The 55,968-nt window shown below is 76.6% G+C and carries 60 protein-coding genes (2 of these 60 only partly in view); 36 read left to right on the forward strand and 24 right to left on the reverse strand.

Annotated features, from left to right (window positions below):
• Positions 1–704 carry the 5' portion of a glycoside hydrolase family 16 protein gene (locus ACI8AB_RS14120; RefSeq protein WP_456950614.1) on the reverse strand. The gene continues 82 nt to the left of window position 1, outside the view, so the window shows 704 of its 786 coding nt (coding positions 1–704); it begins with the start codon at positions 702–704; the stop codon falls past the left edge of the window.
• Positions 701–1,321 (reverse strand): hypothetical protein, encoded by a 621-nt coding sequence (locus tag ACI8AB_RS14125; protein ID WP_456950615.1) that lies wholly within the window; start codon positions 1,319–1,321, stop codon positions 701–703. Before ACI8AB_RS14125 ends, ACI8AB_RS14120 begins: the two co-directional genes overlap by 4 nt.
• 208 nt (positions 1,322–1,529) lie before the next feature.
• On the opposite strand from ACI8AB_RS14125, the gene ACI8AB_RS14130 reads away from it, so the two are divergent.
• The 9 genes from ACI8AB_RS14130 to ACI8AB_RS14170 are packed head-to-tail and all read left to right on the forward strand — an operon-like array spanning position 1,530 to position 10,854.
• Positions 1,530–2,720, forward strand: coding sequence for an inositol-3-phosphate synthase (locus ACI8AB_RS14130; protein ID WP_387986387.1), 1,191 nt, complete (start codon positions 1,530–1,532; stop codon positions 2,718–2,720).
• Complete coding sequence (locus tag ACI8AB_RS14135) at positions 2,717–3,631, forward strand: hypothetical protein (protein WP_456950616.1); 915 nt, start codon at positions 2,717–2,719, stop codon at positions 3,629–3,631. Before ACI8AB_RS14130 ends, ACI8AB_RS14135 begins: the two co-directional genes overlap by 4 nt.
• Entirely contained in the window at positions 3,628–4,650 is a 1,023-nt protein-coding gene (locus ACI8AB_RS14140) for a methyltransferase domain-containing protein (protein ID WP_456950617.1), read from the forward strand. Before ACI8AB_RS14135 ends, ACI8AB_RS14140 begins: the two co-directional genes overlap by 4 nt.
• Complete coding sequence (locus ACI8AB_RS14145; protein ID WP_456950618.1) at positions 4,647–5,681, forward strand: Gfo/Idh/MocA family protein; 1,035 nt, start codon at positions 4,647–4,649, stop codon at positions 5,679–5,681. The genes ACI8AB_RS14140 and ACI8AB_RS14145 overlap by 4 nt, the downstream gene beginning before the upstream one ends.
• Positions 5,678–6,640 (forward strand): MBL fold metallo-hydrolase, encoded by a 963-nt coding sequence (locus ACI8AB_RS14150; RefSeq protein ID WP_456950619.1) that lies wholly within the window; start codon positions 5,678–5,680, stop codon positions 6,638–6,640. Before ACI8AB_RS14145 ends, ACI8AB_RS14150 begins: the two co-directional genes overlap by 4 nt.
• A 5-nt stretch (positions 6,641–6,645) precedes the next feature.
• Positions 6,646–8,100, forward strand: a complete 1,455-nt coding sequence (locus tag ACI8AB_RS14155) for a YcaO-like family protein (protein WP_456950620.1) — start codon at positions 6,646–6,648, stop codon at positions 8,098–8,100.
• Positions 8,097–8,930 (forward strand): sugar phosphate isomerase/epimerase family protein, encoded by an 834-nt coding sequence (locus ACI8AB_RS14160; RefSeq protein WP_456950621.1) that lies wholly within the window; start codon positions 8,097–8,099, stop codon positions 8,928–8,930. Before ACI8AB_RS14155 ends, ACI8AB_RS14160 begins: the two co-directional genes overlap by 4 nt.
• Positions 8,927–10,135 (forward strand): glycosyltransferase family 4 protein, encoded by a 1,209-nt coding sequence (locus ACI8AB_RS14165; protein ID WP_456950622.1) that lies wholly within the window; start codon positions 8,927–8,929, stop codon positions 10,133–10,135. The genes ACI8AB_RS14160 and ACI8AB_RS14165 overlap by 4 nt, the downstream gene beginning before the upstream one ends.
• A 2-nt stretch (positions 10,136–10,137) precedes the next feature.
• Positions 10,138–10,854: a PIG-L deacetylase family protein gene (locus tag ACI8AB_RS14170; RefSeq protein WP_456950623.1), complete on the forward strand. Its 717-nt coding sequence runs from the start codon at positions 10,138–10,140 to the stop codon at positions 10,852–10,854.
• A gap of 37 nt (positions 10,855–10,891) precedes the next feature.
• On the opposite strand, the gene ACI8AB_RS14175 is transcribed toward ACI8AB_RS14170, so the two are convergent.
• Positions 10,892–11,170, reverse strand: coding sequence for a DUF1905 domain-containing protein (locus ACI8AB_RS14175; protein WP_456950624.1), 279 nt, complete (start codon positions 11,168–11,170; stop codon positions 10,892–10,894).
• A 232-nt stretch (positions 11,171–11,402) separates the two neighbouring features.
• Here ACI8AB_RS14175 and ACI8AB_RS14180 point away from each other — a divergent pair, with 232 nt between their 5' ends.
• The 7 genes from ACI8AB_RS14180 (at position 11,403) to ACI8AB_RS14210 (ending at position 16,701) form a co-directional block, all read left to right on the forward strand.
• Positions 11,403–11,657: a glutaredoxin family protein gene (locus tag ACI8AB_RS14180; RefSeq protein ID WP_456950625.1), complete on the forward strand. Its 255-nt coding sequence runs from the start codon at positions 11,403–11,405 to the stop codon at positions 11,655–11,657.
• A gap of 72 nt (positions 11,658–11,729) precedes the next feature.
• Positions 11,730–12,554: a VOC family protein gene (locus tag ACI8AB_RS14185; RefSeq protein WP_456950626.1), complete on the forward strand. Its 825-nt coding sequence runs from the start codon at positions 11,730–11,732 to the stop codon at positions 12,552–12,554.
• Between the two features lie 104 nt (positions 12,555–12,658).
• Positions 12,659–13,480: an SDR family oxidoreductase gene (locus ACI8AB_RS14190; RefSeq protein WP_456950627.1), complete on the forward strand. Its 822-nt coding sequence runs from the start codon at positions 12,659–12,661 to the stop codon at positions 13,478–13,480.
• Positions 13,477–15,420, forward strand: coding sequence for a Na+/H+ antiporter NhaA (nhaA, locus tag ACI8AB_RS14195; RefSeq protein ID WP_456950628.1), 1,944 nt, complete (start codon positions 13,477–13,479; stop codon positions 15,418–15,420). The genes ACI8AB_RS14190 and nhaA overlap by 4 nt, the downstream gene beginning before the upstream one ends.
• Positions 15,417–16,058 carry an SDR family NAD(P)-dependent oxidoreductase gene (locus ACI8AB_RS14200; RefSeq protein ID WP_456950629.1) on the forward strand — a complete coding sequence of 214 codons (642 nt, stop codon included), beginning with the start codon at positions 15,417–15,419 and terminating at the stop codon, positions 16,056–16,058. The genes nhaA and ACI8AB_RS14200 overlap by 4 nt, the downstream gene beginning before the upstream one ends.
• A gap of 59 nt (positions 16,059–16,117) precedes the next feature.
• Entirely contained in the window at positions 16,118–16,312 is a 195-nt protein-coding gene (locus ACI8AB_RS14205; RefSeq protein WP_456950630.1) for a DUF1905 domain-containing protein, read from the forward strand.
• Positions 16,309–16,701 carry a DUF1761 domain-containing protein gene (locus tag ACI8AB_RS14210; RefSeq protein ID WP_456950631.1) on the forward strand — a complete coding sequence of 131 codons (393 nt, stop codon included), beginning with the start codon at positions 16,309–16,311 and terminating at the stop codon, positions 16,699–16,701. Before ACI8AB_RS14205 ends, ACI8AB_RS14210 begins: the two co-directional genes overlap by 4 nt.
• 61 nt (positions 16,702–16,762) lie before the next feature.
• Here the strand turns inward: ACI8AB_RS14210 and ACI8AB_RS14215 are convergent, their stop codons facing one another.
• Complete coding sequence (locus tag ACI8AB_RS14215; RefSeq protein ID WP_456950632.1) at positions 16,763–17,728, reverse strand: helix-turn-helix domain-containing protein; 966 nt, start codon at positions 17,726–17,728, stop codon at positions 16,763–16,765.
• 226 nt (positions 17,729–17,954) lie between these two features.
• Between ACI8AB_RS14215 and ACI8AB_RS14220 the strand changes: the two genes are divergently transcribed.
• The 7 genes from ACI8AB_RS14220 (at position 17,955) to ACI8AB_RS14250 (ending at position 23,938) form a co-directional block, all read left to right on the forward strand.
• Positions 17,955–18,794, forward strand: a complete 840-nt coding sequence (locus ACI8AB_RS14220; RefSeq protein ID WP_456950633.1) for an alpha/beta hydrolase — start codon at positions 17,955–17,957, stop codon at positions 18,792–18,794.
• A gap of 124 nt (positions 18,795–18,918) precedes the next feature.
• Positions 18,919–20,232 (forward strand): PRC-barrel domain-containing protein, encoded by a 1,314-nt coding sequence (locus tag ACI8AB_RS14225; protein ID WP_456950634.1) that lies wholly within the window; start codon positions 18,919–18,921, stop codon positions 20,230–20,232.
• Positions 20,233–20,362: 130 nt separating this feature from the next.
• Complete coding sequence (gene dhaK, locus ACI8AB_RS14230; protein WP_387986441.1) at positions 20,363–21,361, forward strand: dihydroxyacetone kinase subunit DhaK; 999 nt, start codon at positions 20,363–20,365, stop codon at positions 21,359–21,361.
• A gap of 2 nt (positions 21,362–21,363) precedes the next feature.
• Positions 21,364–21,996: a dihydroxyacetone kinase subunit DhaL gene (gene dhaL, locus ACI8AB_RS14235; protein WP_456950635.1), complete on the forward strand. Its 633-nt coding sequence runs from the start codon at positions 21,364–21,366 to the stop codon at positions 21,994–21,996.
• Positions 21,993–22,400: a dihydroxyacetone kinase phosphoryl donor subunit DhaM gene (gene dhaM / locus ACI8AB_RS14240; RefSeq protein WP_387986445.1), complete on the forward strand. Its 408-nt coding sequence runs from the start codon at positions 21,993–21,995 to the stop codon at positions 22,398–22,400. The genes dhaL and dhaM overlap by 4 nt, the downstream gene beginning before the upstream one ends.
• Positions 22,401–22,461: 61 nt before the next feature.
• Positions 22,462–22,797: a hypothetical protein gene (locus ACI8AB_RS14245; protein WP_456950636.1), complete on the forward strand. Its 336-nt coding sequence runs from the start codon at positions 22,462–22,464 to the stop codon at positions 22,795–22,797.
• Between the two features lie 31 nt (positions 22,798–22,828).
• Positions 22,829–23,938, forward strand: a complete 1,110-nt coding sequence (locus tag ACI8AB_RS14250; protein WP_456950637.1) for a winged helix DNA-binding domain-containing protein — start codon at positions 22,829–22,831, stop codon at positions 23,936–23,938.
• On the opposite strand, the gene ACI8AB_RS14255 is transcribed toward ACI8AB_RS14250, so the two are convergent.
• The 3 genes from ACI8AB_RS14255 to ACI8AB_RS14265 form a co-directional block, all read right to left on the reverse strand.
• Positions 23,939–24,799 (reverse strand): SRPBCC family protein, encoded by an 861-nt coding sequence (locus ACI8AB_RS14255; protein WP_387986452.1) that lies wholly within the window; start codon positions 24,797–24,799, stop codon positions 23,939–23,941.
• 66 nt (positions 24,800–24,865) lie between these two features.
• A complete protein-coding gene (locus tag ACI8AB_RS14260; protein ID WP_456950638.1) occupies positions 24,866–25,606 on the reverse strand; it encodes an ABC transporter permease in 741 nt (246 codons plus the stop codon).
• On the reverse strand, positions 25,603–26,499 hold the full coding sequence (locus tag ACI8AB_RS14265; RefSeq protein WP_456950639.1) for an ABC transporter ATP-binding protein: 897 nt from the start codon (positions 26,497–26,499) through the stop codon (positions 25,603–25,605). The genes ACI8AB_RS14260 and ACI8AB_RS14265 overlap by 4 nt, the downstream gene beginning before the upstream one ends.
• Before the next feature lie 108 nt (positions 26,500–26,607).
• Here ACI8AB_RS14265 and ACI8AB_RS14270 point away from each other — a divergent pair, with 108 nt between their 5' ends.
• The 6 genes from ACI8AB_RS14270 (at position 26,608) to ACI8AB_RS14295 (ending at position 30,306) form a co-directional block, all read left to right on the forward strand.
• Entirely contained in the window at positions 26,608–27,732 is a 1,125-nt protein-coding gene (locus ACI8AB_RS14270) for a sensor histidine kinase (RefSeq protein ID WP_456950640.1), read from the forward strand.
• The gene (locus tag ACI8AB_RS14275) at positions 27,729–28,373 is read left to right on the forward strand and encodes a response regulator (protein ID WP_456950641.1); all 645 of its coding nucleotides are present in this window, start codon (positions 27,729–27,731) and stop codon (positions 28,371–28,373) included. Before ACI8AB_RS14270 ends, ACI8AB_RS14275 begins: the two co-directional genes overlap by 4 nt.
• Before the next feature lie 69 nt (positions 28,374–28,442).
• Positions 28,443–28,946 (forward strand): inorganic diphosphatase, encoded by a 504-nt coding sequence (locus ACI8AB_RS14280; RefSeq protein ID WP_387986457.1) that lies wholly within the window; start codon positions 28,443–28,445, stop codon positions 28,944–28,946.
• Positions 28,947–28,988: 42 nt separating this feature from the next.
• The gene (locus ACI8AB_RS14285; protein WP_456902268.1) at positions 28,989–29,435 is read left to right on the forward strand and encodes a YdeI/OmpD-associated family protein; all 447 of its coding nucleotides are present in this window, start codon (positions 28,989–28,991) and stop codon (positions 29,433–29,435) included.
• Positions 29,436–29,638: 203 nt separating this feature from the next.
• A complete protein-coding gene (locus ACI8AB_RS14290) occupies positions 29,639–29,947 on the forward strand; it encodes a hypothetical protein (RefSeq protein WP_387986462.1) in 309 nt (102 codons plus the stop codon).
• Positions 29,944–30,306: a hypothetical protein gene (locus tag ACI8AB_RS14295; RefSeq protein ID WP_456950642.1), complete on the forward strand. Its 363-nt coding sequence runs from the start codon at positions 29,944–29,946 to the stop codon at positions 30,304–30,306. Before ACI8AB_RS14290 ends, ACI8AB_RS14295 begins: the two co-directional genes overlap by 4 nt.
• 4 nt (positions 30,307–30,310) lie before the next feature.
• Here the strand turns inward: ACI8AB_RS14295 and ACI8AB_RS14300 are convergent, their stop codons facing one another.
• From ACI8AB_RS14300 to ACI8AB_RS14310, 3 genes are all read right to left on the reverse strand, one after another.
• Entirely contained in the window at positions 30,311–31,366 is a 1,056-nt protein-coding gene (locus ACI8AB_RS14300) for a DUF2855 family protein (RefSeq protein WP_456950643.1), read from the reverse strand.
• 61 nt (positions 31,367–31,427) lie between these two features.
• Complete coding sequence (locus ACI8AB_RS14305) at positions 31,428–32,261, reverse strand: class I SAM-dependent methyltransferase (RefSeq protein ID WP_387986468.1); 834 nt, start codon at positions 32,259–32,261, stop codon at positions 31,428–31,430.
• A gap of 100 nt (positions 32,262–32,361) precedes the next feature.
• Positions 32,362–35,214 (reverse strand): AfsR/SARP family transcriptional regulator, encoded by a 2,853-nt coding sequence (locus tag ACI8AB_RS14310; protein WP_456950644.1) that lies wholly within the window; start codon positions 35,212–35,214, stop codon positions 32,362–32,364.
• A 111-nt stretch (positions 35,215–35,325) separates the two neighbouring features.
• Between ACI8AB_RS14310 and ACI8AB_RS14315 the strand changes: the two genes are divergently transcribed.
• The 4 genes from ACI8AB_RS14315 (at position 35,326) to ACI8AB_RS14330 (ending at position 38,446) form a co-directional block, all read left to right on the forward strand.
• On the forward strand, positions 35,326–36,324 hold the full coding sequence (locus ACI8AB_RS14315; RefSeq protein ID WP_456950645.1) for an LLM class flavin-dependent oxidoreductase: 999 nt from the start codon (positions 35,326–35,328) through the stop codon (positions 36,322–36,324).
• A gap of 76 nt (positions 36,325–36,400) precedes the next feature.
• Entirely contained in the window at positions 36,401–36,892 is a 492-nt protein-coding gene (locus ACI8AB_RS14320; RefSeq protein WP_456950646.1) for a hypothetical protein, read from the forward strand.
• A 94-nt stretch (positions 36,893–36,986) separates the two neighbouring features.
• Positions 36,987–37,580: a carboxymuconolactone decarboxylase family protein gene (locus tag ACI8AB_RS14325; protein WP_456950647.1), complete on the forward strand. Its 594-nt coding sequence runs from the start codon at positions 36,987–36,989 to the stop codon at positions 37,578–37,580.
• On the forward strand, positions 37,577–38,446 hold the full coding sequence (locus tag ACI8AB_RS14330) for an RNA polymerase sigma-70 factor (RefSeq protein ID WP_456950648.1): 870 nt from the start codon (positions 37,577–37,579) through the stop codon (positions 38,444–38,446). The genes ACI8AB_RS14325 and ACI8AB_RS14330 overlap by 4 nt, the downstream gene beginning before the upstream one ends.
• Before the next feature lie 171 nt (positions 38,447–38,617).
• Here ACI8AB_RS14330 and ACI8AB_RS14335 read toward each other — a convergent pair whose 3' ends face one another.
• The 10 genes from ACI8AB_RS14335 to ACI8AB_RS14380 all read right to left on the reverse strand — a co-directional run bounded on the left by ACI8AB_RS14335 (position 38,618) and on the right by ACI8AB_RS14380 (position 47,650).
• Positions 38,618–39,004 carry a hypothetical protein gene (locus ACI8AB_RS14335; protein WP_456950649.1) on the reverse strand — a complete coding sequence of 129 codons (387 nt, stop codon included), beginning with the start codon at positions 39,002–39,004 and terminating at the stop codon, positions 38,618–38,620.
• Between the two features lie 206 nt (positions 39,005–39,210).
• Positions 39,211–40,320, reverse strand: coding sequence for an FAD-dependent oxidoreductase (locus ACI8AB_RS14340; RefSeq protein WP_456950650.1), 1,110 nt, complete (start codon positions 40,318–40,320; stop codon positions 39,211–39,213).
• Entirely contained in the window at positions 40,317–41,621 is a 1,305-nt protein-coding gene (locus tag ACI8AB_RS14345; RefSeq protein WP_456950651.1) for an FMN-binding glutamate synthase family protein, read from the reverse strand. The genes ACI8AB_RS14340 and ACI8AB_RS14345 overlap by 4 nt, the downstream gene beginning before the upstream one ends.
• Positions 41,622–41,631: 10 nt before the next feature.
• Positions 41,632–42,351, reverse strand: coding sequence for a GltB/FmdC/FwdC-like GXGXG domain-containing protein (locus tag ACI8AB_RS14350; protein WP_456950652.1), 720 nt, complete (start codon positions 42,349–42,351; stop codon positions 41,632–41,634).
• Positions 42,339–43,232, reverse strand: a complete 894-nt coding sequence (locus ACI8AB_RS14355) for a hypothetical protein (protein ID WP_456950653.1) — start codon at positions 43,230–43,232, stop codon at positions 42,339–42,341. The genes ACI8AB_RS14350 and ACI8AB_RS14355 overlap by 13 nt, the downstream gene beginning before the upstream one ends.
• Positions 43,233–43,264: 32 nt before the next feature.
• Positions 43,265–44,623, reverse strand: a complete 1,359-nt coding sequence (glnT, locus tag ACI8AB_RS14360) for a type III glutamate--ammonia ligase (RefSeq protein WP_387986493.1) — start codon at positions 44,621–44,623, stop codon at positions 43,265–43,267.
• 206 nt (positions 44,624–44,829) lie between these two features.
• Positions 44,830–45,792, reverse strand: coding sequence for a heme-dependent oxidative N-demethylase family protein (locus tag ACI8AB_RS14365; RefSeq protein WP_456950671.1), 963 nt, complete (start codon positions 45,790–45,792; stop codon positions 44,830–44,832).
• Positions 45,793–45,797: 5 nt separating this feature from the next.
• Positions 45,798–46,778 (reverse strand): PDR/VanB family oxidoreductase, encoded by a 981-nt coding sequence (locus ACI8AB_RS14370; RefSeq protein WP_456950654.1) that lies wholly within the window; start codon positions 46,776–46,778, stop codon positions 45,798–45,800.
• Positions 46,775–47,236: a dimethylamine monooxygenase subunit DmmA family protein gene (locus ACI8AB_RS14375; RefSeq protein ID WP_456902253.1), complete on the reverse strand. Its 462-nt coding sequence runs from the start codon at positions 47,234–47,236 to the stop codon at positions 46,775–46,777. Before ACI8AB_RS14375 ends, ACI8AB_RS14370 begins: the two co-directional genes overlap by 4 nt.
• Positions 47,237–47,293: 57 nt before the next feature.
• Positions 47,294–47,650, reverse strand: coding sequence for a cupin domain-containing protein (locus tag ACI8AB_RS14380; RefSeq protein ID WP_456902252.1), 357 nt, complete (start codon positions 47,648–47,650; stop codon positions 47,294–47,296).
• 132 nt (positions 47,651–47,782) lie between these two features.
• Here ACI8AB_RS14380 and ACI8AB_RS14385 point away from each other — a divergent pair, with 132 nt between their 5' ends.
• Entirely contained in the window at positions 47,783–48,397 is a 615-nt protein-coding gene (locus ACI8AB_RS14385) for a helix-turn-helix domain-containing protein (protein ID WP_387986507.1), read from the forward strand.
• 71 nt (positions 48,398–48,468) lie between these two features.
• Here the strand turns inward: ACI8AB_RS14385 and ACI8AB_RS14390 are convergent, their stop codons facing one another.
• Both ACI8AB_RS14390 and ychF read right to left on the reverse strand, forming a co-directional pair.
• The gene (locus ACI8AB_RS14390) at positions 48,469–49,830 is read right to left on the reverse strand and encodes an ammonium transporter (RefSeq protein ID WP_456950655.1); all 1,362 of its coding nucleotides are present in this window, start codon (positions 49,828–49,830) and stop codon (positions 48,469–48,471) included.
• 223 nt (positions 49,831–50,053) lie between these two features.
• Positions 50,054–51,127 carry a redox-regulated ATPase YchF gene (gene ychF, locus ACI8AB_RS14395; protein ID WP_456950656.1) on the reverse strand — a complete coding sequence of 358 codons (1,074 nt, stop codon included), beginning with the start codon at positions 51,125–51,127 and terminating at the stop codon, positions 50,054–50,056.
• 111 nt (positions 51,128–51,238) lie between these two features.
• Between ychF and ACI8AB_RS14400 the strand changes: the two genes are divergently transcribed.
• Both ACI8AB_RS14400 and ACI8AB_RS14405 read left to right on the forward strand, forming a co-directional pair.
• Complete coding sequence (locus ACI8AB_RS14400) at positions 51,239–52,768, forward strand: flavin-containing monooxygenase (protein WP_456950657.1); 1,530 nt, start codon at positions 51,239–51,241, stop codon at positions 52,766–52,768.
• A gap of 52 nt (positions 52,769–52,820) precedes the next feature.
• Complete coding sequence (locus ACI8AB_RS14405; RefSeq protein WP_456950658.1) at positions 52,821–53,861, forward strand: alpha/beta fold hydrolase; 1,041 nt, start codon at positions 52,821–52,823, stop codon at positions 53,859–53,861.
• Between the two features lie 7 nt (positions 53,862–53,868).
• Here ACI8AB_RS14405 and ACI8AB_RS14410 read toward each other — a convergent pair whose 3' ends face one another.
• Both ACI8AB_RS14410 and ACI8AB_RS14415 read right to left on the reverse strand, forming a co-directional pair.
• Positions 53,869–55,266, reverse strand: coding sequence for a TonB-dependent receptor (locus ACI8AB_RS14410; RefSeq protein WP_387986522.1), 1,398 nt, complete (start codon positions 55,264–55,266; stop codon positions 53,869–53,871).
• Positions 55,267–55,375: 109 nt separating this feature from the next.
• On the reverse strand, positions 55,376–55,968 hold the 3' portion of the coding sequence (locus ACI8AB_RS14415; protein ID WP_456950659.1) for a DUF222 domain-containing protein. 583 nt of this gene lie beyond the right edge of the window; 593 of the gene's 1,176 nt are visible here — the last part of the coding sequence; its start codon lies off the right edge, out of view — the gene reads right to left on this strand; it ends in the stop codon at positions 55,376–55,378.

Here is a 55,968-nt window from a genome sequence, read left to right on the forward strand (position 1 = left end):
GGGAAGTCGAAGACGGCGACCATCGACTGCAGCGGGTAGTCCGGGGTCACCGCGACCTCGCGCACCACCCGCCCGTCCACGGAGAACGCCGCGCCGTCGGGCCGCCAGTCGACGGCGTAGGTGTGCCAGTCGGCGACGTCGATGCCGGGTCGGGGCGCGGCGAAGTCCTCGGCCAGCCGCGGGTCGCGGAACGGGTGGGTGCCCATCCCGACGGCGGCGCCCTCGACCGGGTCGACGGCGTCGCCGAACACCTCCACCACGCACAGCTCGCCCGAGCGTTCGGGCACGTCCTCCAGCCCGACCAGCCACCAGGCGACCATCGACCGCGGCGTCACGGTGGCGCGGGCGCGCATCTCCAGCCGCCCGTACCGCGGCGTCCAGCCCCAGTGCGCCGGCTGCTCCTCGCGGACGACCGCTCCGGGCCGCACCGGCTGCTGCCCGACCGTGCTGCCGACCGGCCCGGAGAAGACGCCGGACTGGATGCCCGAGACCCGCAGCGGCGGGTGGTCGTCGGGGCACCACAGCGGGGTGTGGTCGGGCAGGTGCAGCCGCAGGCAGGAGTCGCGGACCTCGTAGCAGGCCGCCGTCGCCGCGCGGGAGCTCCACTGCGGCAGGTAGTGCGGGACCCAGACGTCGCGGTCGAGGTCGTCGCCGTCGAAGTCGTCGCAGAAGTCGTCGCAGATGTCGTCGAGGGGATCGGTCATCGCGACTGCAGCGCGTCGAGGGCCACGGCCATGGCGGCGGCGACGCGGAAGTCCAGCCGGGGGTCGGGGACGGTGACGTCGTAGCGGTCGCGGATCGACTTCCGCCGCTCGACGACCAGCACCGGCCGGCCGGTGGCGGTGTCGACGAAGTCGAAGTGGAAGACGAACGGCACCCAGACGTCGCCGAGCCAGGGGATGAGCTCCCACACCCGCCGCAGCACGGCGATCACCGGCCGCCGCTCCCGGCCGACGGCGGTCAGTCCCGGCACAGACAGGTCCCAGGTCGAGCGCAGCAGGCTGGCGCCGAACCGCTTGCTGAACGTGCCGAGCGGGCGGCCCTGCTCGTCGAGGACGTCGTGCTCGGCGTGCACGTCGAGGCGCTGGCGGGCGCGGAAGGAGAAGACCGGCCGGGTGCGCTCCTCGTCGGCGGTGAAGACCACCTCCTCCTTGAGCTTGAGCCGCTTCTGCTGCGCCATGGCCAGCAGCTCGCCCTCGGTGCCGTCCGGCCCGACGGCGCGGACCTCGTAGCGGTTGACCATCACGGTGATCCGCTGACGGACGGCGAAGCGCGGGACGACCATCGCGGCGCGGGGTTCGTCGGCGTACGGCACGGTCACGGCGGCACCTCCGGGCTCGGGTCCTGACCCCCATCGTGGTCCCCGCGTCCAGGACACGCCGTGCGCAACCAGGTCGAACACGAGAATCTCGTTCTCACCAAGCGAGGGCACAACCGCTGTGCCAGGGTCGGCCTCAGGTGGAGCGGGTCCACCGACAGGAGTCGCGGAGGTCGTGGTGTCGCAAGGGTCCCGTCGCGTCGGCGTCGCTGTGGTCGGACTCGGAGGGGCGGTCGCCACGACCGCCGTCGCCGGGCTGGAGCTGCTCCGGATCGGGGCCGCGGGCACCGACGGGCTGCCGCTCGCCGGGCTGGAGGTGGCCGGCGGCCCGGTCGAGGAGACGACGGGCCTGGTCGGCTACGACGCCCTCGTCGTCCGCGGCTGGGACCTCGACGGCTCGGACCTGCGCAAGGCCGCCGAGCAGCACGCGGTCCTCGACTCCCGGCAGCTGGAGCAGGTCGGGCCGGCCCTGTCGGCGCGGACCCCGTGGCCCGCGGCCGGCGACGCCGACTTCTGCCGCAACGTCACCGGCGGCAACGTGGTGCTCGCCCAGACCCGCCGCGACCAGGTCGACGCGGTCCGCGCCGACCTGCGGCGGTTCCGCGAGGAGGAGTCCCTCGACGGCCTGGTGCTGGTCAACCTCGCCTCGACCGAGCGCTGGCCCGACCCGACGGCGCCCGCGCTGCAGACGGTCGAGGCGTTCGAGGCCGGGCTGGACGCCGACGACCGGGCGATCACCCCGGCGATGGTCTACGCCTACGCCGCGATCGCCGAGGGCGTCGGCTACGTCAACTTCACGCCGTCGCTGGCCGCCGACGTCCCGGCGCTGGTCGCCCTGGCCGAGGCCCGCGGCGTCCCGGTCGCCGGCAAGGACGGCAAGACCGGCCAGACGATGGTGAAGACCGTCCTCGCGCCGGCGTTCCGCGCCCGCTCGCTCACCGTCGAGGGCTGGTACTCCACCAACATCCTCGGCAACCGCGACGGCCTGGCCCTCGACGACCCCGACTCGCTCAGCAGCAAGCTGCAGACCAAGGGCAGCGTGCTGGACTCGATCCTCGGCTACCCGGTCGAGGACCACGTCGTCCGGATCGACTACTACCGGCCGCGCGGGGACCAGAAGGAGGCCTGGGACGCCATCGACCTGGTCGGCTTCCTCGGGCAGCGCATGCAGGTCAAGGTCGACTTCCAGTGCCGCGACTCGATCCTCGCCGCCCCGCTGGCCATCGAGCTCGCCCGGCTCACCGACCTCGCGCAGCAGCGCGGCGAGGGCGGCATCCAGCGGCAGCTGGGCTGGTTCTTCAAGGCCCCGATGACCGCCGACGGCAGCGTCCCCGAGCACGCGTTCCACACTCAGGAGGCGACGCTGCTCGACTGGCTGGCCGCCGGCGCCACCTCCCGGTGACCGCGCTCGACACCCCCGCGACGCTCACCGCGCTGGCCGGCCTGGGGCCGCTGCTGGCCGAGATCGGCGACGCCAAGCGGGTGCGCGTCGCCGGCACGCCCGGCTCGCTCGCCGAGCAGGCCTTCGCCCGGGCGTGGGCGCGGCTGGTGGCGGGTGAGGACGTCGCCGACGTCGCGGAGTCGGAGACGGCGGCCGCGGTCGCCCGCGCCCGGCTGGCCGGCATCGACGCGGGCGTGCTGACCGCCGCCGGGCTCTCCGACGACGAGGCGCTCGCGGTGCTGCGCCGCGGCTTCGACGAGGTGGCCGGCCCGCTCGACGCCGGGCTGCGGGACCGGCTGCGCGCCGCGCTCGGCCCGCTGCCGGCGCCGACGGCGACGCCCGCGCTGGCCGGGACGCTCAACGCCCAGCCGCGCGCGGGCGCGACCGCGCCCAGCAGGCCGCGGATCGTGGTGGAGCCGCCGGAGAGCCACGGCGACCACTGCCTGACCGTCGCCGTCTACGGGGTGCTGGTGGCGCCGGTGGTCGGCGCCGACCCGGTCGCGCCGTTCCTGCTGGGCCTGGCCCACCACCTGCACAACGTCGTCCTGCCCGACGCCGGGTTCGCCGGCGAGGTGCTGCTCGGCGACGCGCTGGAGCGGGTCGTGGCCACGCTCGAGGAGCGCGAGCTGGGCGCGCTGCCAGACGCGCTGGCGGACCGGGTGCGCGGGGTGCTGGCGCTGCGGCCGGGCGCCGACGTGCCCGAGGCGCGGGCCTTCCACGCCGCCGACGTCCTCGACCGGGTGCTGCAGGTGCACCACCACGCCCGGGCGGCGGCGTTCACGGCCGCGCAGGCGCTGGACGACCTCGAGCTCGTGCACGCCGGGCCGGTGCAGGCCTACCACCTCGACGTCCTGGCGGCGGCCGGGCTGTGACTCTCGCGGTCGATGCTCCCGTCGTCGACGGGATCCCGTTCGCCCGCGCGGGCCGGGACGACCTGCGCGCGGAGGTCGCCGGGCTGGTGGCCGCCGGGGAGACCGACCGGGCGCGGGTGCTGCTGCTCGCGGACGCCGACGACTGGTGGACCGCGCCGCCGCCCCCGCCGGAGCAGCTGGCGCTGGTGCCCTTCGCGCGCACGCTGCGCGAGGCGATGGCCCTGCTCGGCATGGGCCGGGTCGCCGACTACTTCGCGCACCGCTGGTCGGACCCGACCCACCTGGCCGGGCTGGCGCTGCTGCAGGCGCACTGGCCCGGGGACCGGCCGGTGGTCGACGTCGCCTGCGGGATCGGCGCGCACCTGCGCGAGCTGGCCCGCCGCGGGGTGCGGGACCTGCTCGGCGTCGACGTCGTGTGGGCCAAGCTGTGGCTGGCGCGGCGGTTCGTCTGCCCGTCGGCGCGCTACGTGTGCGCCGACCTCACCGCCGCGCCGTCGCTGGCCGTCGGCACCCCCGCGTACGTCATGTGCCACGACGCCTTCTACTTCCTCCGCGACAAGCCGGCCGCGGCCGCGGCGATGCGCGCGCTGGCCGGGGACGGCGGCACCGTCGTCGTCGGGCACGCGCACGTCGCCGACCCGCACGGGGAGCCGCTGCCGCCGGAGGGCTACGCGCGGGTGCTCGCCACCGACCTGCTCTACGACGACGACGAGCTGACCCGCTCGCTGCTCGAGGGCCGCCCGCCGCGGCCGGCGCCGCCCGCGGACCTGCGCGCCAGCGAGGCGGTGGCGCTGGTGGCCGGGGACCCGCTGTCCTCCGCACCGGCCGACCTCGGCGAGCCGCTGCCGCCGCTGGCGCCCAACCCGCTCTACCGCGACGGCCTGCTGACCTGGCCGAACGAGCGCTACGCCGTCGAGTACGGGCCCCGCTCGGGCTACCTGCCGCCGCGCTGGCCCGACCCGCTGCCCGCCGACGCCGCCCGCCGCCGGCTGCTGGTGGACCTGCCGGAGGCGTGGTGAGCGCCCGGCCCGCCCCGCGGCCGGGGGACGGCGTGAGCGTCGGGTGGGGCGTCGCCGGGTGCGGCTGGGTGGCCCGCGACCACGCGCTGCCCGGCCTGCTCGCCGTCGACGGCGCCCGGGTGGTGGCGCTGCACGACCTCGACCCCGCCGCGATGGACCGGATGCCGGTGGAGGGCGCCCGGCGGACCACCGACCTCGCGGAGTTCCTCGCCACCCCGGGCCTGGACGCGGTCTACGTCGCCGTCCCCAACGCCGGGCACCGGGCGCTGGTCGAGGCGGCGGCCGCGGCCGGCAAGGCCGTGCTGTGCGAGAAGCCGCTGGCCGCCGACGTCCGCGACGCGCAGGCGCTGGTCGACGCGTGCGCGCGGGCCGGCGTGCTGCTCGGCACCGCCTACGACCAGCGCTGGCACCCCGCGCACGTGCGGCTGCGCGAGCTGGTGCCCGAGCTCGGCACGGTCACCGCGGTGCGGATCGTCTACTGCTGCTGGCTGCCCGGGGACTGGACGCCCGACGGCCGCCCGCACGACAACTGGCGGGTCGACCCGGCCCGCGCCGGCGGCGGCGCCGCGATCGACCTCGCCCCCCACGGCCTCGACCTGGTCGGCACGCTGCTCGGCCAGGACGTCACGTCGCTGTCGGCGCTGGTGCAGACCCGGGTGCACGACTACGGCGTCGACGACGGCGCGCTGCTCACCGGGACCACCGACGGCGGCGTGCTGGTCGGCCTGCACGTCGCGTTCAACACCCCCGACGCGCTCCCCCGCCGCCGGCTCGAGGTGGTCGGCACCCGCGGCGCGGCGGTCGCCGTCGACACGATGGGCCAGACGGCGGGAGGCTCGCTCACGCTGTACCGCCCCGGACCGGTGGACGTGCCGTTCGCCGACACCCCGCCGTCCGGCGACCCGTTCACCGCGCAGTTCGCCGCCTTCACCGACGCGGTCGCGGGCCGCGCGCGGTGGCCGTACGACCCCGCCCGCGACCTCGCCCTGCACCGCCTGCTCCTCACCGCTCTCTCCGGAGGGAAACCGTGAGCTCGCCCGACGTCCCCGGCGCCATCGACCGGGCCACCGACCCCGCCGCCGACGGCACTGGCGCGCGGCACGTCTCCAGCCAGGTGGACACCAACCCCTACCGCGGCCTGCTGCCCGACCTGCCCGCCTACGCCTGCACCAACTGCGGGCACTGGCAGCGCTGGCCGGCGCCCGGGCCGGCCGTGTGCCCGGTCTGCGCCGACGTCCGCAACGCGCTGCCCGAGCACGGCTTCGAGTTCGTGACCGACAAGCAGGCCGACGAGCTGGTCACCGGCTTCTGGCGGCCGGCGCCGGTCGACGGCGTCACCGAGTTCGGCACCGAGCCGCGCTTCGGGCTGGACAGCCGCGGCTGGGTGATCGAGACCGACATCGGCCTGGTCGGCTTCGAGTGCGCGCCCTGGTACACCGCCGACATGCTCGCCGAGCTGCGCCGCATGGCCGGGGAGAAGGGCGGGTTCCCCGTCCTGGCGTCGTCCCACGTGCACGGCTACGGCGCGCTGTGGCAGCTGCAGCAGGAGCTCGAGCCGCGGGTCGTCTGCGTCAACGTGCACGACCTGGTCTGGACCAAGGCCTTCCGGGTCACCTGGCCGGCCGACGACGTCCTGCAGCTCGCGCCCGGCCTCACGCTGCACCGCACCGGCGGCCACTTCCCCGGGCACTCGGTGCTGCACGACTCCCGCCGCGGGATCCTCTTCTGCGGCGACTCCCTGAAGGTCGACCTCTCCCCCGACGGCGACCCGGTCGCGTTGAGCGCGCACAAGGCGTTCCACGCCCAGATCCCGCTCTCGCACGGGGAGCTCCGGGAGATGCTCGCCGTCGTCGCGGAGCTCGACTTCGAGGTGGTCGCGACCCCGTTCGAGCTGGTCCCCGGGATCACCACCGACCACGTCGTCCACCTCGTGCAGCGGCTGCTGTCCGGGCCGCCGGACGCCGCGCCCGTCCCGCTGGCCGAGCTGTGACGGCGGTGGGCGTCACGCCGTCGCAGCGGTACCGCGACAGCTTCCCGGCCCCGGTCGAGGACTTCGCCATCGAGGGCATCGACGTCCTCGACGTGCCGCTCCACTCGGCGGTGCTGCCGCCCTCGGAACTGCACCCGGGCGGCAGCGGGCTCGGCTACGGAGCCACCCGCGAGGAGGCCCGCACCGGCGCGATGGGCGAGATGGCGGAGATGGCCCTGTCGCTGCGCGCGCACCGGGGCGTGTCCCGCGAGGAGGGCTCGTTCGCGGAGATGACCCGCCGGCACGGCCGCGACCGGGTCGCCGACCCGCGCGAGCTGTGCCTGGAGGCCGGCAGCGCCTACGACGACGACCGGCCGCTGCAGTGGCTGCCGACGACCCGGCTGCGCGACGGCGAGCGGGTGCTGGTGCCGGCCGAGCTGGTGGCGTCGGCGCCCGACGACCTGCCCGGCGCCCCGCCGCCCGGCGGCTGGCTGACCACGGTGATCACCAACGGGCAGGGCGCGGCGTTCGACGCCGACCGGGCGGTCACCCACGCGCTGCTGGAGGTGCTGCAGCGCGACGGCAACGCGACGGCGTTCCGCGCGATGGACCGCGGCGTCGTCGTCGACCTCGACGGGATCGCCGACCCCGACGCGCGGGCGCTGCTCGACCGGCTCGACGCCGCGGGCATCGACGTGACGGTGAAGCTCGCCTCGACGGACTTCGGCGTCGTCGACGTCTACGCCGTCGGCTGCTCGCGGGACGGCTCGGAGCCGGTGCCGGTGATGGCCACGGCGTGCGGCGAGGCGGCGCACCCGGACCGGGACACCGCCGTCCGCAAGGCGCTGCACGAGTTCGCCTCGGCGCGCAGCCGGAAGGCGTTCATGCACGGGCCGTTCGACGTCGTGCTGCCGGCGACGCCGCCCGGCTACCTGGAGCACTGGCGCACCGGGCACCCGCCGGAGCGGCTGGTCGAGGAGGACCGCGCGCTGCAGGCGATGCTCGACTGGACCCGGATGGGCACCGCCGCGCTGGTCGACCTGCTGCAGGACACCGTGCTGTCGCGGCGGTCGACGGTGGCACTGGTCGACCTGCCCAGCTGGCGCGGCGAGGACCTGCATGGCTTCGTCACCGGCGCGGTGCAGGACGCCGGGCACGACGTGCTGGTGGAGCTGCAGCCCTCGCTCGGCGACGCGGTCGCGGCGAAGGTGCTGGTGACCGGCCTGGAGGTGGAGACGATGTCCTACGGCCGGATCGGCGAGCGCGGCGTGCGCCGGCTGCTGGAGCGCGACGACCCGCTCGTGGCCGTCGGGACCGACCCGGGCGGCTGGGCGCGGGTGCACCTGACTGCCGCGGCCGAGGAGCGCCTGGGCGGGCCGGCCTGGTTCGACCGCGCCGGCGCCGGCCGGCGGGTGGGCGCCCTCTATGCGCTCTACCGCGAGCCGGGCCGGCACGTGGTCGCGGAGGTGCTCGCGCAGTGAGCCTGCGGTACGCCTACAACACCAACGGGCTGACCTCGCACCGGCTGTCGGACGCGCTGTCGTTCCTCGTCGACTGCGGCTACGCCGGGGTGGCGCTCACGCTCGACGTCGTCCACCTCGACCCGTTCGCTGACGACGCGTTCGCCCGGGCGGAGCGGGTGCGGGCGCGCTGCGACGAGCTCGGCCTGGGCGTGGTCGTGGAGACCGGCGCCCGGTTCCTGCTCGACCCGCGGGCCAAGCACGAGCCGACGTTCGTCTCCGCCTCCGCCGAGGGCCGCGCGCGCCGGCTCGCGTACCTGCGGCTGGCCTGCGACCTGGCCGACGTGCTGGGCGCGGAGGCGGTGAGCTTCTGGGCCGGCGTGCCGAAGCCGGGCGTCGACCGCGACGAGGCGTGGGGCTGGTTCGCCGACGGCGTGCGCGCGCTGGTCGACAGCCACGGCGGGCGCTCCTACGCCCTCGCCGTCGAGCCGGAGCCCGGGATGCTCGTCGAGGACTGTGACGGCTGGGCGCGGCTGGCCGCCGAGGCGCCGGGGATCACGCTGGCTCTGGACACCGGGCACTGCGTCGTCGCCGGGGCGTACGCGCCGGAGGAGGCGGTGGCCCGGTTCGCGCCGCACCTGGGCACGGTCGCCGTCGAGGGGATGCGCCGCGGCGTGCACGACCACCTGCCGCTGGACGAGGGCGACGTCGACCTGCCGGCGGTGCTGCGCGCGCTGCGCGAGGCGTCGTTCGACCGGCTGGTGACGCTGGAGCTGTCCCGCGACGGGCACCGCGCCCACGAGATGGTGCCGCGCTCGATCGCCACCCTCCGGGAGGCCGAGGGAGCATGAGGACCTGCTTCGTCAGCCGCCGCTACTGGCCCGCCGTCAGCGGGATGAGCGTCTACGCGGAGAACCTGCTGCGGGAGCTGGTCGCGCTCGGCCACGAGGTGGTGCTGGTCAGCCAGTACCGCGACGACGAGGCCGGCACCCGCGTCTACGGCGGCGGCCCGCCCCCGCCCGACCGCGTCCCCGCCGGGGTGGAGGTGCACGCGCTGCCCAGCCGCGGCGAGACCGTCGTCCCGGCCGACTGGGAGGGCGACGTCGAGGAGATCGTGCGCACCGTCGTCGGCCTGCACCGCGAGCGCCCGTTCGACGTGCTGCACGCCCAGTACGGCTACCCACCGGGGCTGGCGGTGCTGGCCGCCGCGCGCGAGACCGGGCTGCCGGCGGTGGTGAGCATCCAGGGCGGCGACGGGCACTGGGTGGGCACCTGCTGCGAGACGCACGCGCACGCGATGCGCACGGTCGTCGACGCCTCGTCCGCGGTGCTCATCGGCAGCGCCAGCTTCCGCGACGAGGTGGTCGGCAACCTCGGCAGCGACCCGGCGCGGTTCACGATCGTCCCGGGCGCCACCGACACCCGCCGGTTCACGCCCGCGGAGCGGCCGCTGGGCGCGCTGCAGGACCCGCCGGTGCTGCTGTTCCACGGGCGGGTCGACCGCCGCAAGGGCGTGCTCGACCTGCTGGAGGCGCTGCCCGACGGCGTCCGCCTGGTGGTCTCCGGCATCGGCCCCGACCTCGACGAGGCGCGGGCGTGCGCCGACGGGCGGACGACGTTCCTCGGCTACGTGCCGCCCGACGAGGCGCCCGCGGTCTACCGCTCGGCCGACGTGTTCGTCAGCCCCACCTACAGCGAGGGGTTCTCCAACACGCTGCTCGAGGCGATGGCCAGCGGGCTGCCCACGGTGAGCACCGACAGCGTCGGCGTCGTGGACTGCCTGCGCGACGGGGAGAACGGGCTGCTGCACGCGCCGGGCGACGTCGCCGGGCTGCGGGCGGCGCTGGACCGGCTGCTGTCCGACGGCGCGCTCCGGGAGCGGCTGGCGGCGACGGCGCTGGAGGAGGTGCGCCGGCTGTACTCGTGGCCGGTGCTCGCGCGCTCGATCGACGACGTGTACCGCGCGGTGGCCGGGACGACGCCGTCGCACGCCTGGACGATGCCGCCGACGGTCGACCCGTCCTGCCGGTTCCGCGCGGCGGCGCACCTGCTGTGAGGGTGACGGCGGTCAGCCCGCACCTCGACGACGCCGCGTTCTCCGTGGGCGGCACGCTCGCCGCGCTGGCCGACGCCGGGCACGAGGTCACGGTCGTCACCTGTTTCACCCGCAGCGTGCCCGACCCCGACGGCTTCGCCCTGGCCTGCCAGCTGGACAAGGGCCTGCCGGCCGACGTCGACTACATGGCCCTGCGCCGCGACGAGGACGCCGCCGCGATGGCCGTGCTCGGCGCGGCGCCGCTGCACCTGGACCTGGCCGAGGCGCCGCACCGCGGCTACGGCAGCGCGGCGGACCTGTTCGCCGGCGTGCACGAGGACGACGACGTGTGGCTGGACGTGCGGGCCGCGCTGACCGGCCTGCCCGGCGACCTGTGGCTGGCCCCGCAGGCGCTGGGCGGGCACGCCGACCACCTGCAGGTGCTGCGCGCCGTCGCGGGGACCGGCCGGCCGGTGCTGTGGTGGCGTGACTCGCCGTACGTGCTGCGCGCCCCGGACGCCGTCCCCGGACCCGACCTGCCCGGCGGGCTGGCCCCGCTGGAGCTGCCGCAGGACCTCGGCCGGCGGGCCGACGCCTGCGCCTGCTACGCCACCCAGCTCGGCTTCCAGTTCGGCGGCGCGGACGCGATGCGTACCGCGCTGGCCGGCCTGCCCGAGGTGCTGCTCGCCGACGCGGAGGCCCGGGAGCTCACGGCCCAGGTGGGACCCTCCGCTCGCTAGTGCTCTGCCCACCATCGGGGGCAGAGCACGACCGAGCTCAGGTGAACCGCTCCTGCAGGTGGACCGACACCTCCTGGCCCGCCGCGTCCTTGCCGATCGCCCGGCACAGCGCCTTGCGCAGCGGCAACCAGTGCGGTCCCTCCCCCGACGGCATACAGGTGGCGGTGAACGGGTGGCCGTCGATCGTGCCGCCCACCTTGACCGCCTTGCGGGTGCCGAACAGCTCGGCCGAGCCGGGGACGGTGAGGTAGGTGGCGAAGGCGCCGTCCTTCTCGATGGTCGCGGTGAACGAGGTCGGGAGATCCTGGGCGGTCATGCCCGTCCTGACCGCTCCGGGTCCCCGGACTCATCGGCGGGCCGACGACCGGACCCATGCCGCCTCGGCCTCGTCGATGCCGCCTCCGCACCCGCCCGCGGGGACGTGCCGCGCCGCCCGCGACACGGGTCCACGACTCCCGTCCCACCCGGGAACCCCGTTGCCGCGCGGACCGCCACCCTGCGACCGTGACCGGCACGGGGACCCGCTCCGTCCGACACCGGAGGCCGCCGTGACGCAGACCGACGAGGCCGTGACCGTCTACTACAAGCCGGGGTGCCCCTACAGCACCAAGCTGCGGGCGAAGATGGCCGCCACCCGCCTCCCCCACCGCGCGGTGCGGTTCACCGACGACCCGGAGGGCGCCGCCGCGGTCCGCGCGCACCACCCCGAGGGCTGGGAGGTCTCCCCCACCGTCGTCGTCGGCGGCCGGTACCTGACCAACCCGAGCCTGCGCGAGGTCCGCGAGGCGATGGCCGGGCGCTGACGGCGGTCGCGGAGCACCGGGACCGTCCCCGGCCGCCGCTACGCTCCGCGCCACCCCGATCGGGAGGCCCTCGTGATCCGCACCTACCCGCACGGCGTGACCTGCTGGATCGACACCGAGCAGCCCGACCCGGCCGCCGCGGCCGCCTTCTACGGCGCCCTCCTCGGCTGGGAGTTCACCGAGGCGGTGCCGCCCGGCGCGCCCGGCTCCTACCTCGTCGCGACGCTGGACGGGCGGGACGTCGCCGCCGTCGCGCCGGGCGACGGCCCGCCGGCCTGGAACACCTACGTCGCGGTCGACGACGCCGACGCGACCGCCGCCGCGGTGCCCGGGCTGGGCGGCACGGTGCTCTCCGGCCCCGAGGACGCCGGGCCGGGCGGGCGGACGGCGACCTGCCTGGACCCGCAGGGGGCGGCGTTCCGGCTGTGGCAGGCCCGCCGGCGCCCGGGCGCCCAGCTCACCAACGTGCCGGGCACCTGGAACTTCTCGGACCTGCACACCCCCGACCGCGCGGCGGCGATGGCCTTCTACCGGCCGCTGTTCGGCTGGCGGGACGTCGACATGGCGCAGGACGCCGGCACGATGCTGCAGGTCCCCGGCTACGGCGACCACCTGGCCGCGACCGTCGACCCGGGCATCCGCGAGCGGCAGGCGTCCGCGCCGCCCGGCTTCGCCGACGTCATCGGCGGCCTGCTGGTCACCGCCGACGAGCCGCCGCACTGGCACGTCGTGGTCACCGTCGCCGACCGGGACGCGTGCGCGGCCACCGCCGAGCGGCTCGGCGCCACCGTGCTGCGTACCGCCGAGGGCACCTGGACCCGCACCGCCCTGCTGCGCGACCCGCAGGGAGCCGAGCTCACCGTCAGCCAGTTCACCCCGCCGGACGGCGACTGGTGACGTCCGTGCCCGGCCGGCTGCGCGGCCTCGCCGCGCGCATCGACCGGGACGCCCCCGGGACGGCATGATCGGCGGGTCCCCCGCTGACCTCCGAGAGGGGAACCGTGTCCTCACCCTCCCCGGCCCTCCGGCCGGCCCCGGGCGCGCTCGACGGCAGGGTCGCCGTCGTCACCGGCGCCAGCAGCGGCATCGGCGCCGCGACCGCCCGCTCGCTGGTGGCCGCCGGCTGCCGCGTCGCGCTCCTGGGCCGCCGCGGTGACCGCCTGCAGGCCGTCGCCGACAGCACCACCGACCCCGCCCGCACCCTCACCGTCGCCGCCGACGTCTCCGACGGGCTCGACCTCGCCGACGCCCTCGACGCCCTGCACGACCGGTTCGGCCCGGCCGACCTGGTCGTGGCCGGTGCCGGTGTGCTCACCGGCGCGCCGTTCGAGGACGGCGTGCCCGCCGAGTGGATCGAGATGATCGACGTCAACCTCGGCGGCATCCTCCGGACCGCGCAGACCTTCGCCCGCGACCTGCTGGCCACCGCCGGGACCGGCCGCCCGGCCGACCTGTTCCTCATCGGCGCGCTCGCCGGCCAGGTGCGCTTCCCCGGCTACGCCGTCTACTCGGCCGTGGAGGCCGCGGTCGCCCAGCTGGCCCGGGCGCTGCGCGCCGAGTACGGCCGCCGCGGCGTGCGCGTGCACGTCGTCGCCCCCGGCCTCACCGACACCGACCTCGGCTCCGAGATCAGCCACGACGGCACCGCGCGCGGCTGGGCCGAGCACCGCGAGGTCGTCGTCCCGATGGACCCCGACGACGTCGCCCGCACCGTGCTGTTCGGCGCCGGCCTGCCGCCGCGGGTCAACGTCGCCGAGCTGCTCGTGCTGCCCACCCGCCAGGACCCCTACCTGCCCACGCGGCGCGGGACGGGGGTCCGGTGAGGGGCACCCCGCGGGGCGAGCTGGAGCGGCCCTCGGCGCTCGGGCGCGTGCTCCGGCTCGCCGACTCCGACGCGGCGGCCGCCGCCGTGCTGCTGGTCGCGACGCTGGTGGCGCTGGTGTGGGCCAACGCGCCGGGCTCGACCTACGAGGAGACCTGGCACACGTCGTTCGCCGTCAGCCTGGGCGACACGGTCCTCGAGATGGACCTGCGGCACTGGGTCAACGACGCGCTGATGGCGCTGTTCTTCTGCCTGATCAGCCTCGAGGTCAAGCGGGACCTGGTGCTCGGCGAGTTCCGCGACACCCGCCGCATCCGCATCCCGGTCGTCGCCGCGCTGGCCGGCCTGGTCGTGCCCGCCCTGGTCTTCCTCGCGGTGACCGGGCTCAACGACCAGCCCGGCGAGGCGCGCGCCGCCTGGGGCGTGGTGATCTCCACCGACACCGCGTTCGTGCTCGGCCTGCTGGCGGTCGTGGGCCGGGCGGTGCCGGTCAACCTGCGCGCGTTCGTGCTCGCGCTGTCGGTGGTCGACGACGTCGGCGCGCTGGCCGTCATCGCCGTCGCCTACACCGAGGACCTCACGATCCTGCCGCTGGCGGTGGCCGCCGTCGGGCTGGTCGCGGTGGTCTGGCTGCGGCGGATGCGGGTGTGGCGCGGCGGGGCCTACCTGCTCGTCGCGGTGCCGGTCTGGCTGGGCGTGCTCGCGTCCGGCGTGCACCCGACGGTGGCCGGCGTCGCGATCGGCCTGCTGCTGCCGGTGTACCCGCCCAGCGCGGAGGAGGTCGACGCCGCCGAGGCCGCGGCCCGGGACTACGGGCGGACGCCGACCTCCAGCGGGGCGCACCGCGCGGTGCTCAGCCTGACCCGGTCGGTGTCGGTGAACGAGCGCGGGCAGCGGCTGTTCCGGCCGTGGGTCAACCTCGCCGTCGTCCCGGTGTTCGCGCTGGCCAACGCCGGCGTCGTGCTCAGCGCCGAGACGCTGTCCGCCGCCGCGACCTCCGGCCTGACCTGGGCGGTCGTCATCGGGCTCGTCGTCGGCAAGGTGGTGGGCGTGACCACCGCGTCGCTGGCCGCCGTCCGGCTCGGGATCGGCCGGCTGCCCTCGGGGCTGTTCCCGCGGCACGTGTTCGCCGCCGGCGTGCTCAGCGGGATCGGCTTCACGATCTCGCTGTTCATCATCGACCTGGCCCTCGACGACGAGGCGCTGGCCGCGCAGGCCCGGATCGGCGTGTTGGCCGCGTCGGTCCTCGCCGCGCTGCTGGCGCTGGGCTCGGTCGCCGTCGTCCGGGCGGTGGACCGGTCCCGGCTGCCCGGCCGGCAGCGGCTGGCCCGGCCGGTGAGCGCCACGCGCGACCACGTCCGCGGCCGCGTCGGCGCGCCGATGGAGCTCGTCGTCCACGCCTCGTTCGTGTTCACCAACGCCGGGCGCACCGCCGAGGTGGTCGACGAGCTGCGGCAGGTCCTCGGTGACGACCTGGTCTTCGTCTACCGCCACCTGCTCACCGACGACCCGGTGTCGGCCCGTGCCGCCGAGGCGGCCGAGGCCGCCGACGCCCAGTCCCGGTTCTGGCCGATGCACGACGCGCTGGCCGCCCGGGCCGGGCGCCTGGACGACCGGGCGATCCGGCGCTGCGCCGTCGACGCCGGGCTGAACCTCGCCCGGGTCGACGACGCCGTCGCCTCCGGCGCGCACGCCGCGCGCGTCCGCGAGGACGACGACGACGCCCGCGCGATGGGCCTGGACGAGCCGCCGCGCTTCTTCGTCAACGGCCAGCTCTACGACGGTCCGCTCGACGTCGGGCCGATGCGGACGGCGCTGGAGCAGACCGCCGGGCGGTCGCGGGTGCGGGCGGCCGCCCCGGCGGACGCGCCGGCCGAGGACGCGCTGCCGGTGCGCTCGCCGGCGGTGCGCGAGACCGCCGACGCGGAGCCGGTGGCGTGACCGCGCCGGGGAGGGTGCGGCCGGTCGCCGGCCGCCGCGCCGTCGTCATCGGGCTCCCGCTGATCGCCGACGCGGTGGTCACCGAGCTGACCGCGGCGGGAGCGGTGGTCGAGCAGGTGGCCTCCGCGCGGGAGGTGCTCGCGGCCGCCGACGGCGTGCGCGAGCGGCTGGGCGGCGTCGACCTGGTGGTGGCCGTGCTGGGCGGCGTCGGCGGGGGCCCGTTCGGGCTGTCACCGGCCGAGCGGTGGGCGGAGGTCATCGAGCAGGGTGCCGGCGACGCGGTGCTGGCGGCGCGCGCGTTCCTCGACGACCTGCTGACCGCGGCGGCCAACGACGCCGCCGCCGACCTGGTGCTGGTCGGGTCGGCGGCGGCGTCGGAGCTGGTGCCGGCGTTCGCCGTGCACGCCGCCACGGCCGCCGGCGCCGCCCAGCTCGCCCGCACGCTGCGGCTGGAGCTCGGCGGCACCCTGGTGCGGGTGCGGCACGTCGCCGTCGGCTGGGTGTCCCCCGCCGCCGCGGCCGACGGCGGGACCGCGCTGCTCCCCGAGGACGTCGCGCGGACCGTGCTGTTCACCCTCACCCTGCCGCCGACGACGAACGTCGCCGAGGTGTCGCTGCTGACCACCCGCAGCGGCTGAGCGATGAGTGCGGGGGCCGGCGGCGGTCTCCCCTGCACCCCACGGCGAGGAGGCGGACGGTGGACGAGCGGTTCAGGGCGACCCTGCGGAGGAGCCCGGCCCCCGGCGGGTGGACCTACCCGGTGTGGCCGGAGTCGGTGCGGGTGTTCGGCACGCACGAGCTGCCGGTGGCCGCGGCGATCCGGCGGGCCATCGGCAAGCAGGCCGGCGACGAGGTCGAGGTGCACCTGCTCCAGCGGATCGGGACCCGGTGAGCGCGGTGTCGCCGGGGCGGGTCGCGGTCGCGTCCGCGGCCGCGTTCGTGGCGAGCTCGGCCTGGTACACGGCCTTCGGCGAGCGGCTGGCCCGCCTCGACGAGGCCTACGCGCGGCCCGGCCCCTCCCCGGCGGCGGTCACGCCGGTGGAGCTGGCGCGCAGCGGGGTGGTCGCGGCCGCGGTGTCGGTGCTCGCCGACCGGCTACCGGCCCGCGGTCCGCGCGCGGCGCTCACGCTCGGCGCCGGGCTGTGGGCGGCGTTCCCGCTGGTGCTGCTCACCGGCTCGGTCGTCCACGAGAAGGTGCCCTGGCAGCAGGCCGCCATCCACGCCGGCGACTGGCTGGTCAAGCTGCTGCTCGTCTCCGCCGTCGTCGGCCGCGACGGCTGAGCGGGTGCGCCCGCGCCCCGTTCCGGCGCCCGGGGTGCGGCGCCGGCGCACCGGCTCGCGGTCAGCCGGCGGCGACCCCCGCCCGTGAGCGGTCCCGCCACTCCCGCGGGCTGACGCCGTACCCCGCCCGGAACCGGCGGGCGAAGTAGGAGGCGTCGGTGAAGCCCCAGCGCCGGGCGACCGCGGCGATCGAGCGGTCGCCCGGCCGGGCCAGCTCGGCCCGGGCGCCCTCCAGCCGCTGCCCGATGACCTCCTGCTCGAGGCTGAACCCGGCCGCGGCGCAGATCCGGTACAGCTGCCGCACCGACACCGCGTGCGCCCGCGCGATGCGCTCGGCGTCCAGGTCCGGCTCGGTCAGGTGCCGGCGCACGTAGCCGCGCACCCGGGCCGGCAGTGTCTCGCCGAGCACGTCGTCGGCACCGCGGGCGCCGTCGGCGGCCGAGGCCAGCAGCGCGCGGGCCAGGTCGACCGTCGCCGACGCCAGCGAGTGCACCAGCGGCTCGGCGGCCAGCAGCGCGACGTCGCGGGTCAGCCGGGTGACGTGCGCGCGCACCAGGCCGTGGAGGGGGCTGCGCGCGGCGACCGGCAGGGCCCGCCGGACGGTGTCGATCGGCAGGCCGAGGGAGGCGGCCGGGATGCGCAGCGCCCGGCACACGCCCCGCCCGGACCAGGCGTACTCGTAGGGCGACGACACCTCGCTGAACGACAGCTCGCCGGCGGCCACCAGCCGGCGGGAGCCGAACTGCTCCTGCCGGGCGGTGCCGGTCTCCTGCACGGCGAGGGAGAGCACCGGCTCCGGGTCGGCGCGCGCGTGGCGGGCGGTGCGCAGCAGGGTCACCTCGCCGGTCAGGTCCAGCCGCAGCACCGAGACACCCGCCAGGTCCCAGCCGTCGAGGCGGGCACGGGCGGGCGCCGAGGGGTCGGGGAAGCGGATCCGCGAGGACATCGTCGCCTCGAGCAGGTCGGCCACCCGGGCGGGACGGCGGTCGGCGGCGGCGAGGGCGTCGGTGTCGACGAGGGTGGCCACGGGGCCTCCAGGGTCGGCAGCGGGTCGGCGGGCAGGTCGGCGTCGTCGCCTGGGCCGATCCTGGCCGGGAGCGGGAGGCGGGGGAAGGCCGTCGCCCCGGGCGGGCTCGGCAGCCTGGGTCCGGCACCGGTCACGCAGGGCACAGCCGCGGCCGCGGGTGCGCCCCTAGCGTCCGCGGCGTCCGCGGCCCGGTCGGGTGGCCGCACCCCGCTCCCGGAGGACCGCCGTGACCGCTGCCGCCCCCGTCCCCGTCGTCTTCGTGCACGGCCTCTGGCTGCACGCGAGCAGCTGGGCGCCGTGGCTGGAGCTGTTCGCCGCCCGCGGCTACGACCCGGTCGCGCCGGGCTGGCCGGGCGAGCCGGCCACCGCCGAGGAGGCGCGGGCGCACCCCGGGGCGGTCGCCGGCGTGGGCATCGGCGACGTCACGCAGCACCACGCCGACGTCATCGCGGGGCTGCCCGCGGCGCCGGTGGTGGTGGGCCACTCGTTCGGCGGGCTGGTCGCGCAGAAGCTGCACGGGATGGGCCTGACCCGCGCCTGCGTGGCGCTCTCGCCCGCGCAGTTCCGCGGCAACCTGGTGCTGCCGCCGGCGCAGTTGCGCACGGCCTGGCCGGTGCTCTCGCGCCCCGGTCTGCGGAGGGGCACCTGGGCGCACACGCGGGACAGCTGGGCGCGCGGCTTCGCCAGCGCGGTGCCGCGCGAGGAGGCCGACCGCCTCTGGGACGCGTACGCGATCCCCTCCCCCGCGCGGCCGCTGTTCCAGGCGGGGTCCGCCGCGTTCACGCCGCGCAGCGAGGCCGCCGTCGAGACCCAGCGGGAGCGCGGGCCGGTGCTGCTCGTGGCCGCCGGGCTGGACCGCACCGTGCCGGCCGCCGGCGTCCGCGCCGCGTACCGCATCCAGCGTCGGCACGGCACCGGCGTCACCGAGCTGCTCACCTTCCCCGACCGCGGCCACTCCCTCGGCGCCGACTCCGGCTGGGCGGAGGTGGCCGGCGCCGCCCTGGACTTCCTCGCCCGCCACGGCGTCGGCGCGCCGTCCCCCGAGCCGGTGGAGGGCGTCCGCTGAGGTCCGGGCGGCCTCCACGACCTCCCGTGATCGGCACGGGTGGGGCCGCGACCAGCGGGGTAGGGCCGCCCGGACGGCAGCGCCGGGCCACCCCGGCCCGGCCCCGAGAAGTGGGGAGGCGACCATGGCACTGCCCGAACGGGACTCAGTTGTCGACTGGGTCGGCAGGACGGTGGTCGACCGGCACGGCGCGGAGATCGGCACGGTGACGCACCTGCTCGCCGACGAGGGAACCGGCCGGCCGGAGTGGCTGTACGCGGACATGGCCGGCACGACCGTCGTCGTCCCGCTGTTCGACGCCACCGGCGAGGGCGACCGGGTGCAGGTGGTGGTCGACCGCGGGCTGGTCGACGGCGCCCCGCGCTTCGGCGACAGCCGCGAGCTGACCACCGAGCAGGAGTCCGCGCTGTACCGGCACTACGGCATCGAGGCGAGCACCGAGACCTCCGAGACCCTGCTGCCGGCGCCCGACGCGGAGCCGCCGGCGACCACCGCCGTGGCGGTGTCCGGCGAGGAGGTGGCGCCCCTGCCCACCCCGGACGCCGACGAGGAGCTCCCGCCCCCGCCACCGGTGGCCCAGCCCGGCGACGAGGACTTCGGCCGCGCCGACGAGCCCCGGGGCCGGTCGCTGGCCGCCCGCGCCGGCGGGGCCGCGGGCGGGCTCGCCGCGCTGCTGGCGCTCGGCGGCCTGCTGTTCGCGGTGCTGCGGCGGCGCCGGCAGCCGGCCGCCACGGTGTCCCGCCGCGCCCGCCGCGGGGGCAAGGCCGCCCGGCGGACCGGGCGGAAGGCCGCCCGGCAGGCCCGGGCGGTGCCGGCGGCCGGACGGGCGCGGGTGGAGCACCTCGTGGCCGCGGCCGTCCCGGTGGTCACCGACGCCGCCTCGTCGGTGCGGGAGGCCGCCCGCGGCGGCGCGTCCGCGGCCGGACCCGCCGTGGCCAACGCCGCGCACCTCGTCAGCGAGGCCGCCCGCGGTGTCGGCGAGGCCGCCCGCGGCGGCGTGTCCGCGGCCGGGCCCGTCCTGGCGACCGCCGCCCAGCGCGTCGGCGAGGTGACCCGGACCGGCGCCGCGGCGGCCGCTCCCCTGCTGGCCACCACGGGCCACGCGCTGCAGACCGGCGCCAGCGTCGGTGCGGAGGCCGCGAAGCAGGCCCTCGACGCCCTCCCGGAGCTCACGTCCACGGTGGTCTCCCGGGCCACCGAGGCCGGCGCCGAGATCGGGCAGGCCGCCCTCCGCGCGGCCGCCAGGGTCGGTGGCGCGGTCGAGGCGGTGCCCGAGGAGGTCGCCGAGGTCGGCCACCGCATCCGGAAGCGGGGCAGGCGCGTCGCCCGCCTCACCTCGCTCGGGGCCGGCCTGGGCACCGGCTACGTCGTCGGCGCCCGCTACGGCGACTACGGGCAGATCCAGCAGGCCGCCGCGCGCGTCACCGGCCGGGGCTGACCCGTCCTCACGGTGCCCCCGGGTGCAGGCTCCGTCCTGCACCCGGGGGCACCGCCTCGTTGTGCCGCGGATCACATGAGCCCTAGCCTCCGGGACGGTCCCTGCTCGACTCCCCGAGGTCAGGTGCACGATGAAGAAGCTCATCAACGACCCGTCCGACGTCGTCTCCGACGCCCTCCGCGGCATGGAGCTGGCGCACCCGGACCTGCTCCGGGTCGACCACGAGAACCGGGTGGTGTTCCGCCGCGACGCGCCCGTGCAGGGCAAGGTCGGCATCGTCTCGGGCGGCGGCTCCGGCCACGAGCCCATGCACGGCGGCTTCGTCGGCCGCGGCATGCTCGACGCCGCCTGCGCCGGGGAGGTCTTCACCTCGCCGGTGCCCGACCAGATGCAGGCGGCCACCGCGGGCGTCTACAGCGGCGCCGGCGTGCTGCACATCGTGAAGAACTACACCGGCGACGTCATGAACTTCGAGATGGCCGCCGAGCTGGTCGCCGCCGAGAGCGGCATCGAGGTGGCCACCGTCGTCGTCGACGACGACGTCGCCGTCACCGACAGCCTCTACACCGCCGGCCGCCGCGGCGTGGGCACCACGGTGCTGCTGGAGAAGATCGTCGGCGCCGCCGCCGAGGAGGGCCGGCCGCTGATCGAGGTGGCCGACCTGGCCAAGCGGGTCGACGACGCCGGCCGCAGCATGGGCATGGCGCTCACCTCCTGCACCGTGCCCGCCGCCGGGACGCCGACCTTCTCCCTCGGCGAGGACGAGATGGAGATCGGCATCGGCATCCACGGCGAGCCCGGCCGGCGCCGGGTGCCGCTGGCTCCCGCCCGCGAGGTCGCCGCGATGCTGGTCGAGCCGATCCTCGCCGACCGGAGGTACACCGACGGCGTCATCTGCTTCGTCAACGGCATGGGCGGCACCCCGCTCATCGAGCTGTACGTGGTCTACGCCGAGGTGGCCGCGATCCTGGAGAAGGCGGGGATCGGGATCGCCCGGTCGCTGGTCGGGCCGTACATGACCAGCCTGGAGATGGCCGGCTGCTCGGTCACCCTCCTGCAGGCCGACGACGAGATGCTGCGGCTGTGGGACGCGCCGGTGGTCACCCCGGGCCTGCGGTGGGGGGCCTGAGCATGGCGGTGGGCACGGAGGACCTCACCGCCTGGCTGCGCCGGTTCGCGGAGTCCGTGCACGAGCAGCGGGACCGGCTGACCGCGCTCGACGCGGCCATCGGCGACGCCGACCACGGCGCCAACATGGACCGTGGCATGACCGCCGTCGTCGCCACGCTGGACGAGTCGCCGCCGGCCGACGCCGCGGCGCTGCTCAAGAAGACCGGCGCCACCCTGGTGAGCAAGGTCGGCGGGGCCAGCGGCCCGCTGTTCGGCACGCTGTTCCTGCGGATGGCCGGCGCGGCCGGCGACGGCGACCTCGACGACGCCGCCTTCGCGCGGGCGCTGCGCGCGGGCCTGGACGGCGTGGTCGCCCGGGGCAGGGCCGAGCCCGGCGACAAGACGATGGTCGACGCGCTCGGCCCGGCCTGCGACGCCCTCGACGCCGCGGTGGAGGCGGGCAAGCCGCTGGCCGACGCGCTCGCCGCGGCGGCGGACGCGGCGGCGCAGGGCCGGGACGCGACCGTGCCGATGGTCGCCCGCAAGGGCCGGGCCAGCTACCTCGGCGAGCGCAGCGCCGGGCACCAGGACCCGGGGGCGACGTCGACGGCGCTGCTGGTCGAGGCCGCCGCGGCGACCCTGGGACGCTCGTGAGCGTCGGCCTCGTCGTCGTCTCGCACAGCCGGGCGCTGGCCGACGCCGCGGTCGAGCTCGCGCGGCAGATGCTGCCCGGGCGGGAGCTGGCGATCGCGGTCGCCGCGGGCACCGAGGACGGCGGGCTCGGCACCGACGCCGCCGCGGTGGCCGACGCGGTCGGGCAGGCCGACTCCGGTGACGGCGTCGTCGTGCTCATGGACCTCGGCAGCGCGGTGCTCTCGGCCGAGACCGCGCTGGAGTTCCTCGACGACGACGTCCGGTCGCGGGTGACCCTCTCCCCCGCGCCGCTGGTGGAGGGGCTGGTCGGCGCGGTCGTGCTGGCGTCGACCGGTGCCTCCCGCGAGCAGGTCGCCGCCGAGGCCGAGCGGGGGCTGGCGCCCAAGCAGGCGCACCTGGCGTGACGGCTGGGACGCACGGGACGGCGGCCTTCCCACGGGGACGCCGCCGGCCGATGAGCCGGGCATGCGCGCCAGCCACGTCGCCACCGCACTCGCCGCCTTCACCGCCGGCCTGACCGCCGCGTCCGCGCTGCACCGCCGCGCCGGCCGCCCGGTCCGGGCTCCCCTCGTCCACACCGGGGTCGACACCGCCGTCGAGCCGGCCGCGCCGGCCCGGACGCGGGACGCCGTCGTCCTCCCCTTCCCCCGCCCGGCGCTGCCCGCCGAGCAGGTCGTCGAGCAGCCCGCCGCCCGGCCGGCCCGCTGCGGCGACACCGGCGGCGTCACGAGGGCCGGCGCACCCTGCGCCGCCCGCGCCACCAGCGGCGGCCGTTGCCACCACCACCCGCTGGCCGCCTGATCCCGTCGGTCCCCCGCGGTAGACAGCGGGGGTGGGCGCGCGCCGGGGAGCCGAGGTGCTCGACCGGCGCGCGCTCGGCCGCACCACGCTCGCCCGGCAGCTGCTGCTCCGGCGGGACGGGCGCGGCGTCCTCGACGCGGTCGGCCACCTGGTCGGCCTGCAGGCGCAGGAGCCGCAGGAGCCCTTCGTCGGGCTGTGGTCGCGGCTGACGGCGTTCCGGCCGGCCGACCTCGACGACCTGCTGGAGTCGCGCCGCGTCGTCCGCACGCTGCTCATGCGCCGGACGCTGCACCTGGTCACCGCCGGGGACTGCCTGCGCCTGCGGCCGGTGCACCGGTCGATGCTCGTCGCCCGGGCGCGCGGCACCCTCGGGCGCCGGCTGCCCGGCGTGGACCTCGGCGAGCTCGCCGCGGCCGGGGAACCGTGGTTCGCCGAGGCGCCGCGGCTGCTGTCCGAGGTCGGCCGGCTGGTCGGCGACCGCTGGCCGGACGCCGCGGCCCGCGACCTCGGCGATGCGCTGTCCAGCCTGGTGCCGCTGGTGCAGGTCCCGCCGCGCGGGCTGTGGCGGCAGCGCGCCCCCGCCCGGAACACCACGGTGCGCGCCTGGCTGGGGCGCGACGTCGAGGACGGGCCGCCCGACGACGTCCTCGACGACCTGGTGCTGCGCTACCTGCGCGCGTACGGGCCGGCGGCGACCGCGGACCTGCGGTCCTGGAGCGGACTGGGCGGCCTCCCGGCGGTGGTCGCCCGGCTGCGGCCGCGGCTGCGGACCTCCCGCGACGAGCGCGGCCGCGAGCTGCTCGACGTCCCCGACGGCCTCCTCCCCGACCGCGACGAGCCCGCGCCGGTGCGCTTCCTGCCCGCGTTCGACGACGCGGTCCTCGGCTACGACGACCGGTCCCGCCTGATCGCCGACGAGCACCGCGGCCTGAGCGTGACCGGAGCCCGCTTCGTCCTGGTCGACGGCACCGTGGCCGCCACCTGGACGACCCGCGACCGGGACGACGGCGGCGTGGCGGTGACCGTGCAGCCGCTGCGGCGGCTCACGCCGGCCGAGCGGGACGACGTCGAGGCCGAGGGCACCGCCCTCGCCGCCTTCCTCGGCGACGGCGTACCGGGACCGGCCGAGGTGACCCGGTGATCAGCGGCTGCCGCCCCCGATCATCGGGTCGTCGCCGTCGTCACGGACGCCCCGCTCGACGCCCTCCGTGGACGGCCCGGCGGTGTAGCCCTCGGGGTGGGACTCCGGGACGAGCACGTCGTCCCGGACGACGGCATCCGGCGGCGGCTGCTCGACCTGGGTGACCTCCGGTGACTGGACGACGCCCTCCGGGGTCTCCGTCCCGACCTCCTGCTGCCCGCCCTCCGACGAGCCCGACGGGCCCGACGAGCCCGACGAGCCCGCGGTGGCCGCGGCCACGCCGGCGGCCGCCGCTCCGGCCACTGCAGCGACCCCGGCCGCGACGGCCGTCCCGGACACGCCCGCCTTGCCGCTGTCCCCGCGCGACCCGTGAGCGGTCTCCGCGGTGGGCGTGCCGACGTCGAGCCCCTCGCCGATCGAGCCGCGCCAGGCCCCGGTGGCGTGGCCCTGGCTCTCGACGAGCGCCTTGAACCGCTCCAGGTCGGACCGGACCTGGCGCTCCACGATGCCGAGCTTGTCGCCGACCTGCTCGACGACGCCCTCGGGCTCGTACTCCAGCTCCAGGTACACGACCGTCGAGTCGGGCCCGGCGGGCTCGAAGCGGACCGCGCCGGCGTTGGTGGCCCCGCTGGTGGCGGCCCAGGCGACCTTCCGGTCCGGCTCCTGCTCGAGGACGGATGCCTCCCACTCCCGCCGGACGCCCGCGATCTCGGCCACCCAGTGCAGGCGCCGGTCGTCGAGCTGGCGGACCTCCTCGACCCCGCCCATGAAGCGCGGGAAGTCCTCGAACTGGGTCCACTGGTCGTACGCCGTGCGGACCGGCACGTCGACCTGGATCGACTTCTCCACCCTGGTGGTCATCGCCGACCTCCTCCGTCTCGGGACGCTGCCCGACGGGTGTGACCCGGACCACCTGGGGTCAAACGGTCACGCGTCCCGGCGGCGCAGCGCCCACCAGGCCAGCAGCGCGGCGGCGGCCGCCCACAGCGCCAGGACGCCGAGCCCGGTGAGCGGGCCGAAGACGTCGACCGGGCGGGCGTGCAGGCGGACGGCGACCGCGCCGGCGCGGTCGGGCAGGAACACCGCCGCCCGCTGCAGTCCCGGGACCAGCTCCAGCAGCGGCGAGACCAGGAAGAGGAACGGGACCAGCAGGCCCAGCGCGAGCGCCTGGTCGCGCAGCAGCAGGCCCGCGGCCATGCAGACGACGGCGAGCAGCGTCGGGTACAGCGCGGCCGCGACGGTCGCGCGGAGCATCCCCGGCGTCGCCAGCGAGACGCCCGGCGCGCCGAGCACCGCCTGGGTGACCAGCAGGGTGGCGACGGCCGTGAGGGCGGCGGTCACCAGCACCAGGCCCGCGCCGACGGTCAGCTTCGCGGCCAGGAGGGCGCCCCGCCGCGGCACGGCGAGCAGCGAGGTGTGCACGGTCCGGCGGGCGTCCTCCCCCGCGGTCAGCAGCACCGCGAGCACGACCACCGCGACGTGGCCGAAGTTCAGGCCGTAGAAGGCGATCACCGCGGGGTCGTAGTCCGGCTCGGCCGCCTCGACGTCGCCGATCGAGGCGACGACGCCCACGCCGATGCCGGCGACCGCGACGACGTAGACGAGCAGGGTCCCCCACGTCGAGCGCAGCGTGCTCGCCTTGACCCACTCGGCGCGAAGCGCGCTCACGCCGCCTCCCCGGCCGGCGCGGTGAGCGCGAGGAAGGCGTCCTCCAGCGACCGGCCGTCGGCGCCGAGCTCGACCAGCGGGACGCCGTGCCGGGCCGCGACCGCGCCCACGGTCCGCGCGTCGACCCCGGCCACCCGCAGCGCGCCGTCGTCGCCGAGGACCACGGTCGCCCCGGCGGCGGCGAGCAGGCCGCGCAGCCGCCCGGGTTCGGCGCTGCGGACCCGCACCCGCCGCTCGGTGTGCTCGGCGAGGAAGGCCTCCAGCGGCGTGTCGGCCAGCAGCCGGCCCCGGCCGACCACCAGCAGCCGGTCGGCGGTGCGCGCCACCTCGCCCATGAGGTGGCTGGAGAGCAGGACGGTGCGGCCATCGGCGGCGAGGTCGCGCAGGGTGGCCCGCAGCCAGCGGATGCCCTCGGCGTCCAGGCCGTTGGCCGGCTCGTCGAGCAGCAGGACCGGCGGGTCGCCGAGCAGGGCCGCGGCGACGCCGAGCCGCTGCCGCATGCCCAGCGAGAAGCCGCGGACCCGGCGGTCGGCGGCGGCGCGCAGGTCGACCAGGTCCAAGACGGCGCGCACCCGGTGCGCGGGCAGGTCGTTGCTCGCGGCCAGCCAGCGCAGGTGCTGGCGGGCGGTGCGCCCCGGGTGGGCGGCGGCGCTGTCGAGCAGGGCGCCCACGGTCCGCAGCGGCGCGGCCAGGTCGGCGTAGGCGCGGCCGGCCACCCGCGCGGTGCCGGCGGTCGGCCGGTCCAGGCCGAGCAGCACCCGCAGCGTCGTCGACTTGCCCGCGCCGTTGCGGCCGAGCAGGGCGGTGACGCTGCCCGGCGGGACGTCGAAGGTGAGGTCGTCCACCGCGACGACCGGTCCGTACCGCTTGGTCAGGCTCCGCACCTCGATCACGGGTCCACCGTCGCGCCCGCCGCCGGCGGTGCGCCTCCCCCGCGGGGTCCGGCCTCCTCCCTCTCGCGCGGGAGGTCCGGACGGCCGGCGGCGGGCCATGATCGGGGCATGCGCGCGGTCCTCCGTCCGGTGACCAGCAGGTCGACGTGGACGCGCGCGGTGCACCTGGCCCTGGGCGCCTGGCTCGCCGTCGCCTGCGCGCTGGTGTGGCCCGGGCTGGACGACGCGTCGGCGCGCACCCTCGCCGGCCTCTACCTCGCCCCGCTGCCGCTGCTGGCGGTGCTGGCCTGCGTCCCGGCGGTGCGGCGCAGCGAGGGCGTGCAGGCGCGGGCGCTGCTGCTGCCCGGGGACGACGAGGTCACGGTGGAGCCCGCCCGCACGTGGGCCGAGCGCGGCCGGCTGCTGGCCTGGCTGGTGGTCCGGGTCGAGCTCGGGGTGCTCGCCGCGGAGGTCACCGCGCTCGCCGTGTGGGCGGTGGCGGCCCGGTGGCCGCTGGCGGTCGTCGTGGCGCCGGCCTGGGCCTGCGCACTGGCCGGGCTCGGCGCGCTCACCGCCGCGGCCGCCCGGGCGCTGCTCCACCCCTCCGCCGCCGAGCGGCTGGCCGCGCAACGGGCCCGCACCGAGCGGCTGCTCGAGCGCACCCGGCTGGCCGCGGACCTGCACGACTCGATCGGCCACGCGCTCACCGTCACGCTGCTGCAGGCCGGCGCCGCCCGGGACGTCGCCGGCTCCGACCCCGCCTTCGCCGACCGCGCGCTCGCCGCCGTCGAGGACAGCGCCCGGTCCGCGCTCGGCGACCTGGAGCGGGTCCTCGCGCTGCTGCGGGACAGCGCCCCGCCGCCGCGGGCCCCGACGCTGGCCGACGTCGACGCGCTGGTGCGCTCCGCCGAGGCGGCCGGGGCGCGGGTCGACGTCCGGGTCACCGGCGCGGTCGCCGAGCTGCCGGAGGTCCTGTCCGGGGAGGCCTACCGGATCGTGCAGGAGGCGCTCACCAACGCGCTCCGGCACGCCGGCCCCGTGCCCGTGCGGCTGCGCGTCGACGCCGGCCCGCACGTGCTGGCGATCGTCGTCGGCAACCCGGTGCCGGTGCCCGTGCCGGCCGCGGCCGGCGGCGGCAGCGGCGTCCGCGGGCTGAGCGAGCGCGCCGCCGGGCTCGGCGGCACCGCCGTCGCCGGGCCGGTCGACGACGGCTGGCGGGTCGAGGTGCGACTCCCCCTGGCCGGGCGCGCATGACGGTCCGGGTGCTGCTCGTCGACGACGAGGAGCTGGTGCGCAGCGGGCTGCGGGCGGTGCTCGACGCCCGCGACGACGTGGAGGTGGTCGGCGAGGCCGCCGACGGCGCCGTCGTCGTCCCGCTGGCCGCCCGGCTGCGCCCCGACGTCGTCGTGATGGACGTGCGGATGCCGCTGGTCGACGGCATCCAGGCCACCCGCGACCTGCGGCGCCGGCTGCCGGACCCGCCGCGGGTGCTGGTGCTGACGACGTTCGGCGACGACGAGAACGTCTACGCGGCGCTGTCCGCCGGCGCCGACGGGTTCCTGCCCAAGCGGGCCCGGCCGGCCGAGATCGCCGACGCCGTCCGGCTGGTCGCGCGGGGCGAGAGCCTGCTGTTCCCCGCGGCGATCCGGGCGCTGGCCGCGCAGCACGCGCCGGCGCAGCACACCCGGCCGGCGCCGGAGCTGACCGCGCGCGAGCGGGAGGTCCTGCTGCTGGTGGCGCGCGGGCTGTCCAACGGCGAGATCGCCGGCGAGCTGTACCTGGGCCTGCAGACGGTGAAGACCCACGTCAGCAGCCTGCTGCGCAAGCTCGGCGCCCGGGACCGGACGCAGGCCGTCATCGCCGCCTACGAGTCCGGCCTCGTCCCCCTGCGCTGACCGCCGGGTTGCCCGGGGAGCGGGTCCTGGGCCAGGGTCTCCTCGCGGTCCGGCCGGAGGAGGGTGCCCGTGGAAGCCGACGTGATCGTCGAGATCCCCAAGGGCTCGCGGAACAGGTACGAGTACGACCACCGGCTCGGCCGCATCCGGCTGCTCCGGATGCTGTTCACCGCCACCGGCTACCCCGGCGACTACGGGTTCGTCCCGGACACCCTCGCCGAGGACGGCGAGCCGATCGACGCCCTGCTGCTGCTCGGCGAGCCGACCTTCCCCGGCTGCCTCGTGCGCGCCCGGGTCATCGCCGTGTTCTGGGTGCACGACGAGCGCGGCCCGGACGCGAAGCTGCTGTGCGTGCCGGCGAGCGACCCGCGGATGGAGCACCTCCAGGAGCTCGAGGACGTCCCCATCCACCAGGTCGCGGAGATCTGGCACTTCTTCGAGATCTACGAGGCGCTGACGCCGGAGAAGTCCGCCGAGACCCGCGGGTGGGAGCGCCGGGCCCAGGCCGTCGCGGCGCTGGAGGACGCGCAGCGGCGGTTCGCCGAGCGCGCCGCCGGTGGGCCGAGGGGATGACAGGGGCTTCCGCCGCGACCGCCGGGACGCCAGGGTGACCCGGTGACCGAGGAGCTGCGGCTGACCACCACCCTCGCACCGCGCGGCCCGGCGGCCGCCGTCGTGCTGACCGACGAGCAGGTCGCCGGCCTCGGCGGGGGCGCCAAGGCGTTCCCCGTCCGGGTCACCGTCGGCACGGTGACCGTGGAGGGCCGGGTCGCGCGGATGGGCGGCGAGAACCTCATCGGGCTGAGCAAGGAGCGCCGGGCCGCCCTCGGGGTGGCCATCGGCGACACCGTCGACGTCGTCGTCGCCCTCGACCGGGGCGAGCGCACCGTCGAGGTGCCGCCGGACCTGGCCGAGGCGCTGGCCGCGGCGGGCGTGCGGGAGGCCTTCGACCGGCTGTCGTACACCTCCCGCAAGGAGCACGCGCGGTCGGTGGCCGACGCGAAGAGGCCCGAGACCCGCGCCCGCCGGGTGAGCGCCGTGGTGGACGCCGTCTCCGGCTGAGGCCCCGCCGCACCCCTTTACGGACGATCTCGTCTCACCAAGGGCTGGCGGTCGAGCGCGCACGGTGACGGGCACACCCGGCCCGCTCCGGGCGGCGGACCGGGTGCCTTCCGGGCCGGCCCGGGCGCTCCCACACTGTGCGCGCGCCCTGCGTCGGGCACCTGCCGCACCGGCGGCAGTTCCTCAGAGCCGAGGTGCTCCCGATGACGCAACCCACCCCCTGCCCGATCCTCGACCTGAACCTCGGGCCGCTGGACCTGAACCTGCTGGGCCTGCACGTGCACCTCAACGAGGTGGTGCTCGACGTCGAGGCGATCCCCGGCCCGGGCAACCTGCTGGGCAACCTGCTGTGCGCGATCGCCGGGCTGCTCGACGGCGTCGACCTCGGCGGCGTCCTGGGCAACCTGCTGCAGGAACTCATCGACGCGCTCATCCGCCTGCTCGAGGGCATCGGCGGGGGCGGCGGCGGAGGCGGCGGCACCGCGCCGGTCGCGCAGCAGGCGGCGGCGTGACCGGCCCCCGGGACCCCGAGCCCGCGGCGGCCGCCGCGGCGGAGCTGGAGCGGCTCCAGGAGCTGCTCCGGCGGGCCGGCCGGGACCGGGCCGACCCCGGGGAGGTGGCGCGGGCGGTCGGGGCCTACTGGCGCGACCACGGCCCGGCGCTGCGGAGCGCGGCGGCCGCCCTCGGCGACTCCGCGCGGGGGCAGGTGCTGGCCGAGCTGTACCGCGTGCGGGACGAGCTCGGCCGGCAGCTGCAGGGTCAGCGGGCGTCGGCGCCCCGCCCACCGGAGCCGGGGACCGCGGACGAGCCTGGCCGAGGCGCCGAGCCGGGCCGAGGCGCCGAGCCGGGCCGAGGCGCCGAGCCGGGCTGAGGCCTCAGAGCGAGAGGACCAGCCCGCGGCGCGGGTCGACGTCGCCGTCCAGCAGCGCCGCCCACGCCTCGGTGACCGCCTGCGCCCCGGTGCGGTGCTCGACGGTCAGCAGCCCGGGCGCCCGGGTCGCGGCGAAGTCCGGCCACGCGGCCGCGATCCGGCGGGCGGACGACGGGTCCAGGGCGGCCGCCGCGTCCTGCGCGGAGAACACCTCCGGCTCGGGCCCGGGCAGGCCGCTGCTCGCGAACGACGCCCGCGTCCAGTGCGTCGCGCCGACCACGACCGACGCCCGCAGGACGCCCGCGGTGCGGCGGTGCACCGCCGCGCGCAGGTCCGGGTCGCCGGCGAGGTCGACCAGCACGGCGCCGCGGTCCGCGGGCAGGGCCCCGACCTCCTCGTAGGCCAGGACCCGGTCGTAGAGGCCGAGCGCCGCCGTGGCCGCGGCGTGCCGGGACGACGTCAGCCCGACCAGCTCCGGCGGGTCCCCGTGCGCGCGGACCGCCGCCGCGGTGCACACGGCGGTGCGGCTCGACGCCGACGTCAGGACCACCACCCCGGCCCCGGCCCGGGTCACGCGGTCGGCGAGCAGCCACCCGGTCTGGAACAGCGGCCGCAGCACCGCCGCGACGTCGTCGAGCCCGGGCGGGAAGCCCGTCTCGGGCAGGGCGCGGGCGTAGCGGCCGTAGACCCGGGCGAGGGAGGCGCGGGCGGCCGAGCGGTCGGCCAGGCCGCCCGGGCCCGCGGTCACCTCGAGGGTGACCCGGCTCGACATCGGCCAGAAGCCGAAGAAGCGGTCCCCCGCCGCGACGCCGTCGACGCCGGAGGCCGTGGCCCGGCCGAAGCCCCAGACCGGGACCCGGCCCCAGCCCTCCGGCGCGGGGAAGTGGTCCCAGTACCGCCAGGCGTCGCCCAGGACGGCGTAGGTGAGGTTGTTCGCGGTCAGCCCGAAGCGCTCGACGGCGAACTGCACCGAGCCCTGCGGCACCCCGGTCCGCGGCGGCTCCCCCGGGTCGCAGCGCACGGTCCGCGGGTCGTCGCGCCGGACGAGGACGTCGACCACGTCGTCCCTCCCCTCTCGTGCCGGGCCGGCGCCGGGCTCCCCCGGCGCCGGCCGGGTGGTCTCACGCGCGGCGCGCGGTGAGCAGCAGGTACTCCCAGTCGAGGACGATCCCGTCGGTGCCGCGGTCGTACCGGGCGGCCAGCGCGGCGAGGTCGTGGTCGAGCGCGGCGACCCGCTCGGGGTCGTCGCCGACGTTGCGGTAGGTCGCGATCGTCGGCCCGTAGACCGTCTTCCACGAGTCCCGCCACGCCTCCGGCGACGGGTAGCCGCCGACCGTCACGGTCTGCCGGCGGGCGACGACGTCGGTGACGCGGTCGCCGAGCAGGTCGCGGACGTGCCGCTCGTCGCCCCACAGCGGCGGCGGCTGCGCGCCGGGCGGCGGCGGGGGCGCGTAGGGCTTCATCGTCCGGAACATCTCGCCGACGAAGCCCTCCGGCGTCCAGCTGACGAGCCCGATCCGCCCGCCGGGGCGGCACACCCGCACCAGCTCGTCGGCGGCCTGCCGGTGGTGCGGCGCGAACATCACGCCGACGCAGGAGAGGACGACGTCGAAGCTCGCGTCCGGGTAGGGCAGCGCCTCGGCGTCGCCCTCCTCCCACGTCACCTCGGCGCCCTCGCGCGCGGCGAACGCGCGGCCGGCCGGGAACAGCTCCGGCGTGAGGTCCGAGGCCACGACCTCGGCGCCGGTCAGCGCGGCGGGCACGGCGGCGTTGCCGCTGCCGGCCGCGACGTCCAGCACCCGGTCCCCGGGGCCCACGCCGGTGGCGGCGACCAGGACCCGGCCCAGCTCGGGGATGAGGTCCCGGGCCACGGAGGGGTAGTCGCCCAGCGCCCACATCGCCCGGTGCTTCGCCTTGAGCGCGCGGTCGGCGGTCGCGTCGATGGTGTCGGTCATCGGGAGTGCTCCTCGTCGTCGTGCGGGGGGACGTCCCCGCGGTGTGCCGACGACGCTGGTGCCGGCGGGTTGCAGACCGCGTGCACCGCGGATGCAGCGGTCATGCACCGGCCTGCCCGGCGGCGACCCGGCCGAGGGCGGCGCGTGCCTGCGCGACCGCCGCCGCCTCCGCGGCGCGGGGGTCGCCGGCGGGTGCGCCCTCGGCGGGCGGGCCGAGCGGAGACGGCTTGCCCGCCGCCACCAGGCAGGCGTGCAGGGCCGCGGCGTCCGCCTCCGCGCCCACCCGCTGCAGCAGCCGGGCCACGTAGCGCAGGTCCAGCCACTGCTGCGTCGAGTCGCCGACCCGGTCCCAGTGGTCGATGACGGCGAGCAGCGCGCGGGCGGCCGCCGCCGGGTCGCCGTGCACCGCCCGGGTCGCGGCCGCCTCCATCAGCGCGATGCCGTGCCACCAGAAGTTGTGCACGGCCGCGGCCAGCGCGCCGGCCTCGTCGAACAGCGCCAGCGCCCGGTCGGGGTCGGACTTCTTGAGCACCAGGCCGAGGGCGTAGCGGCCCATCGACTGCGCCGTCGGGTTGGCGGTGGCCTCGGCGACGTCGAGGCTCTCCCGGGCGGCGGCCAGCCCCTCCTCCGGCCGGCGGCGGACCGCCTGGCACACGGCGACGTAGTAGAGCGTCCACACCAGCCGGATCCGGTCGCCGTCGGCCCGGGCCCGCTCCGCCTCGGCCGCGTAGTGCGCCAGCGCGGTGCCGACGTCGCCCTCGTAGAGCGCGACGTCGGCGAGCACGTCGCCCGGGTAGGCGATGCGGGCGGTGCCGGGCAGCGGCAGCCGCCCTCCGGCCAGGCGGGCCGTGGCCCGGGCGCGCGCGAAGTCGCCGCGGTTCCACGCGCCCCGGGCGGCGGCGCCGACGGCGGCCGGGTAGAGCGGGTGGCCGGGGTCCACGACGGGCAGCAGCTGCTCGGCCCAGGCGTACGCCTCGTAGCCGACCCGCAGGTGCACCAGCTCGGGCACGGCCGAGACCAGCCGCACGGCGAGGTCCCACTCCCGGTCGGCGGCGGCGCGGGTGAACGCGGCGCGCAGGTCGTCGTAGACGCCGAGGGCCTCCTCCGCCCACGCCCGCTCGTCCGGTCCCTGCAGCCCCGCGCCGGCCCGCTCGGCGTAGTCGACGTGGTGGGCGACGTGCCGCCGGGCCAGCTCCGCGGACTCGCCCGCGGCCCCGGCCTGCGCCCGGCCGTACGCCCGCAGGGTCTCCAGCAGCCCGTAGCGGCTGTGCACCCCGCTGCGGGCCACCACCATGGACCGGTCCACCAGGCGGGTCAGCCGGTCGAGGACGTCGTCCTCGGTGGCGGCGGGGTCGGCGACGGCGTGGACGGCGCGCAGGTCGGCCCCGCCGGCGAACGCCGACATGCCGCGGAACAGCCGCTGCTCGTCCTCGGGCAGCAGCCGGTAGGACCACTCGATCGCGGCCACGAGGCTCTGGTGCCGGGGCACCGGCCCGCGCCCGCCACCGAGCAGCGGGGCGTCCTCCAGCCGGGCGGCCACCTCGCCCGGGCTCATCACCCGCATCCGGGCCGCGGCCAGCTCGATGCCCAGCGGCAGGCCGTCGACGCGGCTGCAGATGGCCGCGACGGCGTCGGCGGCCGCGGGGTCCAGCCGGAAGTCCGGCGTCGCGGCGCGGGCGCGCTGGACGAACAGCGCGGTGGCGTCCGCGAGCGGCAGCGGCGGCACCGGCCACACCTGCTCGCCGTCGACCCCGAGCGGCTCCCGGCTGGTCGCGAGCACCACCACGCGCGGGCAGCGCTGGACGACCTCGGCGACGAGCGTCGCGGCGTGCGGCAGCACGTGCTCGCAGTCGTCGACGACGAGCAGCAGCGACCGCCCGCGCAGGTAGTCGAGCACGGTCTCCTCGACCGACAGCCCCGACCGCTGCCGGATGCGCAGCGCCGCGGCGACGGCGTCCCCGACCGGGCTGCCGTCGGGCAGGGCGGCGAGCTCGCACAGCCACACGCCGTCGTCGAACCGCGCCCGGTCCCGGGCGGCGACCTCCACCGCGAGCCGGGACTTCCCCGTCCCGCCGACGCCGGTCAGCGTCACCAGCGGGCCGGCCCGCAGCGCCTCCAGCACCCGGGCCACCTCGGACTCCCGGCCGACGAACCCGCTGGCCCGGCGGGGCAGGTTGCCCGGCGGCGGCCGTGCGGCGAGCGCGGGGTCGTGCACGAGGATCCGCCGGTACAGCTCCCGGGCCGGCGCGGCGGGCTCCACTCCCAGCTCGCCGTCGAGGCGGGTGCGCAGCTCGTGGAAGGCGGCGAGCGCGTCGGCCTGGTGCCCGGTGGCGTACCGCGCCCGCATGAGCGCCACCGCCGGCCGCTCCCACGTCGGGTGCCGGCGCACCAGCGCCTCGAGCTCGGGCACCGCCTCGGCGGCGCGGCCGAGCTCCACCAGCGCGTCGGCGCGGTCGGCCGCGGCGCCGGTGCGCAGCTCGGTCAGCCGGGCGGCCTCCGCGCCGGCGAAGTCGTCGTCGGCGAACTCGGCGAGCGCGTCGCCCCGCCACAGCGCCAGCGCGGCGTCGAGGTCGGCCAGCGCCCGCGCGGGGTCGCCCGCGGCCGCGGCCGCCCGGGCGGTGCGGACGCGCTGCTCGAACTCGACGGCGTCCAGCGTCGCGCCGTCGAGCTCCAGGCAGTAGCCGGGCGGGCGGTGCCGCAGCGGCGCGGCGTCGCCGAGGACGCCGCGCAGCCGGGAGACGTAGGCGCGCAGCGCCGTGACCGCGCCGTCGGGCGGCGCGTCGCCCCACACCGCGGCGAGCAGCCGGTCGGCGGGCACCACCTCGCCGCGGGCGACCAGCAGCGCCGCGAGCAGGGTGCGCGGCTTGTGCCCGCCGACGGCGACCGGTCCCGAGCCGTCCTCGACCTGCAGCGGGCCCAGGACCCGGAAGTGCAGGTGCGTCGCACCGGTCATCGCTGCCTCGCCTGCAAGCGGACTGCAACGGGCGCGGCCGACCCTAGTGGCGGCCCCGGGAGCGCGACCAGACGCGGACCCGCTCCCGGCCCGCACGAGGAGGGCAGCACCATGACCGCACCGGCCCGGCGGCTCGCCGTCGGCGTGACCCCGATGGAGACCCGTCCCGACGTCGTCCTGCACCTCGCCGACCGCGCCGAGGAGCTGGGGTACGAGGCGTTCCTGCTGGCCGAGGGCTGGGCGCACGACGCGCCGGTCCTGCTCGCCGCGATCGCCACGCGGACCCGGCGGATCCGGCTCGGCACCGGCGTCCTGAACGTGTGGGGGCGCAGCCCCGCGCACCTGGCGATGCTCGCGTCGTCGCTGGACACCCTCTCCGGCGGCCGGTTCGTCCTCGGCCTGGGCGCGGGCTCGCCGCAGCTCGCCGAGGGCCTGCACGACGAGCCGTTCACCGCGCCGGTCGCCCGCCTCGGCGCGGTCACCCGGCAGGTGCGGGCGCTGCTGGCCGGCGAGCGCGTGACGCCGTCGCGGCCGGGCGGGCAGCGGCCGCTGCGGCTGGCCGTGCCGCCGCGGCCGCGCCTCCCGGTGCACCTGGCCGCGCTCGGGCCGGAGGCCGTGCGGCTGGCCGGGGAGGTGGCCGACGCCTGGTACCCGTTCCTGCTCCCCCGGTCCGGCCTGGCGGCGGGCCGCGCCCTGCTGGGGGAGGGCGCGGCGGTTGCGGGGCGGCCGGTGCCGCTGGTCAGCCCCGGCATCCCGGTGGCGGTGGCCGACGACCCGGCGGTCGCGCGGGCGACGGCGTCGTGGTGGCTGACCACCTACCTGACGGCGATGGGCCCCCTCTACCCGCGGACGATGCGCCGCGCCGGTCTCGGCACCGCCGTCGACGCGGTGCCGGCCGCCCGGCCCGGGGAGGTGCCCGCGGAGGCGGAGGTGCTGGTCGACGAGCTGCTGCTGCACGGCGACGCCGGCAGCGTGGCGGCGACGCTCGACGCCTGGCGCGCGGCCGGTGCCGAGCTGCCCGTCGTCGTCCTGCCGCCGGGGCGGCCGGTGGCCGAGCTGGAGGCCGCGCTCGAGGCCCTCAGCCCGCGGCGGGTGCCCGTGCCGGCGTGAGCGGCCCGCCGGGACGGGTTGGCCCGTCTCCTCCTGGGTAGCGGCGGCAGAACCACCGAGCGACTGGAGGAGAGACATGGGCAAGCTGTCGTTGGGACTGGGCCTCGGGGTCGGCTTCGTGCTGGGCGCGCGTGCCGGGCGCGAGCGGTACGAGCAGATCGCGAGGACGGCACGGGACCTGCTGGGCCGGCCGGAGGTGCAGCAGACCCTCGAGAGGGCCCGTGAGGCCGCGCCCGCCCCGCTGCAGGGCGGCATCGACAAGCTCGCCGCGCAGGCGTCCGGGGGCGGCGGCACGGGCGGCGGCACGGGCGGCGGCACGGGCGGCGGCACGGGCGGCGGCACGGTGGGGGGCACCGTCGGTGGCACCGTCGACGCCGGGACGGTGGCCGCGGGCAGCAACGCCGACGCGGTGGTCCCCCCGACCCCGCCGACGGTCGCGGAGGCGTTCGTCCTCGAGGACGCCGACGTCGAGACGCCGACCACCCCGGCCGCGGACACGCGGACCACCGGAGGGACGGCCGGCCCGGTGCCGGACCCGCTGATCCCGCCCGCCAAGTCGGGCCAGTAGCCGGGAGGCTGCTCGCCCCGTCTCCTCCGGGGTGTCACACGCGGGGCGCGGCCGGTGTCTCCATGTCGACGCCACCGCACACCCTGGAGGAGACATGGCGAGCGGCACCCGGGTCCCCGCGACCGAGATCACCGGCCTGTACGGGGCCCTGCTGAAGACGATGAGCCGCCGGGTGCTCGGCCAGGTGCCCGAGGGCGCCGGCGTCATGTGGCACCACCCGGCGGTGCTCAGGGACTCGATGGCCTTCGGCCGCAAGGTCGACTCCTGGAACCGGCTGGACCCGCACCTCGCGACGTTCGCGGCCATGTCCGCGGCCGCCACCATCGGCTGCGGCTTCTGCCTGGACCTGCACCACTTCCTGGCGAACGACCGCGGGCTCGACGAGGCCAGGGTGCGGGAGGTGCCGCGCTGGCGGGAGTCCGCCGTCTTCACCCCGCTGGAGCGGCGGGTCATGGAGTACGCCGAGGCGATGAGCTGGACCCCGCCGGCCGTGACCGACGAGCTGTCGGCCGCCCTGCTGGACGAGCTGGGACCGGCCGCGCTGGTGGAGCTGACCGCCAGGATCGCCTTCATGAACTCCAGCGCGCGCAGCAACGTCGCCCTCGGCATCCGGTCGCAGGAGTTCGCGGCGTCCTGCGGCCTGCCGCCGCTGGCGGCCCCGTCGCGGGACGGCGTCGCCACGGCATGACCGAGGACCCCTTCGTCGCCCACCGCGGCCTGCTGTTCACCGTCGCCTACGAGATGCTCGGCTCCGCCGCCGACGCCGACGACGTGGTGCAGGAGACCTGGCTGCGGTGGGCGGAGGCGGACCGGGCCGCGGTGCGCGACCCGCGGGCCTACCTGGTGCGGATCGTCACCCGCCAGGCGCTCAACCGGCTGCGCACCGTGGCCCGCCGCCGCGAGGAGTACGTCGGCGAGTGGCTGCCCGAGCCGCTGCTGACCAGCCCGGACGTCGCCGAGGACGTCGAGCTGGCGGAGAGCGTGTCGATCGCGGTGCTCACCGTGCTGGAGACCCTGGCACCGACCGAGCGCGCGGTCCTCGTGCTGCACGAGGTGTTCGACGTGCCCTACGACGAGATCGCCGAGGCGGTGGGCCGGTCGAGTGCCGCGGTGCGGCAGATCGCGCACCGGGCGCGGGAGCACGTGGCCGCGCGCCGTCCGCGGACGACGGTCAGCCGCGCCGAGCAGCAGCGGGTCGTCGACCGGTTCCTCGCCGCGCTCACCGCCGGTGACCTGCAGGGCCTCATGGACGTGCTCGCACCCGACGTCGTCGCGGTCGCCGACGGCGGCGGCCTGGCACCGGCCGCCCTGCGCCCGATCGCGGGCCGGGAGCGGCTGGCTCGGGCGCTGTCCCGGTTCGCCGACCTCGTGCCCGACGTGGAGATCACCACGCCGCTGGTCAACGGCGCGGTGGCCCTGCGGATCGACCCGGGCGGCGAGTTCGACACGGCGATCACCGTCGTCGTCGAGCACGGCCGGATCAGCCGGCTGTACGCGATGCGCAACCCGCACAAGCTCGGCCGGCTCGACGAGCCGGCCGAGCTCCGGCGGTGACGGCGCCCGTCCTCGGCCGAGCCGCCCGGCCGGCGTGACGACGATCCGTCGGGCGGCCCGGCGCACCGTCCGCCCGGTGCGCGGCGCCCGACCCGGCTGCGGTCAGGCTGCTGCACCGGGCCCGCGAGCCGGGTCAGCCGCGGCCCGGCAGCGGGGTGAAGTCGAAGCTGATCACCGAGGTGCCCGACGCCGGTCCCAGGCCCGCGAGCTCGTCGGCCGGTGACCGCGCGGCGTCCTGATCCCCATCCGCTGGGCTGACCCGCCGTGGTCCAGGGACTCGCGGACGGCCCGGCCCATCTCGTCCGGCGTCATCAGCACCAGCGTGCCCGTGGTCTCGTGGACGCGACCACGGTGCCGGACGGTGACGGGCGCGCCCCCGTCGAAGTCGAACCGCCAGGGCGCGTCCGTGGACGCCGTGGGGACGCCGTCGACCAGGTGGAGGCTCACCGGGACCCTGATCCGACGCCCGCGCCGCCGGCCGGTGAACTCGAGCAGCATGACACCCCCGATGCGACGTCCCAGCGGGGACGCCAGCAGCGGCCGCACGACGACGTTCACCGCCCTCAGGACAGCAGGCGGCGGAGGTGGGGAGAGCCGGATAGCCCCCGTCGTCCTCGGCATCGGAACGCCTCATCTCGACCGGGTGGCGGCGAGGCCAGCGCGCCCTCCGGGCCGGGACCAGGGGCCTCGGCCCTGCCCCGCGACCCATCGAACCCCACGGGTCGCCGGCCCACGGGGGCGGAGCGTCACCGGGAGCCCCTCCGTCAGACGAGGGAGCCCATCCGGCTCAGCGCGAACCTCGGTTCCACCTCCGCCGCACCGAGCGCGAGGTCGGCGGCCATCCTCCCGATCAGGGCGGCGAACTTGGCGCCGTGTCCGGAGCAGGGCGAGGCCACGACGACGGGGCCGACCCGGTCGAGCAGGAAGTCCTCGTCCGGGGTGACGGTGTAGAGGCAGCTGCCCTGGGCGACCGGTTCCGGGTCCAGGCCGGGCAGCCACTCCCGCACGAAGGCGGTCACCCGCTCGCGCGAGGCCGGATCGACCACGCCGTCGCGGGTGGACGCCGTCGTCGGCCGGCCACCGTCGTGCTGGGCGACCTTCACCGCCGGGCGCGGCCCTCCGTCGGCGCCGGAGGGCAGGCCGAACAACTGCAGGTCCCCCTTGTGCACGAAGGTCGGCCAGGCGGCGGCGGGGTCGCGCTGACGGAAGTGGAAGACCTGCTGCTGGGTCACGGTGAGCGGCGGGAGCGGGAGGCCGAGCGGCAGCTCGGGCAGCCACGGTCCGGCCGCGACGACGACGCTGCCCGCCGTCAGCTCCGGCCCGTCGGTGACCACCCGCGCGCCGCCTCCGTCGGGTTCGACGGCGAGGACACGGGTGCGCTCGAGCACGGTCCCGCCGAGCCCTCGCACGCGCCGCACCCAGGCGGCGACCGCGGCGTCGGCGTCGAGCACCGCGCCCTCGGGGTGGAACAACACGGGGCCAGCGAAGCGCATCCCCGGCCAGCGGGCCTCCGCCTCCCTGGCCGACAGCAGCTCGTGGGGCACCCCCTCGGCGGCCATCAGCCGGGCCAGCCCCACGGGGTCGCGGCGGGCGCCGGTGTCGAGGCCGCCGGTGGTCCGCAGCAGCGCCGTCCCGGTGTCGTCCTCGGCCTCGGCCCAGGCGTCGTACGCGCGGCCGGTCAGCCGGACCCAGAACGGGTCGGCGTAGGCCCGGCGCACGATGCGGGAGGTGCCGTGCGAGCTGCCGTGGACGTGCCCGGCGCCGAATGCCTCGACCAGCGCCACGGAGACCCCGCGCCGGGCCAGCTGCCACGCCGTCGCCGAGCCCATGAGCCCCGCACCGACGACGGCGACGTCGACCCGCAGGTCGCTCACAGCCCGCCCTGCCCGGGGATCCAGGACGTGCCGGCCAGCGGCACGCGGGCCATCGCGGCGGCCTCGATGGTGAGCGCCACCAGGTCCTCGGGCTCCAGCGAGTGCAGGTGCGCCTTGCCGCAGGCGCGGGCAATGACCTGGGCCTCCATCGTCATCACGCGGATCAGGTTGGCCAGCCGCCGGCCGCCGGCGACCGGGTCCAGGCGGGCCGCGAGCTCCTCGTCCTGGGTGGTGATGCCGGCCGGGTCACGGCCGGCCTGCCAGTCGTCGTAGAACCCGGCCGCCGAGCCCAGCGCCCGGTACTCCTCGTCGAGGTGCGGCGCGTTGTCACCCAGGGCGACCAGCGCCGCGGTCCCGATCGCGACGGCGTCGGCCCCGAGCGCCATGCACTTGGCGAGGTCGGCGCCGTTGCGGATCCCGCCGGACACGACCAGCTGGACCTGCCGGTGCAGTCCCTCCTCCTGCAGCGCCTGCACCGCCTGCGGCAGGGCGGCCAGCGTCGGGATGCCGACGTGCTCGATGAACACCTCCTGCGTCGCCGCGGTGCCGCCCTGCATGCCGTCGAGCACGATGACGTCGGCGCCGGCCTTGGCCGCGAGCTTGACGTCGTAGTAGGTGCGGCTGGCGCCGATCTTGACGTAGATCGGCTTCTCCCAGTCGGTGATCTCCCGGAGCTCACCGATCTTGATCTCCAGGTCGTCGGGGCCGGTCCAGTCCGGGTGGCGGCAGGCGCTGCGCTGGTCGACGCCCATCGGCAGGGTGCGCATGCCGGCCACGCGCTCGGTGATCTTCTGGCCGAGCAGCATCCCGCCGCCGCCGGGCTTGGCACCCTGGCCGAGGACGACCTCGATGGCGTCGGCGGCCCGCAGGTGGTCGGGGTTCATGCCGTAGCGGGAGGGCAGGTACTGGTAGACGAGGTGCTTGGACTGGCCGCGCTCCTCCGGCGTCATGCCGCCGTCGCCGGTGGTGGTGCTCGTGCCGACCTCGCTGGCGCCGCGGCCCAGCGCCTCCTTGGCCCGGCCCGACAGCGCGCCGAAGCTCATCCCGGCGATGGTCACCGGGGTGGACAGGTGCAGCGGGTAGGTGGCGTGGCGGTCGCCGAGGACGACGTCGGTGTCGCAGCGCTCCCGGTACCCCTCCAGCGGGTAGCGGGACATGCTCGCGCCGAGGAAGAGCAGGTCGTCGAAGTGCGGCACCCGGCGCTTGGCGCCGCCGCCGCGGATGTCGTAGATGCCGGTCCCGGCGGCGCGCTGGATCTCGGCGATGGTGGCGCGGTCGAAGGTCGCGGACTCGCGGAGCATGGGGGTCTCCTCAGTACGCCGAGGCGTTGTCGACGTGGAAGTTGTAGAGACGGCGGGCCGAGCCGTAGCGCCGGAAGTCCCGGGGGTCGGCGTCGATGCCGGCCGCGGAAAGGAGGCCGGTGAGCTCGGCCAGGTGCTCGGGTCGAACCTCCTTCTCCACGCAGTCCGCGCCGAGGCTCCTGACCGATCCGGCGACGTAGATCCGGGCCTCGTAGAGGGAGTCGCCGAGCGCGTCGCCGGCGTCGCCGCACACGACCAGCCGACCGGCCTGTCCCATGAAGGCGCTCATGTGCCCGACGTCGCCGCCGACGACGATGTCCACGCCCTTCATCGAGATCCCGCAGCGGGCCGACGCGGAGCCCTCGACGACCAGCAGACCGCCGTGCGCCGTCGCCCCGGCCGACTGGGAGGCGTTGCCGCGGACCCGCACCGTGCCGCTCATCATGTTCTCGGCGACCCCGATCCCGGCGTTGCCCTCGACGGTCACCGTCGCCAGCTGGTTCATCCCGGCGCAGTAGTAGCCGACGTGTCCCTCGATGCGGACGTCGACCGCCGCGTCGAGCCCGACGGCGATGTTGTGCCGCCCGGCGGGTGAGGTGACCCGCCACGCGGACGCCTTGTCCGCGACGTCCGGGGCGTGCAGGGCCGCGTTGAGCTCGCGCACGCCGGTGAGGGACAGGTCGACGACGGCGGGCTCCACCGTGACGTCGGTCGTGCTCAGCGCTGCCATGCGTAGACCTCTTCCGGCTCGGGCTCGAAGATGCGGGCGGCCTCGACGCCGGGCAGGCCGGCCAGGGCGCGGTACTCCGACGCCATGGCGACCCACTGCGGGGTCTCGGCGACGACGGCGGGCTTGCAGGCGATGGCGTCGCGGACGACGGCGAAGCTGTCGCGGGTGCTGACCAGCAGCGTGTAGAAGCCGTCGAAGCGCTCGCACAGCAGCTTCAGCGACTTCTCCAGGTCGTAGCCGGCGGCCAGCTGGGCGGCGACGAAGCGGGCGCCGACCTCGGAGTCGTTGTCGCTGTCGAAGACCGCGCCGGCGGCCCGCAGCTCGCGGCGGATGGTGGCGTGGTTGGCGAAGGAGCCGTTGTGCACCAGGCACTGGTCGGTCCCGACGGAGAAGGGGTGGCAGTGCGCGGGGGTGACCGCCGACTCCGTGGCCATCCGGGTGTGCGCCACGCCCTGCCAGCCCTGCGCCGCCGCCAGGCCGAACTCGGCGGCCAGGGCCTGCGGGTGCCCCACCCCCTTGAGGACGGCGACCTCCTCGCCGGCGCCGATGACCACCGCGCCCGGGACGGTCTCGCGGACGGCGGCGGTGAGGGTGCCGGGGTCGGTCGCCGCGTGGACGACGAGCGTCTGGCCGGCGTCCACCACCCCGGCCTCGGGGAGGACGCCGCGCACGGCGGCGGCGACGTCGTCGGCGGTCCGGTCGCCGGTGAGCAGCGAGACCGACGCCTCGCCGACCGGGGACCAGCGCGGGTCGCCGTAGACGGCGACGCCGGCGGAGTCCGGGCCGCGCTCGGTGACCTGGCAGAGCATGCCGGTCAGCAGCTCGCCCAGCCGGGGGTACAGGGAGGGCTCCCGCAGGTGGAGCCCGACGATCCCGCACATCGCAGGACGGTTCCTCTCGTCGGTCGGTCGGGTCAGAACGCGGTCACGTAGCGGTCGACCTCCCAGGGGGTCACCTGCCCGTGCCACTCGAAGAACTCCTCGCGCTTGAGGCCGGCGAAGTACTCGCAGACCCCGGGCCCGGCCGCGTCCAGGGCCGCGGCGACCACCGGGTCGGCCTGCAGCGCCTCGACCGCGTGCAGCAGCGTCGGCGGCAGCGGGCTGCTGGTGGTGGCGCCGGGGTCGCCGGGGTCCAGGCCGCGGCGCACCCCGTCGAGGCCGGCGGCCAGCGCCGCCGCCGCGGCGAGGTAGGGGTTGGCCGAGCCGTCACCGCCGCGCAGCTCCACGCGGTTGCCGTCGGGGACGCGCAGCAGGTGGGTGCGGTCGTTGCCGCCGTAGGACGCCGTGCGCGGGGACCAGGTCGCGCCGGACCGGGTGGAGCTGGCGCCGGTGCGCTTGTAGGCGTTCACCGTCGGGGCGAGCACCGCCTGCAGGCCGCAGGCGTGCTCGATCAGACCGGCCACGAAGGAGTACGCCAGCGGGGAGAGACCCAGGCCGCGGGGGTCGGCGGGGTCCGGGAAGGCCGGCTCACCGTCCCGCCACAGCGACAGGTGCATGTGCAGCCCGCTGCCGGTCCGGTCGGTGAACGGCTTGCCCATGAAGGTCGCGGTCATGCCGCGCTGCTCGGCGAGCACCGACAGCAGGTAGCGCAGGGTGACCACCCGGTCGGCGGTGGTCAGGGCGTCGGAGTAGGCGAAGTTCTGCTCGAACTGGCCGTTGCCGTCCTCGTGGTCGTTGGCGTAGTTGCCCCAGCCCAGCGAGTTGATCGCCTTGGACACCTCGGTCAGGTGGTCGTACATGCGGGTCAGCCCGCGGGCGTCGTAGCAGGGCCGGGCCGCGGTGTCCTTCGGGTCGGCCGGCCGCAGGGCGCCGTCCGGGCCGCGCTCGACGAGGAAGTACTCGACCTCGGCACCGACCTTGAGCTCCAGGCCCAGCTCGGCGGCGCGGGCCAGCTGCGCCTTGAGCAGCACCCGGGGCGCGTACGGCCAGGGCCGGCCCTCCACGTGCGGGTCGCAGTGCACGATCGCCAGCCCCGGCCGGATGAAGGGCACCGGCATGTAGGACGACGGGTCGGGGACGGCCATCAGGTCGGGGTCCCTCGGCTCCTGCCCCATCGCGCCGACCGCGTAGCCGGCGAAACCCACGCCCTCGGTCTCCAGCTCCTCGACCGCCTCGACCGGCACCAGCTTGGCGCAGGGCTTGCCGGTGAGGTCGACGAACAGCGCCATGACGAACTCGATCCCGTCGGCGCGGGCGCGGCGCGCCAGCTCTCCTCCGGTGGGCAGCTCGACGGGCGCCGGCGGGGCCTCGGGGCGGGTGGCGGTGAGCGACACGGGTCCTCCCGGGTGGTCGAGGTGTTCGGTGTTCACTGCCGTGAACCTCTGTCGCCCCAGAGTGAACAGGCTGCGTGTTTCCGCGACGTGACCGTCCGGGGAGATCCCTGTTTCCTCCTGTCCCCGGGCACCGGGCACCCGGGCCACACGGCGGCGGCCCGCCGTCCCCGGGGAGGACGGCGGGCCGCCGGGCGTGCCCGTGCCGGTCAGCCGCCGGCCAGCCAGGCGGCCGCGGCGTGCCGGTAGCGCTCGATGCCCTTGTAGGCGGCCATGTCGTCGGGCAGCTCGGTGAGCACGGCGGCCGTCCTCCGCCGCCACTCGGGGACGGCCGCGAGCTCGCGGAGGGACAGCAGGTGGGTGCGGATGAGGAAGCAGACCGCGTTCGAGACGCCCAGGCGCAGCAGGTGCTGCACCTCCACCCGCAGGTGCAGCCGGTCGGGCAGCGCTGGGTCGTCGACCACGAGTCGCCTCTCCCGGCCCCACTCCGGGTAGGTCTCCGTGGAGGTGTCCAGGCGCCGGTCCACGGTCATCGTCCAGTTGGTCCGGCGGTAGGCGTCGCCGGGCTGCAGGCGCATGAGGAACTGCTCGGCGCGGGCGACCACGCCGGTCTCGTGGACCCGCGGCACCGGCCCGTGGACCTCCAGGAAGCGCATGCCGACGTCGAACCCCAGCGACCAGTCGGCGGCGAAGGTGACCAGCCCGGCGTCGGCCCACAGCGAGCCCTCGCGCTGGTCGAGCAGGACGACGTCCTCCTGCACCTGGCTGCCGAGGAAGGCCAGCGGACCGCCGGGCAGCGAGTCGTCGTCACCGAGGACGAAGGACGACGACGTCCCGAGCAGGTCGTTGCGCCAGTGCCACCGGTCGCCGCGCCGGTGCAGCGCCATCACGTCGGGACGGGTGGCCGCGAGCTCCGCCAGCAGCGTGGCCAGCGCGTCCCAGGCGGCGACGCGCATGTGCGGCAGCTGGGCGCAGCGGGAGGGATCGGCGGCCAGCACGTCCCGGCGGACCGCGAGCTCGAGCGCGTAGTCGTCGTCGACGTCGATCACGTGCTCGCCCCAGGTGCCCGCGGCGGTCCCCACCGGGCGGCGGGCCGGCTCGACGTTGGTGGCGTAGCGGTAGGCGTCGGCCGGGAAGGGGAACGGGAAGCGGGAGACCCGTGGCGGCAGCATCGTGGTCACAGGTCCAGCTCCAGGTCGTCGTCGAGGCTGCGCGAGACGCAGCACACGACCGCGTCGCCGGCGGCGCGCTCGGTCTCGGACAGGTACAGGTCGCGGTGCAGCGGCCGGCCGGAGACGACCGGGACACGGCACTCGCCGCACACGCCCTGGCGGCACATGCTCGGGACGGCGACGCCGGCGCCCTCCAGCGCCGCGAGCAGGCTGACGCCGGCGGGCACCGGCACCCGGACGCCGGAGCGGGCCAGGTGCGCGGTGAACGGCTCCCCCGGGTCGAGGTCGGCGGCGGAGAACCGCTCGGCGTGCACGCGCGCGGGCGGCCACCCCAGCTCGGTCGCCGTCCGCTCGACGAACTCGAGGAGCGGCGCGGGGCCGCACACGTACACGTGCGTGCCGATCGGCCGGTCGGCGAGCACCGCGGCGACGGCGTCGAGCATCGCCGGCGTGGACTCGTGCACGGCGAGGCGGTCCCCGCACAGGGCCGCCAGCTCCTCGCGGTGCGCATCCGCACCCGGCCGGTGGCCGTAGACCAGCTCGAACGAGCGCCTCCAGCGGACCGCGGCCCGGGCGTGGGACAGCATCGGGGTGATCCCGATGCCCCCGGCGACCAGCACGTGGTGCCGCGCGCTGGCGACCGGGGCGAAGGCACTGTGCGGCCGGGAGACGGCCACCCGGTCGCCGACGGCGAGACCGTGCACGAACGCGGAGCCGCCCCGGCCGTCGGGGCACAGCAGCACCGAGATCCGGTACTCCTGGCCCGGCGCGCCGTCCCCGGTGAGCGAGTAGGCGTTGCGCCGCTCCCCGCAGGTGAGCACCACGTGGCTCCCGGGCGCATACCCCGGGAGGAGGGCGTCGTCCGGGTGGCGCAGGACGAGCGTCCGGATGCCGGGTGCGGCATCGGCGACGGCGGCGACCTCGAGCTGCAGCGGCGGGGCCTCCCCCGGTGCCGCCGTCGGCGGCGCGGGCAGGACGGCGGTCACGCGACCTCCTCCGCGTCGGCCATGAAGCCCAGGTAGGCGCCGGTGCGCCGGGCGACGTGCGCGTACACGTGCAGCCGGCGGGCACAGCCCCGGCAGGGCACCTCGGCGCCGACCGGGACCTCTGCCTCGGTGGTGACCCGACAGTGCGCGCAGTGCACGCGCTTGCGGTCCGCGCCGGTGACCGCCGCGCGGATCTCCGCGTCGAGGAGCCCGAGGCCGGTGGCGACCGCGCGGGCGGCGAGGACGTCGACCTCGGGCCCGGAGAGCATGAGCCGCCAGCCGACCCGGGCTGCGCGCACCTGGCCGGCGAGGGCCGCCAGCGTCGCGTCGTCGGCCCGCTCGGCGACGAGGCTCCAGACCACCCGTCCGGCCGGCGTGGCGGCGAGCCAGTCCGCGACGATCTCCCGCCCGCGGTCCCCGAAACCCAGCACGGAGACGGTGCGGCCGGCGGGGTCCACCGGCGGCACGCTCGCCGGCCAGCGCGGGACGCTCGTGTGTTCGGCTCCCACGGCCGGTCAGGGGGCGAAGGAGCGGTGGCCGGTGTAGAAGCCGAGCGCGCGGTCCGGCGTCTCGAAGCGGATCCGCGAGCCGGCGGGGAAGAACAGGACGTCCTTCGGCCGCGCGACGACCTGCTGACCGGAGTCGAGGTCGGTGAGGTGGAACTCGCCCTCGACGACGACCTTCATCTCGTCGTAGGTGTACTCGTAGTCGAGCGGCGCGCCGGCGAAGAGCTCGAAGAAGCCGCTGCAGATCGCCGCCCCGCCGGGGTTGGCGAAGACGTCACCGATGTGGGCGCGCACCCCCTCGACCTCCATGCTGGGCAGCCCCAGCGAGCCTCCGGTGACGTGGCCGATGGTGCCGGTGACGGGCACGGGTCCTCCCCGAGGGTCGTCCACTGATGGGAAACGGAGGCTACGAGCGGTGGACCCTCCTTCGGGTTACCCGTCCGTTACGTTCTCGTCGCCGGGCGGTTCGGACGAGCGCACGCGACCTAGGCTCGCCGGGTGGAGGTCTCCCCCGGTCCCGGCGCGCACGACGACGCGCCGAGCGGTCATCTCGAGGACGTCATCGCGCTGCGCGTGCGGGAGTTCCGGCTCGCCCAAGGCATCTCGCTGGCGGAACTGGCCCGACTGACCGGCATGAGCAAGGCCATGCTGTCCAAGATCGAGAACGCGCAGACCTCCTGCAGCCTGTCCAGCCTCGCCCGCCTCGCCGAGGCGCTCGCCGTGCCGGTCACCGCACTGTTCCGGGGCATCGACGCCGAGCGGGAGGCCGTCTTCACACCCGCCGGACACGGATCGCAGATCGTCCGCCGCGGCAGCAACGTCGGCCACCTCTACCAGCTGCTGGGGTCCCTGCGGGGCGAGCACAAGCGGCTGGAGCCGCTCCTGGTCACCCTCACCGAGGCCAGCGAGGTGTTCCCCCTGTTCCAGCACCCGGGGACGGAGTTCCTGCACATGCTGGAGGGGGTCCTGGTCTACGGGCACGGCGAGGCGCGGTACGAGATGCGCGCCGGGGACTCCCTCGTCTTCGACGGCGAGGGGCCGCACGGCCCGGTCGAGCTCGTCGAGCTGCCGGTCCGCTTCCTCAGCGTCACGGCCTACGGCCACCTGACCTGATCCCTCCTCACCCCGGACACGCGGGAGGCCGGTCCCGCGGCGCGGGACCGGCCTCCGTCGTCCGTGGACGGTCAGTGCGGCGTGCCGCTCCCGGTGCGCGGGGCCGGCGCGGAGCCCGCGACCAGCCGCTCGGCCGAGGCGACGACGGCCTCGGGGGTCGGGCCGCTCCCCGGGGTGTGCACGGCGCCCTCGAGGTCGTAGGCGACCTCGGCGTGCTCGGTCAGGTCGGGACCGGCGAGCTCGCCCTCCTTCGACACCCGCAGGCCCACCGTGTGCTTGACGACCAGGGCGATCAGCAGGCTGACGACGAAGGAGTAGGCGACGACCGCCACGACGGCGACGGCCTGCGTGCCGAGGAGCCCCAGCCCCCCGCCGTAGAACAGGCCGGCCCGACCACTGGGCGCCTCGGCGGAGCCGAACAGGCCGACCAGCAGGGTGCCGACGACGCCGCCGACGAGGTGGACGCCGACCACGTCCAGGGCGTCGTCGTAGCCGAAGCGGTACTTCAGCGCGATGGCCAGCGGGCAGACCGCACCGGCGATGGCCCCGACGGCCAGGGCGCCGAGCGGCGTGACGGCGCCGCAGGCCGGGGTGATGGCCACCAGCCCGGCGATGGCGCCGGACATCCCGCCGAGGGTGGTGGCGTGACCGTCGCGCAGCCGCTCCACCAGGAGCCAGGCGAGGATCGCCGCGCAGGTGGCGTTGAACGTCGTCAGCATGACGACCGAGGCGCTGTTGCCCGCGGCCAGGGCCGACCCGCCGTTGAAGCCGAACCACCCGAACCACAGGATCCCGGCGCCGAGGGCGACGAAGGGCAGGTTGTTCGGCCGGGCCTGCCGGGGCCAGCCGGTGCGCTTGCCGACCACGAGCACCAGGGCGAGGGCGGCCACGCCCGCGTTGATGTGGACGGCCGTGCCGCCGGCGAAGTCCACGGCGCCGAGCGTGTTGGCGATCCAGCCGCCCTGGACGCCGCCGTCGGCGGAGTCGAAGGCGAACACCCAGTGCGCGACGGGGAAGTAGACCAGCGCCGCCCAGAGCCCGGTGAACAGCAGCCACGGGCCGAACCGGACGCGGTCGGACACCGCGCCGGCGATGAGGGCGGTCGTGATGACGGCGAACAGGGCCTGGAACACCGCCACCAGGGCCGGCGGCAGGGCGGCCGCCTCGTCTCCGGCCACGAGGTCACCGAGACCGAGGTGCTCGGTGACGTCCCCCAGCAGGCCCAGGCTCCCGTAGCTGTTCCCGAAGACCGCGGAGAAGCCGAAGAGGGTCCACAGGACGCCGACGACCGCGACGGCTCCGAACACCATCATGATCATGTTCAGGACCGAGCGGGACCCGACCATGCCGCCGTAGAAGAGCGCGAGGCCCGGGACCATGAGCGCGACCGCCATCGTGGCCGCGAGGATGAATGCAGTGCTGCCGACGTCCACGGCACACCTTTCGTCTACTGACAGTGGTCACTGTTCGGCAGCAGTAGACGGCTCGCGTGTTGCCCCCGCGGTCCCCGCAGGTGACTTCCGTGTGACATGGGGGGCGTCCGGTCGGCCGGGGCCGGGACCGGCGCGGCCGCCCACCCGACCCTCGGACGACCGCAGGGACCGGACGAGTGGACCGCAGACCGGGCGGCGCACCGACCAGGACGGACGTACCGGGTCAGACGTTGAAGCGGAACTCCACGACGTCGCCGTCCTGCATCACGTAGTCCTTGCCCTCGATGCGGACCCAGCCGCGGGAGCGGGCCTCGGTCATGGAGCCCGCCTCCATGAGCTGGTCGTAGGAGACGACCTCGGCCTTGATGAAGCCGCGCTGGAAGTCGGTGTGGATGACGCCGGCGGCCTGCGGGGCGGTGGCGCCGACCGGGATGGTCCAGGCGCGCGCCTCCTTCGGGCCCGCCGTCAGGTAGGTCTGCAGGCCGAGGGTGCGGAAGCCGACCTTCGCCAGCTGGTCCAGGCCCGGCTCGCTCTGCCCGATCGACTCCAGCAGCTCGGCGGCCTCCTCGGCGGGCAGCTCGGCGAGCTCGGCCTCGGTCTTGGCGTCGAGCAGGATCGCCTCGGCCGGCGCGACCAGCGCCCGCAGCTCGGCGATCAGCTCCTCGTTGGCCAGCTCGTCGGCGTCGACGTTGAAGACGTAGAGGAACGGCTTGGTCGTCAGCAGCGTCAGCTCGCGCAGCGGCGCGGGGTCCACCCCGGCGGCGAAGAGCGTCTTCCCCGTGTTCAGGACCTCGACGGCGGACTGCGCCGCCGACAGCAGCGCCGCCCGCTCCTTGTCCTTGCGCGACTCCTTCTCCAGCCGCGGGATGGCCTTCTCCAGCGTCTGCAGGTCGGCGAGGACGAGCTCGGTGTTGATCGTCTCGATGTCGTCGGCCGGGTCGACCTTGCCCTCGACGTGCACGACGTCGGGGTCGCTGAACACGCGGATCACCTGGCAGATCGCGTCGCTCTCGCGGATGTTGGCGAGGAACTTGTTGCCCAGCCCCTGCCCCTCGCTGGCGCCGCGCACGATGCCGGCGATGTCCACGAACGACACCGTCGCCGGGACGACCTTCTGCGAGTCGAACAGCTCGCCCAGCTTCCCCAGCCGCTCGTCGGGCACGCCGACGACGCCGACGTTCGGCTCGATGGTGGCGAAGGGGTAGTTGGCCGCCAGGACGTCGTTCTTGGTCAGCGCGTTGAACAGCGTCGACTTGCCGACGTTGGGCAGCCCGACGATCCCGATGGTGAGACTCACGGGAGTCCAGCCTACGGGTCCGCCCGGAGCGCGGACGACGAGCGGCGGGTCCCTGCCGGCTCGGGTGGAACACGTGCGACGCTCGTCACACCACCGAGACCAGGAGGTCCCGTGACCCTGACGACGACGTCACGCCACGCCACCGCCACCGGCCCGCTGCCCGCGCACACCCGCGTGGCGATCGTGGGCAGCGGCTTCTCCGGCATCGGCACCGCCGTCGCCCTGCAACGCGCCGGCATCGACGACTTCGTCGTCCTCGAGCGCGCCGACAGCCTGGGCGGCACCTGGCGCGACAACGAGTACCCGGGCGCCGCCTGCGACGTCCCCAGCCACCTCTACTCGTTCTCGTTCGCGCCCAAGCGGGACTGGTCGCACGTCTACTCGCGGCAGCCGGAGATCCGCGCCTACCTGGAGGACGTCGCCGCCCGGCACGGCGTGCTGCCGCACCTGCACTGCGACACGGACGTCGTCTCCGGCCGGTGGGACGACGACGCGCTGGTCTGGCACCTGGAGACCTCGCGCGGCCGCCTCACCGCCGACGTCCTGGTGAGCGGTGCCGGCGGTCTGGTCGAGCCGCACCTGCCCGACGTCCCGGGCACCGGGACGTTCCAGGGCCCGGCGTTCCACTCCGCCCGCTGGGACCACTCGGTCGACCTGGCGGGCAAGCGGGTCGCCGTCGTCGGCACCGGCGCCTCGGCCGCGCAGTTCGTGCCGGAGCTGCAGAAGACGGCGGCCGAGGTGGTCGTGTTCCAGCGGACGCCGCCGTGGGTGGTGCCGCGGCAGGACCGCCCCTACACCGAGCGCGAGCACCGGCTGTGGGCACGCGTCCCGGCGCTGCTCCGGCTGGCCCGGGGCGGGCAGTACCTGGCGCGGGAGGCCCGCCTCGGCATGTGGACCGGCAGCGGCCGGCTGCGCGGCTTCGTCACCAGGCAGGCGCTCGCGTTCCTCGAGCAGCAGGTGCCCGACCCCGAGCTGCGCGCCAAGCTGACGCCCGACTACGCCATCGGCTGCAAGCGGGTGATCGTCAGCGACGACTACCTGCGGTCGCTCACGCAGCCGAACGTCGAGGTGGTCGCCTCGCCGGTGGCGGAGGTCCGCCCGCACGCGGTGGTCGACGCCGACGGCACCGAGCACGAGGTCGACGTCGTCGTGTACGGCACCGGCTTCCGCGCCATGGACATCCCGCTCGGGCACCGGCTGGTCGGCCGCGGGGGTCGGACCCTGCGCGAGGAGTGGGACCGCGACGGCGCCCGCGCACACCGCGGCACCACCGTCGCCGGCTTCCCCAACCTGTTCCTGCTGCTCGGGCCGAACACCGCGCTCGGCCACACCTCCGTCGTCCTGATGATCGAGGCGCAGATCGGCTACGTCGTCGCGGCGCTGGAGCGGATGCGGGAGACCGGCGCCGGCGCGCTGGAGGTCCGCCGCTCGGCGCAGGACGCCTACGACGCCCGGATGCAGGCCGAGCTCACCGACACCGTGTGGAACGCCGGCGGCTGCCGCTCCTGGTACCGCGACGAGCAGGGCCGCAACTTCACCCTGTGGCCGACGCACACGTACACGTTCATGCGGGAGATGCAGCGGTTCGACGCCGACGCGTACGAGCTGCGCGCGGCCCCCCGCGTCCCCGTCCCCGCCTGACCTCGTCCCCGCCCGACCTCGCCGCCGCCCGACCCTGGAGCCCCCGACCCCCATGCGCACCTCCACCGCCGCCGCCGGTCTCGCCGTCCTCGCCGCCGGGGCCGTCGTCGCCCGCCGCCGCGCCGCCCGTCCCGCCGTCGCCCAGGCCCCTGCCCCCGAGCCGGCACCCCCGCTGCGCGGCCGCGTCCGGACCGTGACCACCGAGGACGGCGTCGACCTGCACGTCGAGGAGTTCGGCCCCGAGCGGCCGACGGCGACCGTGGTCCTCGCGCACGGCTACGTGCAGTCCTCGCGGCTGTGGGCCGGCCAGGTCCGCGACCTGCTGGAGGCCCGCCCGGACCTGCGGGTGGTCACCTACGACCACCGCGGCCACGGCGCCTCCGGCCCGACGCCGCGGGAGCGCGCCACCATCGAGCAGCTCGGCCGCGACCTGGCCGAGGTGCTCGACGCGGTCGCCCCGGACGGGCCGGTCGTGCTCGGCGGCCACTCGATGGGCGGCATGACGCTCATGGCGCTGGCCGAGCAGCGGCCCGAGCTGTTCGGCAACCGCGTCGCCGGCGTCGCGTTCGTGGGCACCAGCTCCGGCGGGCTGGACGCGGTCACCTGGGGGCTGCCCGGGCCGGTGGCGAAGGTCGTCAAGCGGGCGCTGCCGGTGCTCAACGAGCGGGCGGTCCGGGCCGAGCAGGCCGGCAAGCCGCGCGCGGTCGGCAGGGCCGACATGTGGCTGATCTTCAGCGGCGCGGCCGACCCGGCGGACCTGCAGGCGGCGATGGAGGTGCACCGCGCCTGCTCGGCCGAGACGGTGGCCGCCTTCCTGCCCACCTTCTCCGACCACGACCGCGCCACGGCGCTCGAGGCGCTGGCGGAGGTCCCGACGCTGGTCGTCGTCGGCGACGCCGACCGGCTGTGCCCCGTCGAGCACAGCCGGACGCTCGCCGCGGCGCTGCCCACCGCCGAGCTCGCCGTCTACCCGGGCGCCGGGCACATGGTGCAGCTGGAGCGCCGTCCCGAGGTCAGCCGCCGGCTGCTCGCGCTCCTCGACCGGGCCCTCGCCACGGCCGCGGCGCCCGTGCTCGAGGAGCGCAGCGCCTGAGGAGGCCTCAGCGCGACCGGTCGTAGCCGAAGAAGCCGCGCTTCTTGATCAGCGCGGCCACCTCGGGCGGCACCATCGCCTCCCAGCCGGTGTCCTCGGTCGGGATCCGCCGGAGCACGTCCCGGCTGAGGATCGGCAGGTGGTCGGGCTTGTGGTCGAGCCCGACGAAGCTGCCGCGCCGGTTCAGGTAGTCGAACAGCGGCCGCAGCTGCTCGGCCACCTCGAGGGTGTCGACGGTGACCACCTGGCCGTCGCGCAGCATCGGGTAGACGAACAGCCGCAGGTCGTTCTTGAACAGCCGTCCGAAGCTCTCGAGGATGCCGCCGGGCAGCCCGGCGTGCCGGTCCTCGTCGAACAGCTCGAGGAGGCTGGGCAGCCCCATGACCATGCCGATCCGGCCGTCGGTGCGCCACGCCAGGTAGGCGGCGAGCCGGTGGTGGGCCAGGTAGTCCGAGATCAGCACCGGCAGGCCGCAGGCGGCGAGCAGGTCGGCCCGGGCGAGGAAGTCCCGCCGGTCGACGACGTCCCCGCCGGCGCGCAGGTTGGCCATGGTGAGCTCGGCGAGGACGAGCACCTCGCGCTCGGCGACCGCCGGGTCCCGCTCGAAGGCGGTGCGGGCCGCCTCGAGCATGTCGAGGTTGACCACCGTCGGCGGGCGGAAGCTGCCGCGCTCGACCAGGATCGCCTTCTTGCGCAGCGCCTCGCTGGGCTGCAGCACCTTCCGGTCGGGCCCGAACATGGCCGCGCCGGAGAGCCCGACCTGCACGAGCTTGAGCGCCATGACCCGGTTGTCGACCATCCGGAACTCGATGCCGCTCATCTCCAGCAGGTCGATCTCGATCCGGCCGGTGGTCAGCCGGTCGAGCAGGCTCTCCACCAGGCGGTCGGGCTCGTGGTGCTGGAAGAAGGCAGCGTGCAGCAGGTTCACGCCGACGATGCCGAGGGCTTCCTGCTGCTGCGGCGCCTCGTCGTCGAGCATCCGCACGTGGACGACGACCTGGCTGGGTTCGTCGCGCGGGTGGGCCTGGAACTTCACGCCCATCCAGCCGTGGCACTCGTTGCCGCCGCGGTAGCTGCGCGCGACGACGGTGTCGGCGAAGGCGAAGAACGACGTGTCGTCGCCGCGCTGGTCGCCGAGCCGGTCGACGTTGAGCTGGAACTCGCGGTCGAGCATCGCCTGCAGCCGGCCCTTGGAGACGTAGCGGTCGGCCTTGCCGTAGACGGCGTCGCTGACCGCCATGTCGTAGGCCGACATCGACTTGGCCACCGTGCCCGCCGCGCCGCCGGCGCGGAAGAACCACCGGGCGACCTCCTGCCCGGCCCCGATCTCGGCGATCGTGCCGTACCAGCGCAGGTCGAGGTTGATCTGCAGGGCCTTCTGCAGCGTGTCGACACCGGCGTCCATGGGGCACCTCCGGGTGCGGTCCGGGTGCTGCGCGAGCGTAGCCACCTGTGACCCACATCACCTCCCGTGACGTCGCCGCAGGCACCGCCGTCGATCCCCTGGGAGGCGGTCAGGCGGCGGGAGCGAGCAGGGGTGCCGTGGTGGTGATCTCGGTGCCGTCAGGCCGGTAGGTGCGCCATCGGCCGTCCGGTTGTCGTTCCACCCGGAAGCCGTGGTGGACCTCGGTGTGGTGGCGCTCGCAGAGCAGCGCCGAGTTCTCCAGCGAGGTGTCGCCGCCGTCGATCCAGTGGACCAGGTGGTGCACGTCGCACCACCACGTCGGTGCACCGCAGCCGGTGAACACGCACCCGCCGTCGCGCAACTCGGCCGCGCGGCGGATGTGGCGGCTCATCAGCCGCTGCTCCCGGCCCAGATCCAGCGGGGCGCCGTCAGGACCGAAGCCCACCCGGGACACCGCCCCGTCGCAGGCCAGCCAGCGGGCGCGGGCGGCGGAGACGGTGGCGCCGAAGCCCATCCGCCCGGCGTTCGGCCCGCCGCCCGGATCGACCAGGTCAGCCACGTCGATGACGACGGCGATCTGCGGCCTGTGGCCGCGCAGCTGCGGCAGCGTCCCGGACGCGAGGGCGTTGTCGGCGACCTGGACGAGGGCGTCGCCGAGGCGCTGGGCGCGGGTGCGCCCGTCTCCGGCGGGCCGGTCGGCCT

The sequence above is a fragment of the Geodermatophilus sp. SYSU D00698 genome, assembly GCF_054050335.1.

Bases quoted from the DNA above. Each gene is read 5' to 3' on its own strand.
- ACI8AB_RS14325 (WP_456950647.1), top strand. From the start codon at position 36,987: ATGGCGAGCGGCACCCGGGTCCCCGCGACCGAGATCACCGGCCTGTAC.
- ACI8AB_RS14330 (WP_456950648.1), top strand. From the start codon at position 37,577: ATGACCGAGGACCCCTTCGTCGCCCACCGCGGCCTGCTGTTCACCGTC.
- ACI8AB_RS14350 (WP_456950652.1), bottom strand. From the start codon at position 42,351: ATGGCAGCGCTGAGCACGACCGACGTCACGGTGGAGCCCGCCGTCGTC.
- ACI8AB_RS14345 (WP_456950651.1), bottom strand. From the start codon at position 41,621: ATGCTCCGCGAGTCCGCGACCTTCGACCGCGCCACCATCGCCGAGATC.
- dhaK (WP_387986441.1), top strand. From the start codon at position 20,363: ATGAAGAAGCTCATCAACGACCCGTCCGACGTCGTCTCCGACGCCCTC.
- ACI8AB_RS14355 (WP_456950653.1), bottom strand. From the start codon at position 43,232: ATGTGCGGGATCGTCGGGCTCCACCTGCGGGAGCCCTCCCTGTACCCC.
- ACI8AB_RS14290 (WP_387986462.1), top strand. From the start codon at position 29,639: ATGACGCAACCCACCCCCTGCCCGATCCTCGACCTGAACCTCGGGCCG.
- ACI8AB_RS14165 (WP_456950622.1), top strand. From the start codon at position 8,927: ATGAGGACCTGCTTCGTCAGCCGCCGCTACTGGCCCGCCGTCAGCGGG.
- ACI8AB_RS14225 (WP_456950634.1), top strand. From the start codon at position 18,919: ATGGCACTGCCCGAACGGGACTCAGTTGTCGACTGGGTCGGCAGGACG.
- ACI8AB_RS14255 (WP_387986452.1), bottom strand. From the start codon at position 24,799: ATGACCACCAGGGTGGAGAAGTCGATCCAGGTCGACGTGCCGGTCCGC.
- ACI8AB_RS14410 (WP_387986522.1), bottom strand. From the start codon at position 55,266: ATGGACGCCGGTGTCGACACGCTGCAGAAGGCCCTGCAGATCAACCTC.
- dhaL (WP_456950635.1), top strand. From the start codon at position 21,364: ATGGCGGTGGGCACGGAGGACCTCACCGCCTGGCTGCGCCGGTTCGCG.
- ACI8AB_RS14175 (WP_456950624.1), bottom strand. From the start codon at position 11,170: ATGACCGCCCAGGATCTCCCGACCTCGTTCACCGCGACCATCGAGAAG.
- ACI8AB_RS14405 (WP_456950658.1), top strand. From the start codon at position 52,821: ATGCGCACCTCCACCGCCGCCGCCGGTCTCGCCGTCCTCGCCGCCGGG.
- ACI8AB_RS14270 (WP_456950640.1), top strand. From the start codon at position 26,608: ATGCGCGCGGTCCTCCGTCCGGTGACCAGCAGGTCGACGTGGACGCGC.
- ACI8AB_RS14320 (WP_456950646.1), top strand. From the start codon at position 36,401: ATGGGCAAGCTGTCGTTGGGACTGGGCCTCGGGGTCGGCTTCGTGCTG.
- ACI8AB_RS14245 (WP_456950636.1), top strand. From the start codon at position 22,462: ATGCGCGCCAGCCACGTCGCCACCGCACTCGCCGCCTTCACCGCCGGC.
- ACI8AB_RS14275 (WP_456950641.1), top strand. From the start codon at position 27,729: ATGACGGTCCGGGTGCTGCTCGTCGACGACGAGGAGCTGGTGCGCAGC.
- ACI8AB_RS14365 (WP_456950671.1), bottom strand. From the start codon at position 45,792: ATGCTGCCGCCACGGGTCTCCCGCTTCCCGTTCCCCTTCCCGGCCGAC.
- ACI8AB_RS14305 (WP_387986468.1), bottom strand. From the start codon at position 32,261: ATGACCGACACCATCGACGCGACCGCCGACCGCGCGCTCAAGGCGAAG.
- ACI8AB_RS14310 (WP_456950644.1), bottom strand. From the start codon at position 35,214: ATGACCGGTGCGACGCACCTGCACTTCCGGGTCCTGGGCCCGCTGCAG.
- ACI8AB_RS14315 (WP_456950645.1), top strand. From the start codon at position 35,326: ATGACCGCACCGGCCCGGCGGCTCGCCGTCGGCGTGACCCCGATGGAG.